Annotated in this window: 41 protein-coding genes and 2 pseudogenes; 32 read left to right on the top strand and 11 right to left on the bottom strand. The window is 65.5% G+C overall.

What is annotated here, in order from left to right:
* The 9 genes from WBB07_RS09445 to WBB07_RS09485 form a co-directional block, all read left to right on the top strand.
* A partial coding sequence (locus WBB07_RS09445; protein ID WP_526306954.1) for a bifunctional uroporphyrinogen-III C-methyltransferase/uroporphyrinogen-III synthase occupies nucleotides 1-1,459 on the top strand: 1,459 nt, incomplete at its 5' end.
* A gap of 16 nt (nucleotides 1,460-1,475) precedes the next feature.
* The gene (hemB, locus tag WBB07_RS09450) at nucleotides 1,476-2,447 is read left to right on the top strand and encodes a porphobilinogen synthase (protein WP_526306956.1); all 972 of its coding nucleotides are present in this window, start codon (nucleotides 1,476-1,478) and stop codon (nucleotides 2,445-2,447) included.
* A complete protein-coding gene (locus WBB07_RS09455) occupies nucleotides 2,444-2,863 on the top strand; it encodes a hypothetical protein (protein ID WP_526306958.1) in 420 nt (139 codons plus the stop codon). The genes hemB and WBB07_RS09455 overlap by 4 nt, the downstream gene beginning before the upstream one ends.
* A 131-nt stretch (nucleotides 2,864-2,994) precedes the next feature.
* On the top strand, nucleotides 2,995-3,468 hold the full coding sequence (locus WBB07_RS09460) for a hypothetical protein (protein WP_526306960.1): 474 nt from the start codon (nucleotides 2,995-2,997) through the stop codon (nucleotides 3,466-3,468).
* Nucleotides 3,461-4,093, top strand: a complete 633-nt coding sequence (gene mce1N, locus WBB07_RS09465; protein ID WP_526306962.1) for a transport-regulating membrane protein Mce1N — start codon at nucleotides 3,461-3,463, stop codon at nucleotides 4,091-4,093. Before WBB07_RS09460 ends, mce1N begins: the two co-directional genes overlap by 8 nt.
* The gene (locus WBB07_RS09470) at nucleotides 4,090-4,341 is read left to right on the top strand and encodes a hypothetical protein (protein WP_526306964.1); all 252 of its coding nucleotides are present in this window, start codon (nucleotides 4,090-4,092) and stop codon (nucleotides 4,339-4,341) included. The genes mce1N and WBB07_RS09470 overlap by 4 nt, the downstream gene beginning before the upstream one ends.
* 16 nt (nucleotides 4,342-4,357) lie before the next feature.
* The gene (locus WBB07_RS09475) at nucleotides 4,358-6,520 is read left to right on the top strand and encodes a heavy metal translocating P-type ATPase (RefSeq protein WP_526306966.1); all 2,163 of its coding nucleotides are present in this window, start codon (nucleotides 4,358-4,360) and stop codon (nucleotides 6,518-6,520) included.
* Between the two features lie 124 nt (nucleotides 6,521-6,644).
* Nucleotides 6,645-7,523, top strand: coding sequence for an oxygenase MpaB family protein (locus tag WBB07_RS09480; protein ID WP_526306968.1), 879 nt, complete (start codon nucleotides 6,645-6,647; stop codon nucleotides 7,521-7,523).
* Complete coding sequence (locus WBB07_RS09485) at nucleotides 7,520-8,119, top strand: TetR/AcrR family transcriptional regulator (RefSeq protein ID WP_526307030.1); 600 nt, start codon at nucleotides 7,520-7,522, stop codon at nucleotides 8,117-8,119. Before WBB07_RS09480 ends, WBB07_RS09485 begins: the two co-directional genes overlap by 4 nt.
* 8 nt (nucleotides 8,120-8,127) lie before the next feature.
* Here the strand turns inward: WBB07_RS09485 and WBB07_RS09490 are convergent, their stop codons facing one another.
* The gene (locus tag WBB07_RS09490) at nucleotides 8,128-8,754 is read right to left on the bottom strand and encodes a winged helix-turn-helix transcriptional regulator (RefSeq protein ID WP_526307032.1); all 627 of its coding nucleotides are present in this window, start codon (nucleotides 8,752-8,754) and stop codon (nucleotides 8,128-8,130) included.
* A 79-nt stretch (nucleotides 8,755-8,833) separates the two neighbouring features.
* Between WBB07_RS09490 and WBB07_RS09495 the strand changes: the two genes are divergently transcribed.
* Together WBB07_RS09495 and WBB07_RS09500 are read left to right on the top strand one after the other, a co-directional pair.
* A complete protein-coding gene (locus WBB07_RS09495; protein WP_526306970.1) occupies nucleotides 8,834-9,754 on the top strand; it encodes an alpha/beta fold hydrolase in 921 nt (306 codons plus the stop codon).
* A 39-nt stretch (nucleotides 9,755-9,793) separates the two neighbouring features.
* The gene (locus tag WBB07_RS09500) at nucleotides 9,794-10,276 is read left to right on the top strand and encodes a pyridoxamine 5'-phosphate oxidase family protein (RefSeq protein WP_526306972.1); all 483 of its coding nucleotides are present in this window, start codon (nucleotides 9,794-9,796) and stop codon (nucleotides 10,274-10,276) included.
* 13 nt (nucleotides 10,277-10,289) lie between these two features.
* On the opposite strand, the gene WBB07_RS09505 is transcribed toward WBB07_RS09500, so the two are convergent.
* Nucleotides 10,290-11,717, bottom strand: coding sequence for a PucR family transcriptional regulator (locus tag WBB07_RS09505; protein WP_526306974.1), 1,428 nt, complete (start codon nucleotides 11,715-11,717; stop codon nucleotides 10,290-10,292).
* A 70-nt stretch (nucleotides 11,718-11,787) separates the two neighbouring features.
* On the opposite strand from WBB07_RS09505, the gene WBB07_RS09510 reads away from it, so the two are divergent.
* From WBB07_RS09510 to WBB07_RS09545, 8 genes are all read left to right on the top strand, one after another.
* Complete coding sequence (locus WBB07_RS09510; protein ID WP_526306976.1) at nucleotides 11,788-12,780, top strand: isopenicillin N synthase family dioxygenase; 993 nt, start codon at nucleotides 11,788-11,790, stop codon at nucleotides 12,778-12,780.
* A gap of 190 nt (nucleotides 12,781-12,970) precedes the next feature.
* On the top strand, nucleotides 12,971-13,981 hold the full coding sequence (locus tag WBB07_RS09515) for an isopenicillin N synthase family dioxygenase (RefSeq protein WP_526306978.1): 1,011 nt from the start codon (nucleotides 12,971-12,973) through the stop codon (nucleotides 13,979-13,981).
* Nucleotides 13,968-14,258, top strand: coding sequence for a 2Fe-2S iron-sulfur cluster-binding protein (locus WBB07_RS09520; RefSeq protein ID WP_526306980.1), 291 nt, complete (start codon nucleotides 13,968-13,970; stop codon nucleotides 14,256-14,258). Before WBB07_RS09515 ends, WBB07_RS09520 begins: the two co-directional genes overlap by 14 nt.
* A 36-nt stretch (nucleotides 14,259-14,294) precedes the next feature.
* Nucleotides 14,295-14,702, top strand: a complete 408-nt coding sequence (locus WBB07_RS09525; RefSeq protein WP_526306982.1) for a VOC family protein — start codon at nucleotides 14,295-14,297, stop codon at nucleotides 14,700-14,702.
* A gap of 73 nt (nucleotides 14,703-14,775) precedes the next feature.
* Complete coding sequence (locus tag WBB07_RS09530; RefSeq protein WP_526306984.1) at nucleotides 14,776-16,086, top strand: uracil-xanthine permease family protein; 1,311 nt, start codon at nucleotides 14,776-14,778, stop codon at nucleotides 16,084-16,086.
* A gap of 72 nt (nucleotides 16,087-16,158) precedes the next feature.
* Nucleotides 16,159-17,580 carry a dihydropyrimidinase gene (gene hydA / locus WBB07_RS09535; RefSeq protein ID WP_526306986.1) on the top strand — a complete coding sequence of 474 codons (1,422 nt, stop codon included), beginning with the start codon at nucleotides 16,159-16,161 and terminating at the stop codon, nucleotides 17,578-17,580.
* Nucleotides 17,581-17,590: 10 nt separating this feature from the next.
* Nucleotides 17,591-18,610 (top strand): TIGR03842 family LLM class F420-dependent oxidoreductase, encoded by a 1,020-nt coding sequence (locus WBB07_RS09540; RefSeq protein ID WP_526306988.1) that lies wholly within the window; start codon nucleotides 17,591-17,593, stop codon nucleotides 18,608-18,610.
* 54 nt (nucleotides 18,611-18,664) lie between these two features.
* Nucleotides 18,665-19,981, top strand: a complete 1,317-nt coding sequence (locus WBB07_RS09545) for a M20 family metallo-hydrolase (RefSeq protein ID WP_526306990.1) — start codon at nucleotides 18,665-18,667, stop codon at nucleotides 19,979-19,981.
* 2 nt (nucleotides 19,982-19,983) lie between these two features.
* On the opposite strand, the gene WBB07_RS09550 is transcribed toward WBB07_RS09545, so the two are convergent.
* Together WBB07_RS09550 and WBB07_RS09555 are read right to left on the bottom strand one after the other, a co-directional pair.
* On the bottom strand, nucleotides 19,984-20,565 hold the full coding sequence (locus WBB07_RS09550) for a TetR/AcrR family transcriptional regulator (protein WP_526306992.1): 582 nt from the start codon (nucleotides 20,563-20,565) through the stop codon (nucleotides 19,984-19,986).
* Between the two features lie 122 nt (nucleotides 20,566-20,687).
* Nucleotides 20,688-21,809, bottom strand: coding sequence for an NDMA-dependent alcohol dehydrogenase (locus tag WBB07_RS09555; protein ID WP_526307034.1), 1,122 nt, complete (start codon nucleotides 21,807-21,809; stop codon nucleotides 20,688-20,690).
* A gap of 566 nt (nucleotides 21,810-22,375) precedes the next feature.
* Here WBB07_RS09555 and WBB07_RS09560 point away from each other — a divergent pair.
* Complete coding sequence (locus WBB07_RS09560; RefSeq protein ID WP_526306994.1) at nucleotides 22,376-23,716, top strand: MFS transporter; 1,341 nt, start codon at nucleotides 22,376-22,378, stop codon at nucleotides 23,714-23,716.
* Nucleotides 23,717-23,782: 66 nt separating this feature from the next.
* On the opposite strand, the gene WBB07_RS09565 is transcribed toward WBB07_RS09560, so the two are convergent.
* Nucleotides 23,783-24,961: a thiolase family protein gene (locus WBB07_RS09565; protein WP_526306996.1), complete on the bottom strand. Its 1,179-nt coding sequence runs from the start codon at nucleotides 24,959-24,961 to the stop codon at nucleotides 23,783-23,785.
* A gap of 9 nt (nucleotides 24,962-24,970) precedes the next feature.
* Complete coding sequence (locus tag WBB07_RS09570) at nucleotides 24,971-26,626, bottom strand: AMP-binding protein (RefSeq protein WP_526306998.1); 1,656 nt, start codon at nucleotides 26,624-26,626, stop codon at nucleotides 24,971-24,973.
* A gap of 269 nt (nucleotides 26,627-26,895) precedes the next feature.
* On the opposite strand from WBB07_RS09570, the gene WBB07_RS09575 reads away from it, so the two are divergent.
* The 5 genes from WBB07_RS09575 (at nucleotide 26,896) to WBB07_RS09595 (ending at nucleotide 32,413) form a co-directional block, all read left to right on the top strand.
* Nucleotides 26,896-27,648: an SDR family NAD(P)-dependent oxidoreductase gene (locus WBB07_RS09575; RefSeq protein ID WP_526307000.1), complete on the top strand. Its 753-nt coding sequence runs from the start codon at nucleotides 26,896-26,898 to the stop codon at nucleotides 27,646-27,648.
* 56 nt (nucleotides 27,649-27,704) lie between these two features.
* Entirely contained in the window at nucleotides 27,705-28,880 is a 1,176-nt protein-coding gene (locus WBB07_RS09580; protein ID WP_526307002.1) for an acyl-CoA dehydrogenase family protein, read from the top strand.
* Between the two features lie 21 nt (nucleotides 28,881-28,901).
* Complete coding sequence (locus WBB07_RS09585; protein WP_526307004.1) at nucleotides 28,902-30,458, top strand: aldehyde dehydrogenase family protein; 1,557 nt, start codon at nucleotides 28,902-28,904, stop codon at nucleotides 30,456-30,458.
* Between the two features lie 55 nt (nucleotides 30,459-30,513).
* Nucleotides 30,514-31,599 (top strand): CaiB/BaiF CoA transferase family protein, encoded by a 1,086-nt coding sequence (locus WBB07_RS09590; protein ID WP_526307006.1) that lies wholly within the window; start codon nucleotides 30,514-30,516, stop codon nucleotides 31,597-31,599.
* 61 nt (nucleotides 31,600-31,660) lie between these two features.
* Complete coding sequence (locus tag WBB07_RS09595; protein ID WP_526307008.1) at nucleotides 31,661-32,413, top strand: 3-hydroxyacyl-CoA dehydrogenase; 753 nt, start codon at nucleotides 31,661-31,663, stop codon at nucleotides 32,411-32,413.
* A gap of 32 nt (nucleotides 32,414-32,445) precedes the next feature.
* Here WBB07_RS09595 and WBB07_RS09600 read toward each other — a convergent pair whose 3' ends face one another.
* From WBB07_RS09600 to WBB07_RS09620, 5 genes and pseudogenes are all read right to left on the bottom strand, one after another.
* Nucleotides 32,446-32,787 carry a cation:proton antiporter gene (locus tag WBB07_RS09600; RefSeq protein ID WP_526307010.1) on the bottom strand — a complete coding sequence of 114 codons (342 nt, stop codon included), beginning with the start codon at nucleotides 32,785-32,787 and terminating at the stop codon, nucleotides 32,446-32,448.
* A complete protein-coding gene (locus WBB07_RS09605) occupies nucleotides 32,784-33,041 on the bottom strand; it encodes an MrpF/PhaF family protein (RefSeq protein ID WP_526307012.1) in 258 nt (85 codons plus the stop codon). Before WBB07_RS09605 ends, WBB07_RS09600 begins: the two co-directional genes overlap by 4 nt.
* Nucleotides 33,042-33,159: 118 nt before the next feature.
* A pseudogene (locus WBB07_RS09610) lies at nucleotides 33,160-33,378 on the bottom strand (Na+/H+ antiporter subunit E); the annotation flags it as partial.
* Nucleotides 33,379-33,469: 91 nt separating this feature from the next.
* A complete protein-coding gene (locus tag WBB07_RS09615; protein ID WP_526307014.1) occupies nucleotides 33,470-33,913 on the bottom strand; it encodes a hydrogenase subunit MbhD domain-containing protein in 444 nt (147 codons plus the stop codon).
* Nucleotides 33,914-33,952: 39 nt separating this feature from the next.
* Nucleotides 33,953-34,099: a hypothetical protein gene (locus tag WBB07_RS09620; RefSeq protein ID WP_526307016.1), complete on the bottom strand. Its 147-nt coding sequence runs from the start codon at nucleotides 34,097-34,099 to the stop codon at nucleotides 33,953-33,955.
* A gap of 549 nt (nucleotides 34,100-34,648) precedes the next feature.
* On the opposite strand from WBB07_RS09620, the gene hemL reads away from it, so the two are divergent.
* The 7 genes and pseudogenes from hemL to WBB07_RS09655 form a co-directional block, all read left to right on the top strand.
* Nucleotides 34,649-35,956 carry a glutamate-1-semialdehyde 2,1-aminomutase gene (gene hemL, locus WBB07_RS09625; RefSeq protein WP_526307018.1) on the top strand — a complete coding sequence of 436 codons (1,308 nt, stop codon included), beginning with the start codon at nucleotides 34,649-34,651 and terminating at the stop codon, nucleotides 35,954-35,956.
* Entirely contained in the window at nucleotides 35,953-36,564 is a 612-nt protein-coding gene (locus WBB07_RS09630; RefSeq protein ID WP_526307020.1) for a histidine phosphatase family protein, read from the top strand. The genes hemL and WBB07_RS09630 overlap by 4 nt, the downstream gene beginning before the upstream one ends.
* Nucleotides 36,564-37,145 carry a TlpA disulfide reductase family protein gene (locus tag WBB07_RS09635; protein ID WP_526307022.1) on the top strand — a complete coding sequence of 194 codons (582 nt, stop codon included), beginning with the start codon at nucleotides 36,564-36,566 and terminating at the stop codon, nucleotides 37,143-37,145. The genes WBB07_RS09630 and WBB07_RS09635 overlap by 1 nt, the downstream gene beginning before the upstream one ends.
* Nucleotides 37,142-37,918: a cytochrome c biogenesis CcdA family protein gene (locus WBB07_RS09640; protein WP_526307024.1), complete on the top strand. Its 777-nt coding sequence runs from the start codon at nucleotides 37,142-37,144 to the stop codon at nucleotides 37,916-37,918. The genes WBB07_RS09635 and WBB07_RS09640 overlap by 4 nt, the downstream gene beginning before the upstream one ends.
* 119 nt (nucleotides 37,919-38,037) lie before the next feature.
* Entirely contained in the window at nucleotides 38,038-39,567 is a 1,530-nt protein-coding gene (gene resB / locus WBB07_RS09645; protein ID WP_526307026.1) for a cytochrome c biogenesis protein ResB, read from the top strand.
* Complete coding sequence (gene ccsB, locus WBB07_RS09650) at nucleotides 39,564-40,541, top strand: c-type cytochrome biogenesis protein CcsB (RefSeq protein ID WP_526307028.1); 978 nt, start codon at nucleotides 39,564-39,566, stop codon at nucleotides 40,539-40,541. The genes resB and ccsB overlap by 4 nt, the downstream gene beginning before the upstream one ends.
* Nucleotides 40,542-40,815, top strand: a pseudogene (locus tag WBB07_RS09655) (hypothetical protein); the annotation flags it as partial.

The following is a 40,815-nucleotide window of genomic DNA, read 5'->3' on the forward strand; positions in this document are numbered from 1 at the left end:
CGACGGGGCACCGCAGGCCGGTGCCGACGGGGTGGTCGCCGACGAGATCGCGCCGCCGGTGGTGAGCTCCGGTCCCGATATCCGTCCCGCGCTGGGTGATCCCGCCGAGGTGGCCAAGACGCTGGCCCAGGAGGCCCGTTCCGGCGTCGACGTGGTACGTCTCGTCTCTGGTGACCCGTTGTCGGTGGACGCGGTGCTGGCTGAGGTCAGTGCTGTCGCCAAGACCAATCTGACCTTCGAGATCGTGCCCGGTCTGCCCGCGTCGACGGCGGTGCCGACGTACGCCGGCCTGCCGCTGGGCTCGGCGCACACCGTGGCCGATGTCCGCGGCGACGTGGACTGGGCGGCGCTGGCCGCCGCGCCTGGTCCGCTGATCCTGCACGCCACTCCGCAGCACCTGGCCGATTCGGCGCGCACCTTGATCGAGCACGGCCTGGTGGAGACCACGCCGTGTGTGGTGACGGCGCAGGGCACCACGTGCGCGCAGCGCAGTGTCGAGGCGACGCTGCATGAGCTGACCGATCGTGCGGCCATCGGTGCAGGAGAGCCGGCGGGTCCGCTGACCGGTCCGCTGGTGGTCACCATCGGCAAGACCGTGGCCCACCGCGCCAAGCTGAACTGGTGGGAGAGCCGGGCTCTTTACAACTGGACGGTGTTGGTGCCGCGCACCAAGGATCAGGCCGGCGAGATGAGCGACCGCCTGGTCAATCATGGCGCGCTGCCCATCGAGGTGCCGACCATCGCCGTCGAGCCGCCGCGCAGCCCGGCCCAGATGGAGCGGGCCGTCAAGGGCCTGGTCGACGGTCGTTACCAGTGGGTGGTGTTCACCTCGACCAACGCGGTGCGTGCGGTGTGGGAGAAGTTCGGCGAGTTCGGGCTCGATGCCCGCGCCTTCTCCGGGGTCAAGATCGCCTGTGTGGGTGAGGCGACGGCCGACCGGGTGCGCGCTTTTGGTATCAGCCCCGAGCTGATTCCGTCGGGGGAGCAGTCCTCACTGGGCTTGCTCGACGAGTTCCCGCCCTTTGACGACGTTTTCGATCCGGTGAACCGGGTGTTGTTGCCGCGCGCCGACATTGCCACCGAGACTTTGGCCGAGGGGCTGCGGGAACGCGGCTGGGAGATCGAGGATGTCACCGCGTACCGGACTGTGCGTGCGGCTCCGCCGCCGGCGCAGACCCGGGAGATGATCAAGACCGGTGGCTTCGACGCGGTGTGTTTCACCTCCAGTTCGACGGTGCGCAACCTGGTCGGTATTGCCGGAAAGCCGCACGCGCGCACCATCGTTGCGTGCATCGGACCCAAGACGGCGGAGACTGCCGCCGAATTCGGGTTGCGGGTGGATGTGCAGCCGGAGACGGCGGCCGTCGGTGCGCTGGTCGAGGCGCTGGCCGAGCATGCCGCCCGGCTGCGGGCCGAGGGTGCGCTGCCGCCGCCGCGGAAGAAGAGCCGTCGTCGGTGAAGTACAGCCACTGATCATGCGGCAGCGTCCACGTAGGCTGCGGTCGACGCCGGCCATGCGACGGCTGGTTGCTGAAACATCCTTGGAACCAAGGAATCTGGTTCTGCCGATGTTCGTGGCCGACGGCATTTCGGAACCCCGGCCCATTTCTTCGATGCCCGGGGTGGTGCAACACTCTCGGGACTCGTTGCGGCGGGCCGCCGCTGACGCGGTGACTGCCGGGGTCGGTGGGCTGATGTTGTTCGGGGTGCCCCGCGACGGCGACAAGGATGCGGTCGGCTCTGCGGGTATCGATCCGGACGGCATCCTCAATGTTGCGTTGCGGGATCTGGCCGCCGATCTCGGCGATGACACCGTGTTGATGGCCGATACCTGTCTCGACGAGTTCACCGATCACGGCCACTGCGGTGTGCTCGACGCCACCGGTCGGGTGGACAACGATGCCACCAATGCGCAGTACGTGAAATTGGCTGTCGCCCAGGCGCGGTCGGGCGCCCATGTGGTCGGCCCCAGCGGCATGATGGATGGCCAGGTGGCTGCCATTCGCGATGGGCTGGATGCCGCGGGGCACGCCGACGTCGCGATCCTGGCGTACGCCGCAAAGTTCGCCTCCGCGTTCTACGGCCCGTTTCGCGAGGCGGTGGGGTCCACGTTGCGCGGTGACCGTCGCACCTATCAGCAGGACAACGGGAACGCGCGGGAAGCGTTGCGGGAGATCGAACTCGACATCGCCGAGGGCGCCGACATGGTGATGGTCAAACCGGCCATGGCGTATCTGGATGTGGTGCGGACCTGCGCGGACATCTCGCCGGTGCCGGTTGCGGCCTATCAGATCTCCGGGGAATACGCGATGATCTGCGCCGCGGCGGCTAACGGCTGGATCGATCTGGAGGCGGCCGCGCTGGAGGCGCTGCTCGGCATCCGCCGGGCGGGAGCTGACATCGTGCTGACCTATTGGGCGGCCGACGTGGCAGGTTGGTTGTCGTGACGCATCATTCGGCACCACCGCAGAAGTCCACCCGCCCCGCCGACGTCGACACCGGGTTCTGGCTGTGGGTGGTGGCGGTGCCGCTTCTTGCCGCCGGCTACATCGTCGATGTGGCAACTCTGGAAAACTTCTCGGCGATCGTGGCGGCGGCGATGATGGGGTTCCTCGTCGTGCTGCTGGCGCTGGTGGTGACGTTCCTGATGTTGATGCGGCAGGGGTATCGGTGGGCGCGCACCGTGCTGACGGCCGGCGGTGCGGCGTCGATGGTTTCGGTGTTCACCGGCGTCTTCAACACCGATCGGCCCGCGGTGGCCGCGGTGATCTTCGCGGTGACCGGCATCGTGGCAGCAGTGCTGGTGGCCGGCGGGATCTACCAATTGCACCGCAAGGAATCCAACGCCTTCTTCACCCGCTGACTCCTCTTCCGCCCAAACTCACGTTTGGGCGGAAATGTTCAAGAAGAACACCCCATTTCGTCGAACTCGGCGTGCCCTGATCGGTCGCCGGGGCGCGGACGTTGGGCCGCCCGGCGTAAACTGACCCGACCATGACCCCCTCTGCGGCGACCCCTTCTCCGGCCGGCCCCCGACCTCGGGCCGTGGACGTGGCCTTCTGGCTCTTGGTCGTCGGCGCGGTTCTGCTGGTACTGAATGGCCTGATGGCTCTGACTGTCACCTACGACATGGCGCGGGCCATGGCATCGGAGGGCGTTACCGACGAGCAGGTCCACAACATCGTCACGTTCCAGCGCGGGGTCGGGGTTTTCTCGATTGTTGCCGGCGCCTTGCTGGGATTCCTGTCGGGCCGGACGCGCAAGGGGGATCCGCGCTTCCGCCGGGCCACCATCGCGTTTGCCGTTGCGATCTCGTTCCTGATCATCGGGGTGGCTGTGCTGGTCCAGGTGGTTTTTGTGGTGGCGCTCATCGCGGTGTTGCCGATCATTTTTGGTGCGATCGCGCTGATGCGGCCACCGATTGCGGCCTGGTTCGAAAGCCAGGCGCCGAGGCGTGCTGATGGCTGACGCCGGGGCGCCACCGGTGTTCTTCGAAAACGGCGCCAGCTGGTACTGGGTGTTGGCGGGTCCGGCCGCCGCGCTGGCCATCATCTCGATCCAGATCACCAGCGGGGCCGGCGTGCAATGGCTGGTTCCGGCGGTGTTCCTGGTCCTGGTGTCCGGTTTCATCGCGGTGCAGATCAAAGCTGCCCGCATCCACACCTCGGTGGAGCTGACGGAGACGTCGTTGCGCCAAGGCACGCAGACGATCGGTGTCGACGAAATCGTCGCGGTCTATCCGGCCCCGAAGAACGGGATGCGCAGCTACTACGACGATCGGCGGCTGTACAAGAACGCCGGCAAGTCGAACGCGCTGGCCGACCGCGCCTTGAAAAAGGCCGGGGTGGACCCCGCCGATCTTGCGCAGGCCAAATCCGAGAGCGCCAACCGAACCGACGAGGCACATGATGCCGAGGTGGTGCGGAAATGGCAGTCGGCACGAGCGTTGGGTGAGCTCACCGGGGTGCCGCGCGGACGTACCGGGATCGGGCTCAAGCTCACCGGTGGGCGGACGGTGCAGGCCTGGGCGCGCCGCCATGTCGAATTGCGTGCGGCGTTGAACGGGTTGATCGAAGGGCGTGCCGATACATGAGGGACAGACAGCGCGCAGTGGTCGAGTTGGTGCTGGCGGTGGCAGCGGTGGTCGGTGCCGCTATCAGTGCCGCCAACGTGCGGGCTGTTGTCGATGTTGCGCCGATCGTCGATGGTGAGCCCGCCACGAGGTCGGTGGCCTACCATGCTCCGCCGCTGGTCCTGACGCTGTTGCTGGTCACGATTGCCGGGGTGCTCATCGTGGTGGGGGTCGCGCGATGGAGGAGATCACAAACCCATACCCCCTAGGGGTACCATCGCTGTCATGGGAACTGCACCGGTGACGACTGTCGCAACCGATCTCGATCTTCAGGGGATGACGTGCGCGTCCTGCGCCGCCCGCGTCGAACGTGGTCTCAACGACCTCGCGGGGGTCCGGGCGAGCGTGAACTTTGCGGTCGAACGCGCCCACGTCGATCATGATCCGTCGGTGACGGCCGAGGATCTGATCAAAGCCGTCGCCGCCACCGGCTATCAGGCCGCAGTTGTTCCGACTCCTGGCTCGGATACCGCACCGGCGGCGCCGGGACGCGAGCCTGATCTACGGGTACGCCTGAGCGGCTCGGCGATCCTGGCCGTGCCGGTCGTGGTGCTGTCGATGGTGATGGCCTGGCAGTTCACCGGGTGGCAGTGGCTGATGCTGGCGCTGACAACGCCCATCGTGGTCTGGGGAGGGTATCCGTTCCATCGGGCCGCTCTGCGCAGCGCCCGGCACGGCAGCTCCACCATGGACACCCTGGTCTCTCTCGGGACGACGGCGGCCTACCTGTGGTCGGCGTTCACCGTTGTGACCAATCCTGGTCCCCATTTTCATGAGCACGTCTACTTCGAAGTGGCCGCGGCCGTCACGGTGTTCCTGCTCGCCGGCCGCAACGCCGAGGCACGCGCCAAGCGCTCGGCGGGCTCGGCGTTGCGGGCGCTGTTGTCGCTGGGCGCGAAAGATGCCGTGGTGGTGCGTGACGGCGCGGAGGTGCAGGTGCCCGTCGCTGAACTCCGTGTCGGTGATGTTTTTGTGGTTCGCCCGGGTGAGCGGGTGGCCACCGATGGTGAGGTGGTCGACGGCGATTCGGCTCTGGACACCTCGGCGATGACGGGCGAGTCGGTGCCGATGGACGTGAGTGCGGGCTCGGCGGTGCTGGGTGGGGCGGTCAACACCTTCGGCCGAATCCGGGTGCGGGCCACGAAGGTCGGCGCTGATACTCAGCTGGCCAGGATGGGGCGGCTGGTCACGGACGCCCAGAACGGCAAGGCCTCGATCCAGCGGCTCGCCGACCGGGTGTCGGCGGTGTTCGTGCCCGTCGTCCTGGTTGTCGCGGCCCTGACCGTCATCGGCTGGCTTGCCGTCGGCGCGGCCTGGACCACCGCCTTCACCGCGGCGGTCGCCGTTCTGATCATTGCCTGCCCGTGCGCGCTGGGTCTGGCCACGCCGACGGCGATTCTGGTCGGTACCGGCCGTGGCGCTCAGCTCGGGGTACTGATCAAGGATCCGCAGGTGTTGGAGACGGTCACCGGTGTGGACACCGTGGTGCTGGACAAAACCGGCACCGTCACCACCGGGCAGATGACGGTCGGGGCTGTTGATGTCCGCCCCGGTGAGGATGCCGCTGAGGTGCTACGGCGCGCCGCCGCTGTCGAAGCGGCCTCCGAACATCCGGTGGCCGCGGCGATCGTGGCCGCGGCCCGCGACCGTGGTGTCGAGGTTCCCGAGGTGACCGAGTTTGCCAACCAGCCGGGTGTCGGCGTCTCCGGCGTTGTCGACGATGTTCAGGTCAGTGTCTCCCGGGAGGGGTCGATCGCCGGGATCGATCTGTTGAACCCGGCCCCGGTGGCGCCGGGCACCGGGGTGGAGGTGATGTGGGATGGCCGGGTGCGTGGGGTCATCCGCCTCACCGATGCGGTGAAACCGAGCAGTGCCGAGGCCATCGCCGAGCTGAAGTCCATGGGCATCACCCCGGTGTTGCTCACCGGTGACAATGCTGCGGTGGCGCGGCAGGTGGCCGACGAGGTTGGTATCGCCGCCGAGGACGTGATTGCCGGTGTGCTGCCCACCGAGAAGGCTGCGGCGATCAAACGGCTGCAGGCCGACGGTCGGCGGGTGGCCATGGTCGGCGACGGTGTCAATGATTCGGTGGCGCTGGCGACGGCGGATATCGGGATGGCCATGGGCACCGGCACCGATGCCGCGATCGAGGCCGGGGACATCACCTTGGTGCGTGGTGATCTGCGGACGGTGCCGACGGCGTTGCGGCTGGCGACGCGCACGCTGCGCACCATCCGGGTGAACCTGTTCTGGGCGTTTGCCTACAACACCGCGGCGATTCCGCTCGCGGCGTTCGGACTGCTCAACCCGATGATCGCCGGGGCGGCGATGGCGGCTTCGTCGGTGTTGGTGGTCGGCAACAGTCTGCGGCTCCGCCGCTTCCGCTGAGGCCGCTTCCGCTGAGGCCGAGCGCGCGCATTTGTACGGCGACACGCCACTGTTCCCGTACAGACACGCGCGCTCGCCGAGACCGACGGTTGGAACAAAGTGCAGAATCTGTAACACTGTTGCAGTGACTGAACTGGCGCAGGATCGCGACGACAGCCAGCCCGACGCATTGCCGCTGGGTGCCGACTCGCTGATCTGGCGATACTTCGGCGACAACCGGATGTTCCTGATCGGACCGCGGCCCGGGGTGCTGCAACTGACCCTGGCCGAGCTCGGTCAGGGTGTGCAAGACCATTCGGTGTTTTTTGCCGACACCAGCGCCCGGATCAAGCGCTCGCTGCCGCCGATCTTTCGCACCGTCTACGGCGCCGAGGACAACAACGCCGGCGCGCAGGTGCGCGACTTCCACCACGACATCAAAGGGGAGATGCCCGGGGAGCAGGGAAAGCGCTACCACGCGTTGGATCCCGACACCTACTTCTGGGCGCACGCCACCTTCCTGGATCAGGTCTTCTATTTCGCAGACACGTTCGTCAAACGGTTGACCGACGCCGAGAAGCAGCAGATGTACCTGGAGTCCAAGACTTGGTACCGCCGCTACGGCGTCAGTGACCGCGCCATGCCCGCGTCCTACGCCGACTTCGAGAAGTATTGGCAGCGCATGCTCGACGAGGTGGTGACCGCTCATCCGTCGGCCACCTACAGCGTCGGATACGTCACCAAGGGGTTTCCGCGGCCCAAAGGTGTTTCACCGGCGGTCTGGTCCGTTGCCCAAAAGGTGTTCAATCCGGTGGCGGCCTTTCTGACCACCGGGGGCCTGCCGCCGCAGGCTCGCGTTTTGCTGAATCTTCCATGGAATGCTCAGCAGGAGAAGCGGTATCAGCGATTCGCCGCGTTCTGGCGGTCGAAGCCCGTCAACGCGGTCTGGAACCGGTTGCCGATGTCGGTGCGTTACAACGGGATTGCGCGTTCCGGCTACGCCAGAGAAGGGGTGTCGCCCTGACCGGCGCCGATCCGGCCACCTCGAAGATCCTCGATGCGGCCGTTGTCGAGTTCGAACGCCACGGTTTCCGACGGGTGGCGCTCGACGACGTGGCCCGGCGGGCGAAGGTCAGCCGGACCACCATTTATCGGCGCTTCGCCAACCGTGACGAACTGGTGGCAGCGGTGATCGACCGCGAAAACGCGACGTTGTGCGCCGATATCGCCGCCGACGTGAAAGTTCAAGGGCCGCAGTCGAACTACTATGTAGAGGCGTTCACCTCGGCGATCCTGAAGTTCCGGGGGCACCGGGTGCTCAATCAGCTGATCGTCGACGATCCGGCGCTGGCGTTGGAGCTCGCTCGCGAACATCACGACGCGGCGGTGCTGCGGATTGCCGACGCGCTCGAGGTGATCTTCCCGGCCGGATTTGTCCAGCGTGTCGGTCCGGCGGTGGTCACCGATCTGGCCGACGGGATCCTGCGGTATGCGCTGATGGCGCTGCTGCTGCCGGGGTCACGTTCACTCGACTCCGCCGACGACGTGCGTGCGTTCGCCACCACCCACTTCCTGCCCAGCCTGCCGGAAGCTCTGCGGGCGACGACCATCACGGTGTGACCGGAGCCTCAGGCGGCGAAGACGGTCCGGACCACCGACTCGTCGCCGTCGATCTCGACGAGTCCGAGGGCGTGGGCGTCGCCGAGGGTCAGCGCACCGGCGGCCAGGCCGAGTACGCAAAAGGGTTCGGCGCGAACAATCGCATCGAGGGCGCGGCCGTCGTGCGGGCCGACCTCGAAGCCGGTGCGCGTCGCGCGGAGCTGTAGGGGTGGGTCGCCGATCTCCAGGCCGATCGTTGTCGAGGAGCGGACCTTGACCCGAGCCTCGAGCAGGGCGGGCAGGGCCAGGGTGAGCCACTCGGGGCGGAAGGAATCACCTTCGGGCCCGCGAATCATCAGTGGAGTGGACCAGCGGATGAGGCTCTCGATCGGTTGGCGTAGTTCGGCACCCCACGGGGTGAGGACGTACTCGACCACGCTGCCCGTGCCGGCGAGTCGCCGCTCGATCACTCCCGAGGACTCGAGGTCGCGCAAGCGGTCGGCGAGCAGGTTGGTTGCGATGCCGGGCAGGCCGTCGGCCAGGTCACGGTAGCGGGCGGGAGCGATGAGGAGCTGGCGGACGATGAGCAGATTCCACCGGTCGCCGACGACCTCGAGAGAGCGGGCGAGCCCGCAGTACTGGCCGTAGCTGCGCATCACTTCTCCCTGTTGCTTGAGTTTCTCAAGTGTATATGACATGTTCAAGCAACTGCTGGGATCGAGACAGGGGCGCGCAATGAACGACATCTCAAGGAGTGCGCGGCCCGACTGGGTCGACGACGGACTGTTCCCGTTCCAGAGCCGTTTCATCGACATCGACGGGCACAGCGTGCACTACGTCGACGAGGGATCTGGTCCCACACTTCTTCTGCTGCATGGCAATCCGACGTGGTCGTTTCTCTGGCGCGACGTGATCTCCGCGCTTCGCGACGACTTCCGGTGTATCGCCGTGGACTATCCGGGTTTCGGGCTGTCCACGGCGAGGCCCGGTTACCGCTACCTGCCCGAGGAGCACGCGGAGGTGGTGACCGGATTTGTCGATGCCCTCGGCCTGAGCGAGGTCACGTTGGTCGGGCAGGACTGGGGAGGCGTGATCGGTCTCGCCGCCGCGCAACGGCGACCGGGTGTCTTCGATCGGCTGGTGCTTGCCAACACCTGGGCATGGCCGGTCAACGGTGTGCTGCACTTCGAGGCGTTTTCGCGCATTGCCGGCGGACCGGCGATGCGATTCCTGGTTCGACGGCTGAACCTGCTTGTCAATGCGTTCATCCCCACCGGTCACCGCAGACGCACCCCGACTGCAGCCGAGATGGACCACTACCGACTGGCGCTCGACACTCCGCAGCGACGGCAGGCGTGTGCCGTGCTCCCCGGCAGAGTGCTGGCCAGCAAGGCATTCTTCGCCGAGGTCGAGGCCGGTCTGGCTGGCCTCGCTGACCTGCCGACACTGATCGTGTGGGGTGATGCGGACATCGCCTTCCGCGCCCGGGAACGCGAGCGGCTGGAAGCGACCTTCCCCGACCACAGGACCGTGATCGTCGAAGGTGCCGGCACCTATGTGGAGTCCGATGCGCCGGAGGAGTTTGTCGCCGCGATCCGTGATTGGGTGGCCGTGCCGGGTGCAGACGGCACTGTGAGACGCGCGCCGGATCGGTAGATCACCACGCACTGTGGCCGACGCTGTTTGACTGCTCCCATGACATCTCTCGATCAGATAGCCCCCGCGTTCGTCGGCATGGCCCACACGATCGTCTGGGCATCGGTGGCCACCGTCGACGAGAACTCGCATCCGCGCAGCCGGGTCCTGCACCCCATCTGGGAGTGGGACGGAACCGAACTCACCGGTTGGATCGCCGTCGGCCCCACCCCGATCAAACAGGCGCACATCTCCGCGTTCCCGCACATCTCGATCAACTACTGGGCACCGACCCATGACACCTGCAGCGCCGAGGCCGATGTTGCGTGGGTACTCGACGATGCCGAGCGGACTGAACTGTGGGAGCGGTTCAGGACGGGCCCGGATCCGGTGGGTTATGACCCGGCGATCATCGAGCCGTGGCGGGATGGTCCCACCTCACCGGCGTTCGCGGGCTGGAAGCTGACGCCGACCAGGCTGCGGGTGATGCCCGGATCGATGATGACGCAAGGGTCGGGCGAAGTGCTCACCTGGCGGCGGTGAGCAGCACCCGGCGTCAATTGTCGGTCTGGCTGTCGAGGGAGAACACCGCCAGCGCGATGAACACCGTCAGCCGACGCTCCGGGTCGCTGAGCAGGGGGCCGGTCACCGCCTCGATGCGAGATATCTTGGTCCGCAGCGTGTTCGGATGCACGAAGAGTCGGCGTGCGGATTCGGCGATGTTGCAGTCGGTGGCACGCAGTATCCGCAGAACCCGCCGTTGCTCCAAGCTCTCGCTCCCGGTGCCGGCGATGGATCCCAAGGTCTCGGCGACGAAACTGCGGCGGGTGTGTTCGGGTAGTTGGTACAGCAGCGCCAGGACTCCGAGGTCGCGGTATCGGGTCAGCCGATTGATCGCACCGATCGAACGTCCCACCGCGACCGCCCGCGCCGCCTGCCGGAACGAACCGGGGTAACCACGGGCTTCGTTGACCTCGACCCCGGCACCGACCGCGACCGGGGCTTTCACTGCACGACTCAGTGCACGCTGAAAGGACTCCTGATCCACGCTCGCGTCGATCAGGATCACCGCCAGCCCGCCTTTGGCCAGGGTGACCGAGTGCGGGTCGAATCTAGTTGCCACCGGGGCGATGTCGTCACGAAGCTGCGCGAGACCACCCATGTCCATCGGGACGTTGAACGGCTCCACTGCCAGGAAGACGACGGGCTTGTCGGAGAACAGCGACAGACGCCGACTGCGCCGGACCGCCTGTTCGCGTTCAGCCAGGTCGTCGCCGAGGATGAGCTTCAACGACCGGGCCTTTTCGACCGCCCGATCGTCGGCGTCGGGCTCCGACATCCTGGTGTGCATCAACAGAACGGGGAGAGCGCTGTGGACCAGGCGGCGTTCCTGCTCGCGCAAGGGTGTCGGCCGGTCGACCTCCAGCACCGCCCGTACACCCACCGCAACGGTGTGCACCGGTGCGGCCGTGCTTCCGGCGCTTTGGCCCATCCGCAGGGTGACCCGGGCGCCGAGCGTGGTGCCGAGAACATCGAGCACGCCACGCAGGTCGTCGGCGACCGCCAGAACCTGTGCCGGGAACGTGCTGAGCTCCGTCCCACCGGATGGCTGAGGGGCGAGTAGACGCGGCACTCCGGTGGTGACGTCCGCTGCCGCATCGCGGTCCCACAGGATGGCCACATTCGCCCGCTCGGCCAGTTCGATCGCCGCGGGCGGCGGGTTGACGGGGCGACTCGGGGTGATGAGCACCGCTGCCGGCCGGGTCTGGAGCACGTCGGACAGCAGGAGGGTGAGGTCGGGAAACGGCCCGTCGGCGCGCACCGACTCCCAGCGCAGGTGCACCAGTTCGGTTGCCGTCCATGGTCCGGCATCCGCATCGGTGCTGCCGGTCACCACGACATCAGTGCTGGCGGAGCCGGTGACCACGGATACGGCCAGTGCCGCCGCGACGTCGGCGACGGTGAGGGCGTCAGAACGCTGCATCGGCGATGCCACAGGAGTTCGAGGAACTCCTCGACGTCACGAACGGCAGCACATGATGCACAGTAGTCGGGTGATCTCAGTGCCGCCGATCGACTTCGCGCAAGCTTGCGGCCCGGACCGGGCAGGCCGGCACCGTCAGTTCGAACTGCTGGACACGGCGTTGTCCACGGTGGGCTATGTTCGCCTCGACGCCCACGGAATCACCCCGTCGGCCATCGCCGCACTGCTCGACGTGACGCACCGCTTCTTCGATCAGCCCGACGCCATGAAGTCCGCCGTCGCTCAGCCCAGTCCCGAACAGGTCCGCGGCTGGTCGGGTGTCGGGTCGGAGGGCATCGCGTACTCCCTGGACGAGGAGTCCCACGGTGATCTGAAGGAGAAGATGGACATCGGGCCGATCGACGGACCGGTGCTCGGCGAGGCCGGCGCTGCCGAGATGGCCTTTCCCAACCTGTGGCCGCAACACCCCGCCGGTTTCCGGGAGCTGTGGGAGGACCACTACCGGCAGATGCAACGGGTTTGCGCCGGCCTGCTGGCGTTGACGGCCGAAGGTTTCGGCTTGGCCCGCGACCACTTCGTGGGGATGTTCGATCGCGAGATGAGCATGTTGCGGGCGCTGCACTACCCGCCTCAGCTCGAGACACCCTTCCCGTATCAGTACCGGGCGGGCACGCACACCGACTACGGGGCATTCACCATCGTGTGCGCCGAATCGACCACCGGCGGGTTGCAGGTCTTCGACCGTGACGGCGAGTGGCTCGATGTGAGTACCGCGCCGACGAGCCTGGTGGTCCTGGTCGGTGATCTCCTGGCCGAGTGGACCGGCAACCGCTGGTCGGCCACCGTCCATCGCACCGCCAATCCGCCCCTCTCGGTGGGGTTCGGGGGTACCCGGTTGGCCTTCGCCTACTACCAGCACCCCAACTTCGACACCGCTGTGCAGGAGCTGCCGCCGTTGCGTGGACCGGTCACCGGCCCACGTCAGGAATTGATCGCCGGCCGGCACCTGATGGAGAAGTACGTCCGTCAGACCACGTTCGGGCGGTCCGCCGCGCGCGACTGAAGCCGCTGCTTCAGTTACAGCCACAGCACCTCTCGTTTCCTCGGCGTTAGGGGATGTTTCGGCAGTATTTCCGCTGTGACGGGCACACAGCATTGGGTTCCGCAACGGGTGGCGTCGGCCACTTCACCTCGAATTCATTCCGGGACAGACTCATTCGAGATCAATCCCCGAACGAGCGTGAGGACCTGTCATGTCAGTAGTTCCGATCATCGACATCTCCGCCTTGACCGACGGCGACGACGCCGCCAAGAAGAGCGTCGGCGAAGCCCTCGACCATGCCGGTCGGGAGATCGGCTTCTTCCAGGTGGTCAACCATGGCATCACCGATCAGCTCATCACCGAGATGTACCGGGTGTCCGATGAGTTCTTCGCCCTCGACGCCGAGGAGAAGCGTGAGGTCCGGCAACCGAGCCCGGACGCGGTGCGCGGCTATTCGTCGATCGGCGAGCAGGCGTTCTCCTACAGCGAGGATGTCGAACAACCGCGGGACCTGCACGAGAAGTTCGACGCCGGCCCCGTGGACGTCGACGCTGATGACCCTTACTTCGCTCCGGAGAACGCCGGCCCGCACTTTCTGCCCAACCGATGGCCGGCCCGGCCCGCGGGGATGGAACAGATCTGGACCGAGTACTTCCGCGAGATGAACGCCCTGGCCCGGCGGCTGATGAGCGGATTCGCGCGGGGGCTCGATCTCGACCCCGACTTCTTCGACGAGACGATCGACAAAGACATCAGCATGCTGCGGGCGATCAACTACCCGCACCTGGACGCACCTCCGCTGCCCGGTCAGATGCGCGCCGGAGCGCACACCGACTACGGCAGCCTGACCATCGTGCGCCAGGAAGAAGCGCCCGGAGGGCTCGAGGTCTTCACCCAGGACGGTGACTGGGTGCCGGTGCCCGTGGTGCCCGACGCCCTGGTGGTCAATATCGGGGACCTGATGGCCCAGTGGACCAACGACCTGTGGATCTCGACACGGCACCGGGTGCGCCCACCGCGCCCGGACGCCTCCGGTAACACCCGGCGGATGAGCCTGGTCTTCTTCCATCAGCCGAACTACGACGCGATGATCGAATGCCTGCCGAGTTGTGTGGCGCCGGGGGAGAAGCCGAAGTATGCGCCGATCAGCTCAGGAGACCACCTCACTGCCAAGTTCCAGAAGACCATCTCTCTCTCGCGAACACCTGATGCCCGCACCTGAGGCCGATGCCGAGTCTTTCGAGATCGAATTGCGTTCCACCGGCGAGGTTCTGATCGTTCCGGCGGATCGGACAGCCCTGCAGGTGCTCCAGGAGCGGTTGCCGGGGATCGACTCGAACTGCCTGCAGGGTGAGTGCGGCGCGTGTGTCCAGACCCTGCTTGCCGGTCAGCCGCTGCATCTCGACACCGTGCTCTCGGCACGGGCCAAGGCCGCAGGCAAGCGTTTCATCGCGTGTGTCAGCAGATCCGCCGGCGATCGCCTCGTCCTGGACCTGTGAACCAACCCGTCAACCAATTCGCAACGAGGACCGATCATGCCCGCCACCTATCTGTCTTTTGCCAGCGTCATCACCGAGGACATCGAAGAGCTCAGCGGCTTCTACCGTGCCGTGTTCGACCTCGCCGAGGTCGACGAGTTGCGCTCCGATCATTTCCGGGGTCTGCGCATGGGTGAGACCATCCTCGGGTTCAGTTCGACGCATGCCTACGAACTGTTGAATCTGGATCCGCCGCAGGATGTCTCGGGAACCACGCAGTTCCTCACCTTCGAGGTGGACAGCGACAAACTGGTGGACATCATGACCGAGGCGGCCGTCGCCGAGGGGGCGCGCTGCGTGAAGGAGCCGGCGCGGACCTATTACGGCGCCTGGCAGTCGGTTCTGGCCGATCCCGCAGGCAACGTGTTCCGGATCAATCATCTGGACCTCACACCCAGCTCGTGACAACACGTCCCTGAAACCAGATTTCGACAACGCCGTCGACACATCCACTGACCGTCCGGCAAGGAGAATCAGCATGTCGATGTTTCGTTGGCAACCAACCGACGGCAGAGGTGTCGTTGCACCGCACCAGAGGCTGTCTTGGCCGGGTACCGTCGGCATCGGCCTGCAGCACGTGGTGGCGATGTTCGGCGCCACGTTCCTGGTGCCGGTGCTCACCGGATTCGCCCCGGCGACGACGCTGCTGTTCTCCGGGATCGGAACCATCCTGTTCTTGATCATCACCCGCAATCAGCTGCCGAGCTACCTCGGGTCGAGTTTTGCGGTCATCGCTCCGGTGACCGCGGCGGCGGCCTCGGACGGACCGGCCGGGGCGCTCGGCGGCATCATCATGGTCGGGTTGCTGGTGATGGTCGTCGGTGCCGTTGTGCACATCTGGGGCATCGGGTGGATCGAACGACTGATGCCACCGGTGAGCATCGGCGCCATCGTGGCTCTGGTCGGGTTCAATCTCGCACCGACCGCGAAGACCAACTTCGAGCAGGCGCCGGTCACCGCGTTCATCGTGCTGGCGCTGATGGTGTTGTCGTTGGTGCTGTTTCGTGGTCTGCTCGGGCGACTTGCCGTGTTCACGGCGGTGGTGGTCGGCTACATCGTCGCGTTGCTGCGCGGCGAGGTGGACACCTCGGCCATCGGCGAGGCCAGCTGGATCGGACTGCCGGAGTTCACCGCGCCGAGCTTCAGCCTGTCGGTCCTGCCGATGTTCATTCCGGTTGTCCTGGTGCTCGTTGTCGAGAACATCGGTCACGTCAAGTCGATCAGTGCGATGACCGGTATCGACAACAACAGGCTGATGGGGCGGGCCCTGTTCGCCGACGGGCTGGCCACCACGGTGGCAGGCAGCGGCGGCGGCTCGGCGACCACCACCTACGCCGAGAACATCGGCGTGATGGCCGCCACCAAGGTGTACTCCACCGCTGCCTACTGGGTCGCCGGTGCGGCCGCCGTGCTGCTCGGTCTGTGCCCCAAGGTGGGTGCGGCCATCGCGTCCATTCCGCCGGGCGTACTGGGCGGTGCGACCGTGGTGCTGTACGGGTTGGTCGGCATCCTCGGCGTCCACATCTGGGTGCTCAACCGCGTGGACTTCTCCCAACCCATCAACCAGATCACCGCGGCGGTACCGCTGGTCATCGGCATCGCCGACTTCACCTTGAACGTCGGCGGCCTGAGCTTCGGTGGTATCGCGCTGGGTGCCATCGCCGCAGTGGTGGTGTACCACCTCATGCGCGCCATCGGAACCTGGCGCAACACAGTGGAACCCGCGACCGAGCCGGAATCGGCCACCGCTCGGGAGGCCACCGTCCCGACCCCCGGCGCTCCGGGCTGACCGACCCACCCTGACAACGAAGCACGAACCACAACGAAGCACGAACCGCAACGCAGCACGAATGGAGAGCACATGGCGACCACGCTGATTCACGGTGGCACGGTCATCTCGTCCACCGGCCGTCAGCAGCTGGATGTCTTGATCGACGGAGAGACGATCGCGGCGCTGATCCAGCCGGGGGCCACCCCGTTCGGGCCCGGACTCGCCGATCATGTCGACCAGACCGTCGATGCGGCGGGCAGATACGTCATCCCCGGGGGTGTGGACGCACACACTCATATGCAGATGCCCTTCGGCGGGACCACCGCGTCGGACACCTTCGAAACCGGGACGTACGCCGCGGCGATGGGCGGCACCACCACCATCGTGGACTTCGCCATCCAGACCCCGGGCACCGCGGTCCAGGACACCCTGGGGCAGTGGCACGAGAAGGCGGCGGGCAACTGCGCCATCGACTACGGCTTCCATCAGATCATCGGTGACGTCAACGCCGACTCGTTGGAGGCAATAGGGGAACTGATCGACGAAGGCGTGAGTAGCGTCAAGTTGTTCATGGCCTATCCCGGCGTCTACTACTCCACCGATGGTCAGATCCTTCGCGCGATGCAACGGTGTGCCGAGGTGGGCGCACTGATGATGATGCACGCCGAAAACGGGATTGCCATCGATGAACTGGTGACTCAACACCTCGCGCGCGGTGAGAACACCCCCTATCACCATGGCCTCTCGCGGCCGTGGCAGCTCGAGGAGGAAGCCACGCACCGGGCCATCATGCTGGCCGATGTCACCGGTGTGCCGCTCTATGTGGTGCACGTGTCGGCCAAACAGGCGCTGGAGCAGATCGCCGTCGCCCGCGGTGCGGGCGCCAATGTATTCGCCGAGACGTGTCCTCAGTACCTATATCTCTCGCTGGAAGAGCAGTTGGGCGCAGCGGGTTTCGACGGTGCCAAGTGGGTCTGTTCGACTCCGCTGCGGTCCCGGGCCGAGGGGCATCAGGATGAGCTGTGGCGTTGTATCCGCACCGGTGATGTCACCGGGGTGGCCACCGATCACTGTCCGTTCTGCATGAAGGGCCAGAAGGAGATGGGGATCGGTGATTTCTCGAAGATCCCCAACGGTATCGGCGGTGTCGAACACCGGATGGATCTGATGTTCCAGGGCGTGGTGGACGGCAGGATCAGTCTCGAACGATGGGTCCAGGTGTGCAGCACCGAGCCGGCGCGGATGTTCGGCATGTACCCGCGCAAAGGGGTGATCAGCCCGGGAGCCGACGCCGATGTGGTGATCTACGACCCCCGTGCGCGTACCGAGATAGGCATGAAGGCAAAACATCACATGAACATGGACCACTCGGCCTGGGAAGGGTTCACCATCGACGGCGGTGTTGCCACCGTGTTCTCCCGGGGCAAGCGGATCGTCGATGCCGGGACCTACCTGGGCAACCGCACCGACGGCAGATTCGTCCGCCGTGGTCTGAGTCAGAATCTGATCTAGAGGAGTCATCATGGATTTCGGCGTTGTCCTGCAGTGTAATCCGCCCGCATCGAGAGTCGTCGAGTTGGCGGTCGCAGCCGAGAATCGGGGGTTCTCCCATGTCTGGACCTTCGACTCACATGTGCTGTGGCAGGAACCGTATGTGATCTACAGCCAGATCCTGGCGGCCACCAGGAACGTCACCGTCGGGCCGATGGTCACCAATCCACTGACCCGCGACAACACCGTGACCGCCTCCACCTACGCGACCCTGAACTCGATGTTCGGCAATCGCACGGTATGCGGCATCGGCCGCGGTGACTCTGCGGTGCGGGTCACCTCGGGCAAGCCCTGTTCGGTCGCCGAGCTCGGCGCGGCCGTCGACGTGATCCGTGAACTCGGCAACGGACGCAGCGTCGAGATCAACGGCGCCGGAGTGCAATTCCCGTGGGCGCGTAGGTCCCGCCTGGAGGTGTACGGGGCCGGTTACGGTCCACGCGTGTTGGATCTGATCGGGCGCCGCACCGACGGGGTGATCCTGCAGCTCGCAGATCCCACCATCGTGGAATGGATGGTCGCCCGGGTCAAGGGCGCCGCGGTAGCGGCCGGCCGGGACCCCGCGACGGTCAAGGTGATTGTTGCCGCCCCCGCCTATGTGGGCACCGATCTTGCCCACCAACGCGATCAGTGCCGGTGGTTCGGCGGGATGGTCGGCAACCATGTCGCTGATCTGGTGGCGCGCTATGGCGGTGAGGGGGCAGGAGTGCCCCGGGCGCTCACCGACTACATCGAGCGCCGGTCCGGGTACGACTACAACCAGCACGGCCGGGCCGGTAACACCCACACCGAATTCGTCCCGGACGAGATCGTCGACCGCTTCTGCCTCCTCGGAACGCCTGATCGGCATCTGGAACGGCTGCGCGAACTCCGCGACCTGGGCGTCGATCAGTTCGCCGCCTACCTGCAGCACGACGGGATCGACACCACCTTGGCCGCGTACGGCGACCAGGTGATCCCGGCCTTGCAGCCGCAGCTCGCCGCTCGGGTGTGACAACTTCCTCTGCTGCACCCTGCAACCTGAGCCCTCGACCCGGATCGGAGTTTCATGCCCGACGTCAGTGACACAAACGCATCGGTGGTGCGAATCCCGTCCAATCCTGCCGCAGACACGCGATTCCTCGAGGACTTCGTCGTCATGTCGGAGTTCGGTGCCACCCCGGCCGGGGGTGTGGAGCGCCAGGCGGCGACCGCCGCCGACGGACTGACTCGGGCGTGGCTGGCGCAGTGGATGTCCGACAGAGGCTTACGCGTCGCCTACGACCGGATCGGCAACATGTTCGGACTCTGCGAACTCGTGCCGGGGGCACCGTACGTGTTGGTGGGTTCCCATCTGGACAGCCAGCCGCGCGGCGGCCGTTTCGACGGCGCCTACGGTGTCCTGGCCGCCGCGCACGCCGTCGACCGCTTGTCGGGTCACTACCGGTCGCTTCCAGAGTCGGCACGGGTGAATCTTGCGGTGGTGAACTGGTTCAACGAGGAAGGCTCACGGTTCAAACCCTCGATGCAGGGCAGCGGCGTGTTCACTGCAAAGATCGATCTCGAGGCCGCGTTGGACACCACCGACACCGACGGGGTCACCGTACGGGACGCTTTGGATGCTCTCCAGATGCGCGGCGACACCGATGTTTTTGCGGTGGGCGGTGACCAGGACAGCGGTGCTCCCGGGGTGTGCGGTTATGCCGAGATCCACATCGAGCAGGGCCGTGAACTCGACAAGGCCGGAATCCAGCTGGGGGTGGTGCCGGCGACGTGGGCGGCCAACAAGTACGAGCTCGCCGTCGTCGGCGCTCAATCTCACACCGGTGCAACGGCCATGACCGACCGCCAGGATGCCCTACTGGGTGCGGCGAAGATCGTCGTGGCGTTGCGCGAGATCGCCGACCGGTACGGCGACCAGTTGCACACGTCGTGCGGTCAGCTGGTGGTGTATCCCAATTCGCCGGTGGTGGTGGCGCGGGAGGTGCACATGCATCTCGATCTGCGCTCACCCGATGACGCCCTGCTGGCCGCCGCGGACGAGGAGCTCAGACGCACCTGCGCCGAGATCGAGGTGTCCGCCGACGTCGAGATTCAACGTCGCTTCGCCCACACCTGGAAGGGGCACACCTACCAACCCGAGGGAGTCGCGCTTGCCGAGTCGGCGATCGACGATCTCGGCCTCGGCCACATGCAGGTACTCACCAGGGCGGGTCACGACTCGACCAACATGAAAGACCTGGTGCCCACCGTCATGCTGTTCGTGCCCAGCGTCGACGGGGTGTCGCATGCGGAGGCCGAGTACACCCGTGACGTCGACCTCACCGCCGGTGTGGATGTCCTCACCGAGGTTCTCGCCCGGATGGTGGAGACCCCGATGGGCTAGCGTCATCCAGTACGCAGGCCCGAGATCACGACGTCGACGAACTCGCTGGCAATTTGTTCGGGGGTTTCGTTGCCCGAAGGTGTCAGCCAGAGATAGCTGTAATTGAACATTCCCAGGATGCCCTTGACCACGACCGGACTCACCCTGCGGAAGCGTCCCGCACGGATTCCTTCGTTGATCGTGTCCCGCCAGTGCGCTTCGTAGCGTTCCCGGCCGGCGAGTACTTCTTCGCGCCATGACCCGGTGAGGGCGTGGAACTCACGGAAGAAGACCGTCCACTCGGAACGGTGCTCGGCGATATTGCGCAGCAACGCTTCGGCCAAACAGCCGAGACGCTTTTCAGGGTCTGGTTCGGTCACCGCCAGTTCATCAGCGACCTCGTTCATCCGGTTCAACTGCCTGCTGGAGATCTCATAGAGCAGCGTTTCCTTGCTGCCGATGTACCGGTAGAGCGCACCGCGGCCGAGACCCACCGCATCACCGATCTCGGCGATACCCGTTCCGTGATAGCTTTTCGCAGCGAACAATTCAGCCACGACATGCAGAATTTGGTCCCGCTTGGCGTCGTATTTCGTCTGCGACATAGTGCGGTCTGGCCTTTCCGTCCCACCCGGAGTCGTCCCACCTTCCAGCTATTCGTCGGTGGGGATCGCCTCGGTGTGTCACATCGTCCCACACCGAGGCGATCTCCGGACGTGACGTCCGGTCAGGCTTCGTATTTGATCATGCCTCGGATGTTCTTGCCGCTGCGCATGTCCTGGTATCCCTGGTTGATCTCGTCGAGTGTGTATGTGGACGTCACCAGTTCATCGAGCTTCAAGTCTCCGTCCATATACCAATCCAGCAACCGCGGGATGTCGATACGAGGGTTGGCCGAACCGAAAAGACCGCCGCGGATCTGCTTCTCGTAACAGGTGAGTGTGAAGAGATCGAGATCGACCTTGAGTTGGTCACCTGGCGCGACGGAAGTGATGACGAGGACGCCCCGCTTTCCGATGAGTTGAAGCGCAGGCTCCACGAGATGGCCCTCGGCGACGCTGGTGGTCAGCACGGCCCGCTCGGCCATCCGCCCCCAGCTGAGGTCGCGCACCATCTCGAGGGCGCTGTCCATGCTGTCGGCGACATGCGTGGCGCCGAACTGTTTGGCCCAGTCGAGCTTTTGGGGAACCAGGTCGACGGCAACGATGTGCTTGGCTCCGGCAAGCCTGGCTCCCTGGACGGCATTCATGCCGATGCCGCCGACGCCGACGACGACCACCGTGTCTCCTGGCTGGGTGCCGGCCGTGTTGAACGACGAACCCCATCCGGTGGTCACACCGCACCCGACCAGAGCGGCCTTGTCGAGTGGGACGTCCTCACGGATCTTGATGATGTTGTCCTGGTGAACGACGACGTAGGGCGAGAAGGTGCCGAGGAGGCACATCGTTCCCACACCCTTGCCACGTGCGTGAACTCGGTGTGTGCCGTCGGAGAGTGCAACACCACCGAACAGGTGTGCGCCGAGGTCGCACAGCGCCGAACGTCCGCTCGCGCAGGAGAAACAGCGGCCGCACGACGGGATGAACGCAAGAACGACGTGGTCCCCAGGTTTGATGTCCTTGACCTCCGAACCGACTTCCTCGACGATGCCGGCACCTTCGTGCCCACCGACCATCGGGTCCAGTCCGACGTAGACACCGGCGTCGATGTGGTCGTCGGAGTGGCACAATCCTGACGCTGCGAGTCGCACCCGCACCTCATCGGGCCGTGGATCGCCGATCTCGATCTCCTCGACCGACCATCCCTTGCCCGCTCCCGGTTCCCAGCAGATGGCACCTCGTGTGGTGATCGGCATCTGTCTTCCTTTCTCCTGACGGCTTGTTCCGGTTGGTGCTGCTCGTCACCGATATCGCGGAATAACTCTGTCCGCCTTGATGAATCGGTGTATTCGACATCTGTGAGTCGATCCGATGAGTTGAGTAGATCACATCGTGAACCAAGTCGGCAAGCATTCTTGTACCGATCGATATCCGATGGTGATTCCGTTAAGGCGATATTCAACTGGCTATATATGGGAGTCGCTGAAGAAAATGGATCGATCGGTACGACGTGACCCCCCCGCAGGTGGCGGGCCACGCATCGGGCAATGCGGGATTGGTGTTCTTGCCGTGACGCAGCATCTGCTGTGGTACCGATCGTTACAACCGCTGACTCATCTGGGCTTAGAATGTTGCGTCAAATGCTGAACGATAACAAGTATGGCCGATCACCACTCGTGCCACACGAATCGTACTGATCGGTCCAATATTGTTGACGAAGGCCGGCGTGTGTGCTGCACTGGGTGACCTGGGCCACAACTGCTCGCATCAGGTGCGACGCGATACGACTGGGCATCTCACGAAAGGAGGGCAACAGGTGACAGCAACTACCGGTAGGCGCAGCACCGCCAAGGTCAGCCCGCGGAAGGTCGCGGTAGCCAGCTTCGTCGGCACCGCCATCGAGTGGTACGACTTCTTCATCTTCGGCACTGCCGCGGCCCTGGTTTTCGGGACCCAGTTCTTCCCGACGTTGAATCCGCTGGCCGCCACGCTCGCAGCTTTCGCGACGTTCGGGGTGGCGTTCTTCGCCCGCCCGCTCGGTGCGGTGGTGTTCGGTCATTACGGCGACCGCATCGGCCGCAAGAAGATGCTGGTGTTGTCGCTGCTGTTGATGGGCGGATCGACGGTGCTGGTCGGGCTGGTGCCGAACTACGAGCAGATCGGTATCGCAGCGCCGCTGCTGCTGGTGCTGCTGCGCTTGCTCCAGGGCTTTGCGGTCGGCGGTGAATGGGGTGGCGCGGTCCTGATGGCCGTTGAACATGCACCGCAACACAAGCGCGCTTTCTACGGCAGCTTCCCGCAGGCCGGTGTTCCTGCTGGTCTGGTGCTCGCCACCACAGCCTTCCTGCTGGTCGGGTTGCTTCCCGAGGAGGCCGCCATGTCGTGGGGATGGCGCATTCCGTTCATCGCGAGCGCGGCATTGGTTGCCATCGGGCTCTACGTGCGATTCAGCCTCACGGAGTCCCCGGAGTTCGAGGAAACGCAAAGCAGCAAGAAGCTGACGCGGATGCCCATTGCCGAGGTGCTGCGATCCCACCGGGCGCCCCTGGCCGTGGGCATCTTCACCCAGGCAACCTCACTGGTGCCGTTCTATCTGGTGACCGTCTTCGTCCTGTCCTACGGACCAGAGACGTTGAACGTACCTCGCCAGATGATCCTGCTGGCACTGCTCATCGCCTGCATCCTCGACATCTTCTCGGTCCCCTATGCGTCTGCCGTCGCCGACCGGATCGGACCGCGAAAGATGCTGATCTGGGGTGCGGCGTACATGGCGGTGGTCGCCTACCCGTTCTTCTTCTTACTGTCTCTGGGCACGTTCGCCTCCGTCTGTGCGGCGATGATCCTGATCGTGACCGTCGGACATGCTGTCACCTACTCGGCGGTGGCCGCCTATGCCAGTGGCCTCTTTCCTGCCGAGGTGCGCTACACCGGTGCATCTGTGGCGTATCAGATGGGCGGTGTGCTGTTCAGTGCTCCGGCCCCGTTCATCGCGGTGGCGATCACGGCGTCCATCGGCAGCCAGGCGGTCGGACAGTTGGCGCTGGCCGGGTACATAGCTGCCGCCTGTGTGATTTCGATTCTGGCACTGACTATTCCGGCAGCAGCAAAACTTCGGCACTGGCGCCGCATCGCCACAGAAGATCTCGGTCGTGCGTGAAGAATCGCTCGACCGAGATCTTCTGGTTACGTCTGCTGTGAGGCGGCCGGTTGATCACCACACGGTTCAGAGCCGTTCGATCACGGTGGCGTTGGCCATGCCGCCCCATTCGCACATCGTCTGCAAGCCGTATCGGCCGTTCGTGTTCTCCAGCATGCCCACCAGCGTGGTCATGATCCGTGCGCCACTGGCACCGAGAGGATGTCCGAGAGCGACGGCGCCACCGGCGACATTGACGCGGTCGTGATCGACGTTCGTCTCCTGCATCCACGCCAGCGCTACCGCGGCGAATGCCTCGTTGACCTCGAACAGATCGATATCGTCGAGCGACAGCCCTGCCCGTCGAAGCACCTTGTGGGTCGCGGGCACTACTCCCATGAGCATGAGGATCGGATCATCACCGATGACCGCGGTTTCGTGAACCCGCGCTCTCGGCGTCAGGTGCAACTCCTTGGCGCGGGCCGCACTCATGAGAAGCACGCCTGCAGCGCCATCACTGAGCGGTGATGAGTTTCCTGGTGTGACGTGGCAACGGATTTCGGGGAACCGCTCACTGCCCGGCGCTCCGATGAACGCCGGTGACAATCTGGCCAGAGCGTCGGTGGTGCTCGTCTCACGCACCGTTTCGTCATCGCGCAGATCCGGTGCCTCCGTCGGCGAGATCAGATCACCTGCAAGTGACTCGCGTGCCGCGATCGCCCTGCGATGTGACTCTGCGGCGTACGCATCCAGCCGGGCACGGTCGAGATCCCATCGTGCGCAGATGAGTTCGGCGGAGATGCCCTGCCCGATGAGGCCGGTGGGGAAGCGCTGACGTAGGCGCGAACCGAGATGGTCGGCCTGCAGAGCGTCCGAGTGCATCGGTACTCGCGACATCGACTCGACGCCGCATGCGATGACGATGTCGGCGGCACCGGATTTGATCGCCTGTGCAGCAAAGGAAACCGCCTGTTGGCTCGATCCGCATTGCCGATCCACCGTGGTGGCGGGTACTGAGAACGGAAATCCTGCGGCCAGCACGGCGGATCGGGTGACGTTGATCGCTTGCTCACCGGACTTGGTGACGCATCCGCCGATCACGTCATCGATGAGAGCGGGATCGATGCCGCTGCGGTTGACGAGTGCTGCGAGCACATCGGCCAACAACGAGACCGGATGGATGTGGCTCAGTGCACCGCCGGTTTTCCCCTTGCCGGTCGGTGTGCGGACCACGTCGATGATCACCGGGTCACGAAGATCTCTCATGAAGTCTCCTCAGCTCGAGCGCAGTGCCGAGCGTCGCAACTTCCCCACCTCGGTGCGGGGGAGTTCCCTGGCATAGGACACGACCCGGGGGCATGCGTACTTTCCGACGTGTTGGGCGACAAGATTTTTGAGTTCCATTTCGAAGAGGTCGGTTTCGACGCTCACTTCCGTGTTTTTGACGACCACCGCGCGCACGACGTCACCGAGTGCGGGGTCGGTGTGCGTGACGGCTGCGACGTCGGCGACCGCGGGATGACGGAGTAGGGCGTTCTCGACCTCCACGGGCGAGACGTTGTGTCCGGACGTGATGATCATGTCGTCGGACCGTCCTTGGATCATCCACCGGCCGGCTGCGTCGATCACTGCCACGTCCTCGGTGACGTAGGCATCGTCGAGCCATCGGGAGGCCCACAGGTCGGGCCTACCCTCGTAGCCTGCCGACATCTGGTACCGGGGGCGTCGGACGGCGACCTGACCCAGCTCACCCCGGGCCACCGGCCGGCCGTCGACGACGAGCAACGGCTCGAATCCCGGGATCGGCTGAGCGAGCATTCCGGGCGTGATCTCCGCGCCCGGGCTGTCGACATCGCCGAGCAGCATGCCTACCTCGGACAGACCGTATCCGTTGCGTAGCAGCGGTGCACCGGTGGCGATCCAGTCATTGGCGACAGCGGCGGTCAGAGGTTCGCCTGCCGCTGCCACGGTGCGGAGCCGCTGTGGAGCGCCCAGATCGGCGAACGTGGCAGCCATCCGACGGATGGCCGACGGCGCTGTGGCCAGAATGGTGGCGTTGCTGTCGGTGAGCACGCGGTGCCAGATCTCGGGTTTGAAACGGCCTGAGTACATCACTCGTGCGGCACCCAGCGCCATCGGCGCCGCGCCCGCCGTGTAGAGCCCGAAAGCCCAAGCCGGATCGGCGGTGGTGAACACCGAACTGTCTTCTCGCACCCCTAGCACCGATTCGGCGAAAGGTATGACGGAAACGAAAGCGGCGTGGGTCATCACGCAGGCTTTTGGTGTCCCCGAGGTCCCGCTGGTGAACAGCAGTGTCGCGGTGTCGTCGATGGAGGTGGGCCGGATCGGGCCGTCCGCGTCCGCTGCATCGACCGCGGACCAGAAGTCGATGTCGTCGTCGATCACTTGTGCGCCGGTGTTCGGCACGGCGTTCCTGCGGTTCACCACAACGGTGATGAGGTCCAGTGAGCTCTCGCTCTGCGCGATGGCCAGCTCGGCACGAAAGGAGGCGTCGACGACGACGGCCCTGGCGCTCGCCGCGCGCATCCGAAACGTGATGGCGTCGGCGGCAAAGCCACCAAAGAGAGGGACATAAACGAGCCCCGATCGCCAGGCCGCCAGGGCGGTGATCCAGGTCTCGACCTGACGGGTCAACAAGGCCGCTACGCGATCACCACGACGAAGGCCGAGGTCGGCAAATACCCTGGCCGTTTTGGCGGCCGCGCGATCCAGCTCCTGGTAGGTCCAGCGTTCTGTGTGACCGTTCTCGTGATACACCGTCAACGCGAGACGGCAGGGGTCGTTGCGGTATCTGCTGCACACCTCATGGGCGGTGTTGAAATCGTCGCCACGTGGATCGGTGGCCAGATTCGCCTCCACGCGATCCCACACCGCATCGACTGCCCGTCCCGCGGAGGTTGTCCGGTTCATGTTTTCTACACCTGCCGTTTCCGTTGCACCGCCGACGTGTGATCCACGCGCCGACCCACGCGTGGCCTCCGGATACGGTCGCCGCCTCCCGCACGTCCACGACGCTCGACGATGCCGCCTGGCAGGCGTGCGCAAGATCCGCTGGAGTACCAAACGGTACATCACTGTGCGGAAGCGGACTGTTCGTTCCGGTGCTCCATGAATAGCACAAATGCTGTTGACGGTGGCGTTCTTTGCCAAAAGTTGTACTGATCGGTACGGTTATTTCTATGCGAGTGGAGCCATCGGCGGGAGACGCCAAACGTGTTGTTCTTGTGACGGGTGGATCTCGAGGTATCGGTGCGGCCATCGCGACCCAGTTGGCTCGCCGGAACTGTAGGGTCGCTTGTACGTACCGGACCGGGGTCGATGAGGTGCAGGAGCTGGCCAGGCAAGCCCCGCCCGGCCTCATCGCGGCGGTGCCCTACGACCTTGGTGACCCCGCGTCGGCGGGCAGTGCCGTGGACGCCACGGTCGCCGAATTCGGGGCGATCGACTCGATCATTCTCAACGCCGGTGTGTGGTCCGGGGGGCTGCTGGCTGATATGGACCCCGATGCATGGTGGGGGGTGATCGAGCGAAACCTACGCGGGACCGCCGCGATCACCCGAGCGGCCCTGCCCTACCTGCGCAAGAGCGATTCACCCAGTGTCGTGGTGGTCTCTTCGGTGGTGGGTATCATCGGAACCGCAGGTGACACCGCGTACGGCAGTGCCAAGGCGGCGACCATCGGATTCGCCCGCTCGCTGGCCAAAGAAGTTGCACGCGAAGGAATTCGAGTCAATGTTCTGGCTCCTGGGTTCGTCGAGACCGATATGACAAGCCAGGTGTCCGACGGCGCGCGGGCTCGTATCGAGCAGGCGACGATCTTGGGTCGATTCGGAACTGCCGACGAAATAGCTTCTGCTGCCGTATTCCTCAGCGAGGACGCCACCTTCTGTACTGGTTCGATTCTGGTCGCTGACGGCGGCTGGTCGATATAGCTCGGCGGTCTGTTCGCCGCACCACCAACCAGCCCTCCATCAATGAAAGGCCAGCAATGACCACCACCATCGAATCTCCTGTCGGCCTGAGCGACGCTGACTACCAACAACTTCGTGAGCGCATCTGCACGGCCATCTGGACCGAACTCGACCCGCTCGAGGAACAGATCGAGAACGATGAACAGATTCCCAACGATATCGTCTTGCCGATACTGAAGCGGATCGGCGCGTTCGGCCTGCTGGTACCCCGGGAGTATGGCGGCAGCGGGCTGTCCATCGCCCAATACCTGCCGATCATTGCCGAGTTCGCCAAGATCCAGGGCGGTCTGCGGGTAATCGTCCATGTGCACAACTCATTTGCCCATGCGTTGTCCGAGATAGGCAACGCCGACCAGAAGGCGGCAGTGCTCCCCGGTGCCGCACGTGGTGATCTGTCGGTCGCCTTCGGTCTCACCGAGCCCGGTCACGGTACGGGCGCTGATCTCGGCAGCATCGCCCGCCGCGACGGCGAGGAGTACGTGCTCACGGGCGAGAAGTGGCTGATCACGAATTCGGACATTGCCAGCCACTTCATCCTGTTCGCCAAAACCGGTGATACCGCGGTCTCTGCGTTCCTGACCCCACGGCACACTCCCGGACTGACGATCACCCCGTTGCCCGAGACCATGGGGTGCAAGGGCGGCGAACACGGTCGTATCACGCTGGATTCGGTTCGCGTACCGGCGACCGCGCTGATCGGCCGCGAAGGCGAGGGTAACGAGCACCTGGAGCGAGCGTTGGAGGTCAGCAGGGTCTTCATCGCCGCGAGTTCCCTGGGTACCTCTGAACGTGCGCTGGAGCTGTCACTGGCCCATGCGACGTCGCGGGTCACCTTCGGTAAGCCCATCGGATCACGTCAGGCAATTCAGCGCTATCTCGCCGAAATGGCTACCGACATCTACGCGCTGCGTGGCATGCTGGCCGATTGTGCATCTAAATGGGATCGCGGACAACGTATTCCGGCAGAGGCGAGCATGTGCAAGCTGTTCGGCCTCGAGGCGGTCGGTCGCGTGACCGACCGGGCGCTGCTCATTCACGGCGGAATCGGATACACCCGGGCTCACCCCGTCGAACGTCTGTACCGCGACGCGCGACTGAACTGGCTGGAGGAAGGCACACCGACCATTCAGTACCTCGTTGCTGCCGGCCAGCTTCTCGGCGGTTACGAGTACGACGATGCTTTCACCATCTGACGCCTGAGATCTGGAGAGATGATGACAACCGCACTGAATCAGACCGGCCCGGCGATCGAACGTGATGGGGTGCCGCATTTCCGCCTGTACATCGGCGGGCAGTGGGTCGACACCGAAGACCACTACGAAGTCGTCAACCCCGCCACCGAAGAGGTGACGCTGACCGTCGCCAAGGCCACCACCGAGCACGTGGATGCGGCTGTCGCGGCAGCCAAACGAACCTTCGAGAACGGGGTCTGGCGCAACACCCCGCCCAGCGAGCGTGCGGCAGTCTTCGATCGAGTGTCGGAGATGCTGTCCGCGCGGATGGACGAACTCGCCGTCGCCAACACCCGGGAGACCGGTATCCCGATCCGGGCCTCCACCGGAATCGCGGTCGGCTTTCCACTTGCCCACCTCCAGCACTACGCCGGCCTCACGCGTTCCTACGAGTGGCAGCGGCCCGGCCCCATCAACGGTCAGGTTCTGCATACCGGTCACATCCGCAAGGAACCGATCGGCGTCTGTGCGGGGATCGTGCCGTGGAACTTTCCCGGTCTGATCGCCGTGTGGAAATCGATTCCGGCGCTGGCCGCAGGCAACAGCGTTGTCATCAAGACCGACGAGAAGACTCCGTCGTTCGCGCTCGAACTCGGTGAGATGCTGCGCCAAGCCGGTCTGCCCGACGGCGCCTACAACGTGGTGGTGGGTGACGGACCCACGGTCGGTGACCACCTCGTCGCGCACCCGGATGTTCGGTTGGTCTCGTTCACCGGCTCCACCGCCACTGGGCGCAAGGTGATGGCAACCGCGGCGGGAACCGTCAAGCGGGTACTCCTGGAGCTCGGGGGCAAAGGGCCCAACATCATTCTCGACGACGCGGACCTCGACGCCGCGATCGATGGATCGATCTATGCGTTCCTGCTCCACGCCGGTCAGGCGTGCGAGTCGGGAACCCGGCTACTCGTGCCGTCGGCGATGAAAGACGAGATCGTGCAGCGGCTCGTCGATCGGATCAGCACCCTCAGGCAAGGTGATCCGCTCGACCCGGCGACCGACGTCGGGCCGGTGATGAATCAAACCCAGCAGAATCGCATACTGGGCTACATCGAGAGCGGAAAACAGGACGGCGCAACCATTGTCGTCGGCGGTGAAACGCCGTCCGGCAAGGGTTTCGAGAAGGGCTTCTGGGTGGCGCCGACGGTGTTCACCGGAGTGCAGAACACCATGTGCATCGCTCGCGAGGAGATCTTCGGCCCCGTGCTCTCGGTCCTCACCTACGACTCGGTCGATGAGGCCGTGAGCATGGCCAATGACACCGAGTACGGATTGTCGGCCGGGGTGTGGAGCCGCGACATTCAGCGCGCCCTCGACATCGCAAACCGGCTCGAAGCCGGCTCGGTGTGGATCAACGACTGGCACAACATATCTCAGTTCCTTCCGTTCGGCGGCTTCAAGCAGAGCGGCACGGGGCGCGAGCTCGGCCCCGACGCCCTGGACGAGTTCACCCAGGACAAAGCGGTGACTGTCGACCTCTCCGGCGGTGTCGAGAACCGGGCGTACGGACTGGTTCTGGGCGCACCGCCCGAATCCAACTAGATCCTCGTCAACCCGGCCGTCGAACCGGGGCCACATCAAGGGAGGTTGATCCGACATGAATGGTCCACTCGCGGGGCTGCGTGTCATCGAGTTGGCCGGAATCGGGCCGGGACCACATGCCGCGATGATTCTCGGTGACCTCGGCGCTGATGTCGTCCGCATCGAGCGGCCGGCAACAGGACCGGCCCCGGCTCGCGATGCGATGCTGCGTAACCGCCGCATTGTCGTGGCAGACCTGAAATCCACCGAAGGCCGCGACGTCGTACTCAAGCTCGTGGTCAAGGCCGATGTGCTGATCGAGGGTTTCCGGCCAGGTGTCACCGAACGGCTGGGGTTGGGTCCGCAGGACTGCGCTGAGATCAACCACCAGCTGATCTACGGCCGGATGACGGGCTGGGGCCAGGACGGCCCGCGTGCGCTACAGGCCGGTCACGACATCAACTACATCTCGCTCAACGGCCTGTTGCATGCGGTGGGGCGCAACGGTCAGCGGCCGGTGCCGCCGCTGAATCTGGTCGGCGACTTCGGCGGCGGATCGATGTTCTTGCTGCTGGGCATCCTGTCGGCGTTGTGGGAGCGGCAGACCTCGGGTCTGGGGCAGGTGATCGACGCGGCGATGATCGACGGCTCGAGTGTGCTGGCGCAGATGATGTGGGCGTTCCGGGCCGCTGGTCAGTGGTCGGATGAGCGTGGTGTGAATTTGCTCGATACCGGGGCGCCGTATTACGACACCTATGAGACTGCGGACGGTCGTTATGTCGCAGTCGGTGCGATCGAACCGCAGTTCTACGCGCAACTGCTCCATGGCCTCGAGCTCGATGCTGGGGCGTTGCCGGACCGCGAGGATCCCGCTCGGTGGCCGGAGCTCGAGGCGATTCTCACCGATGCGTTCCTGGCTCACGACCGCGACCACTGGGCTGAGGTCTTCTCGGGTACGGATGCGTGTGTGACACCTGTGCTGAGCTTCGCCGAAGTCGGCGCCGAACCGCACGTCCTGCACCGGGGAACCTTCTACGACGCAGGTGCCGATGGTGTGCAACCTGTTCCGGCACCACGGTTCTCACGCACTCCGGCAGCGGTGCCGACCGCACCACCGAGCGTGGCGACCCGCTGGGAGACGGTCCTCGCCGACTGGCAGTGACGGCATCACTCGGCGCGCAGACACATATCCCGCGAAGAAAGACACGACAGAAAGGAAACCCGTGGAAATCAAGGATGCGGTAGCAGTGGTGACCGGCGGTGCTTCGGGTTTGGGCTTGGCGACCACCAAGCGCCTGTTGGATCGGGGTGCCTCGGTGGTGGTCATCGACCTCAAGGGCGAGGAAGCCGTCAAGGAGCTCGGTGACCGGGCACGGTTCGTCGAAGCCAATGTCACCGACCCCGAGTCGGTCAGTGCTGCGCTGGACATTACCGAGGAGCTCGGCCCGGTGCGTATCAATGTCAACTGCGCGGGTATCGGCAATGCCATCAAGACCTTGGGCAAGGACGGGCCGTTCCCGCTCGACGAATTCCGCAAGGTCATCGAGGTCAACCTGATCGGCACGTTCAACGTGCTGCGGCTGGCTGCTGAGCGCATCGCCAAGACCGACCCTGTCGGTGAAGAGCGTGGCGTCATCATCAATACTGCGTCGGTGGCCGCGTTCGACGGTCAGATCGGGCAGGCCGCGTACTCGGCGTCCAAGGGTGGCGTCGTGGGTATGACCCTGCCGATTGCTCGCGACCTGTCGCGCAACCTGATCCGGGTGGTGACCATCGCCCCGGGGTTGTTCAAGACCCCGTTGTTGGGGTCGTTGCCCGAGGAGGCCCAGGCCTCGTTGGGTAAGCAGGTGCCGCATCCGGCGCGTCTCGGCGATCCGGATGAGTACGGTGCCCTGGCCACTCACATCGTGGAGAACCCGATGCTCAACGGCGAAGTGATCCGCCTTGACGGCGCCATCCGAATGGCCCCCCGATGAGTCATCAGCGCGGAAGTCGAGTGGGCGCCTGTTCAGATCTTGTTGTCGGGCGGACTGGTCAGTTCGTCGAACCGTAGGTTCAGCACCGGTGTGCGAAACAGGTAGGCCGAGCGGGCAATGGCCATGCTGCCGACCGCCGACCTGCTCAATTGGACAGCGACGATCAACAGGACTTTGACCAGATCGGCGAAGTTGGGTTGCTGGAGCAAGGCGCCCCCGACCACCAGGACAATCCCGACACCTCCAGCGGTGCCGACTGCCGAGATGCGGGTGTAGGCATCGGGAAACCGGACGACTCCGACCGCGGCGGTGGCGAAGACCAGCGCACCCAGCACGGTGGTGATGTTGCCGATCGTGGCGGCGATGGTGGTCATCGTTTACCCCTGGTGAGGGCGCGGGCCAAGGAGAGCGCTCCGAGAAATCCGACCAGAGCCGCAACCATGAGGATGTCGAAGGTGTACGGGCTGGCCATCCGCACGCCGAACAGCGCGATCAGTCCGACGATGCCGAAGAGCAGCAGGTCACCGGCGACCACCCGGTCGGCTTCGGTCGGTCCGGCAAGCATTCGATAGGTCGAGGCCAGGCAGGCGCAACCGACGATGATGATGCCGAGATCAATTGCGGTCATCATGCCCTCCTTGTCGCCGCAGGGCTTTGAGCATGTGAGTCTCCATGTCGCGCAATTCGATCCGCACCGCGTCGGCACTGTCGCTGTACATGCTGTGCACGAAGAGTACGTGCGTGCGTTAGTTGCCGACGCGGACCTCTTCGGTGCCCAGTGTCAGGGTTCCCGGGGTCAGGGTGATGATCGCGGCGAGCACCGTGATCTCGGTGTCGGTCCGGCAACGGGTCGGGAACCGCGTGATTCCGGGCGTGGAACTCTGCCCCGGGGTGATGTTGTCGCGAAGCACGGAGATGTTGGAGACGACAACTTCTTTGGCGAACCACGCGAGGAAGGCGAGGAACCGCCACGGCCAGGTGAGTCAGGAGATCACGAGTTCCGCACCGCCTCGATATAGCTGGTCGGATCCAGCATGCCGAGAGCGGCTGTCTGCGTCAGTGACAACAACAGTTCGGCTCCCAACCCGAGTCCGAGGCGGCGGGCAGTCGCCGCCCCATCCGTTCGCGGGAGAACTGAAGCGGCAAGCGCCGCAGCAGCAGCACCATCACACAGACCGTGAGGATCTCCACCAGCAGCTGGGTCAGCGCCACGTCTGCGGCACCCAGAACAGAGAACCACAGCGTCATCGCGAAACCGACCACTCCGGTCACCACGATTGCCGCAATCCGGGACTGTGCGCGGACGGCGGCGATCACCCCGGCTGCGACCAGTACGAGCAGCAGCCAGTCGAGTTGTCTTGACGGATCACCGACGACCGCGGGCAATCCACCGCCCATCGTCACGGCCGCGACGGCGGCGATGGCGATCAGGCACACGGTCGGAACTGCCAGATGCCGGCGTGGGCTGGTCCCGGGGGGTCCACGATCCGACGAACTCACCCAATGTGATGAGACCCGCCCGCAGGGCGTCGACCACGCTCAAGCCGGACACGGGCACGCTGGCGGGCCGAGGAACCGGTGAACATGATGCCGGGCCAGGATCAGCGCGATTCCCGATCCGATCACCACCGCCGAAATCGCCAGCGGAATGTTGAAACCGTGCCACAGCGTCAGATGCGCGGGCACCACGGTCCCTGCCGATGCGGACGCCGACGCCGACGTCAGCGCGTCCAGAAGGAATGGCGCGACGCCGAAAACCAGACCGAAGGCGCCAAGGCAGCAGCGCCGACCAGTGGCAGCGCCAGTATTCAGCCGGCGTTACGGCCGCAGAGGCGGCTCACGGGTGACGCTGCCACGCACGTCACAACAACCGCCGATATCAGGACAACCAGCAACGACCCACTTCAACCTGGAATGACCCGGCGCAACGTCCTCGATCGCGCACAGGTCATCCTCGCCAAGCGTTAGATGATCGCAGATCGACGCTCACATAGGCCTGGGTGAAGGCGGCGTATCGGCAAGGTTGGCACCCCACGTGGAGGTGCATCCATTCGTGCCGGGTGAGGCAGCAGCCGAGAGGGCTGAAACGCCGCGCACCAACGCCGGCTCGTGGAGAACACCGCCTGAGCATACAAACGCTCTCTGAACCCGCCGAACTCACGAAGATGGGCCCGTGACCTTCGTCCACTACACCCTGTAGTGGACGATTTGGACGGAACTGGGACACTGGTGGTCATGAGCAGTACCGAGCGGTCCGCCCAGCTCTTCTCTGATGCCTGCGCGGTGATCCCGGGCGGAGTGAACTCGCCGGTTCGCGCCTTCAGCTCCGTAGGCGGCACACCGCGCTTCCTGGTCAAAGGTCAGGGCTACGAACTCACCGACGCCGACGGCAACACCTACGTCGACCTGGTGTGCTCCTGGGGGCCGATGATCCTCGGCCATGCCCACCCGGCCGTTGTGGCGGCCGTCACCGAAGCCGCCCAGCACGGACTGAGCTTCGGTGCGCCGACCCCGTGCGAGTCGGAGCTGGCGCACGAGATCATCAACCGGGTGGCACCGGTCGAGCGGGTGCGGCTGGTCAACTCGGGGACCGAGGCCACCATGAGTGCGGTCCGACTGGCCCGCGGCTTCACCGGCCGGCCCAAGATCATCAAATTCTCCGGTTGCTATCACGGCCATGTCGACGCGCTGCTGGCCGACGCGGGCTCCGGGGTCGCCACGCTGGGACTGCCGTCGTCGCCCGGGGTCACCGGCGCTACCGCCGCCGACACCATCGTGCTGCCCTACAACGACGTCGCCGCCGTCGAGCAGGCCTTCGCCGAGGTGGGGGACCAGATCGCCGCGGTCATCACCGAGGCCAGCCCCGGCAACATGGGCACCGTCCCGCCGGCGCCCGGCTACAACGCGGCGCTGCGCCGCATCACCGCCGAGCACGGTGCGCTGCTGATCCTCGACGAGGTGATGACGGGCTTCCGCGTCAGCCGCAGCGGTTGGTACGGGCTCGATCCTGTCGACGCCGACCTCTTCACCTTCGGCAAGGTGATGAGCGGCGGCCTGCCCGCCGCGGCGTTCGGCGGCCGCGCCGAGGTGATGGAGCGCCTGGCCCCGCTGGGCCCGGTGTATCAGGCGGGCACGTTGTCCGGGAACCCGGTGGCCATGGCGGCGGGGTTGGCGACGCTGCGCAATGCCGACGACGCCGCCTACGCGCGGTTGAACGCCAACGCCGACCGGCTCGATGGGCTGCTGACGGAAGCGCTGGCCAGAGAATCCGTGCCACACACCATCCAGCGCGCCGGCAACATGCTCGGTGTCTTCTTCACCGACACGCCGGTCGCCGATTTTGCGTCGGCCCGGGCCACCCAGACCTGGCGGTTCCCGCCGTTCTTCCACGCGCTGCTGGACGCCGGCGTCTACCCGCCGTGCAGCGCCTACGAAACCTGGTTCGTCTCAGCGGCGCTCGACGACGCCGCCTTCGAGCGGATCGCCGCCGCCCTGCCGAAGGCCGCTCGGGCGGCCGCGACAGCCGAAGGCCCCGACGCGTGAAGACCACGGTGCATGTCCTCCGGCACGGTGAGGTGCACAACCCCGAGAAGGTCCTCTACGGGCGGTTGCCGGACTATCACCTCTCGGACCGGGGGCGGGCGCAGGCCGCCGCCGTCGCCGACTGGCTGGCCGACCACGACATCACTCATGTGGTGGCCTCTCCGCTGGAGCGGGCCCAGGAGACGGCGGCCGCCACCGCGACCCGTCACGGGCTCGACATCAACACCGACGCCGATCTCATCGAGTCGTGGAACGTCTTCGAAGGGCAGCGGGTGGCGCCGGGGGATGGCGCCCTGCGTGACCCGCGCAACTGGCCGCTGCTGCGCAATCCACTCAAACCGTCGTGGGGGGAGCCGTACAAGGAGGTGGCGCCGCGGATGATCGCCGCGGTGCACCGGGCTCGCGCCGTCGCGGCCGGCCACGAGGCCGTCTGCGTCAGTCACCAGCTCCCGGTGGAGACGTTGCGCCGGGCGATGACGGGCAAGCGGTTGGCCCACCTGCCCACCAAGGGCGCCCGGATGTGCAACCTGGCCTCGGTGACGTCGTTCACCTTCGACGACGACCGCCTGGTCGGCTGGGGTTACGCGGAGCCGGCCGGACACCTGTGATGCGTCGGTTGCTGGTCCTCGGGTGCGTGCTGCTGCTCGCACTCACTGGATGCTCGACCGGGGACGACGCGGTGGCGCAGGGGGGCACCTTCGAGTTCGTCGCCCCGGGCGGGCAGACCGACATCTTCTACGACCCACCGCACGAGCGGGGCAAGCCGGGCCCGCTGAGCGGTCCCGATCTGATGGACCCCGACAAGACGCTGTCGCTGGATGACTTTGCCGGCGATGTGGTCGTCATCAACGTCTGGGGCCAGTGGTGTGCGCCCTGCCGCTCGGAGATGCCGCATCTGCAACAGGTCTATGACGCCACCCGAGACAGTGGGGTCGCATTCCTGGGCATCGACGTCCGCGACAACAACCGGGATGCCGCGATCGATTTCATCAAAGACCGCGGCATCACGTTCCCCTCGATCTACGACCCGTCGATGCGCACCATGATCGCGTTCGGCGGCCGGTACCCGACGACGGTCATCCCGTCGACCATCGTGTTGGACCGTCAGCATCGGGTGGCCGCGGTGTTCCTGCGTGAGCTGTTGACCGAAGACCTTCAACCCGTCGTTGAACGGCTGACCAAGGAGTGACCGGCTTCACCGAACTCGCCGCCACCGGGCCGCTGCTGCTGGCTCTGGGGGCGTGTGTGCTCGCCGGTCTGGTGTCCTTCGCGTCGCCGTGTGTGGTGCCGCTGGTACCCGGTTATCTGTCGTATCTGGCGGCGGTGGTCGGGGTGGACGAAACCGGCCCCGGGACAGCCGGGGTGAAGACGAAGTCGAAGCTGCGGGTCGCCGGTTCGGCGCTGCTGTTCGTGGCCGGGTTCACCGCGGTGTTCATCCTGGGCACCGTCGCGGTGCTCGGCATGACCACCAGCCTGATCACCAATCAGGTGCTGCTGCAGCGGGTCGGCGGTGTGGTGATCATCATCATGGGCCTGGCGTTCATCGGGTTCATCCCGGCGTTGCAGCGGCAGGCCAGGTTCACTCCCAAGCAGTTGTCCTCGGTGGCGGGCGCGCCGCTGCTCGGTGCGGTGTTCGGGCTGGGCTGGACGCCGTGCCTGGGGCCGACGCTGGCCGGGGTCATCACCGTGGCCTCTGCCACCGATGGTGCCAGCGTGGCCCGCGGGGTCACCCTGGTGATCGCCTACTGCCTCGGTTTGGGGATTCCATTTGTCGTGTTGGCGTTCGGGTCGACCTGGGCGATCGGCGGCCTGGGCTGGCTGCGGCGCAACACCCGCACCATCCAGATCATCGGTGGCGTGCTGATGATCTTGGTCGGGGTGGCGTTGGTCACCGGCTGGTGGGCGGACTTCGTGGCCTATGTGCGGGACGCTTTTGTCAGTGACGTGAGGTTGCCGATTTGACCACTCCTACCCCCACTGCTACTCCGCGAGCAGACACAAACGCGGGTAAAACACGCGGCAGGAACCCCTTTTTGCGTCTGCTCGCCCTGGTTCGGAACACGTGGCGCGCGCTGACGTCGATGGGGACCGCGCTGGTGCTGTTGTTCCTGCTGGCGCTGGGAGCTGTTCCCGGCGCCATGGTTCCGCAGCGCAGCCTCAATGCCAGCAAGGTCGACGAGTACCTGGCGCAGCATCCGACCCTCGGCCCGTGGCTGGACCGGTTCCAGTTCTTCGACGTGTTCTCCAGCTTCTGGTTCACCGCGATCTACGTGCTGCTGTTCGTCTCGCTGGTCGGCTGCCTCACCCCGCGGATGATCGAACACGCCCGCAGCCTGCGCGCCACCCCGGTGCCGGCTCCCCGCAACCTGGGGCGGTTGCCCAAACACCATTCCGCGACGGTGCAAGCCGAGCCGGACAAGCTCGCCGAAACCCTGACGGGGCAGCTGCGGGGCTGGCGCAAAACTGTGCGCACCGACGGCGATTCGACGGAAATCTCCGCGGAGAAGGGTTATCTGCGCGAGTTCGGCAACCTGGTGTTCCACTTCTCACTGATCGGCCTGTTGCTGGCCGTGGCGGTGGGCAAGCTGTTCGGCTACGAGGGTCAAGTCATCGTGATCGCCAACGGCGGGCCGGGGTTCTGCTCGGCATCGCCGGCCGCGTTCGACTCCTTCCGGGCCGGCAACACCATCGACGGGACCTCGCTGTACCCGATCTGCATCCGGGTCAACGATTTCGAAGCGGAGTTCCTGCCCAACGGCTCCGCCAACGATTTCACCGCCGACATCGACTACCAGGCCGGCGAGGACCTCGACTCCAACACCTGGCGCCCCTACGAGCTGCGGGTCAACCACCCGCTGCGGGTGGCCACCGACCGGGTCTACCTCCAGGGCCACGGCTACGCGCCCACCTTCACGGTCACATTCCCGGATGGGCAGACGCGGACGCAGACCATCCAGTGGGTGCCCAACGACTTGCAGACGATGCTGTCCTCGGGCGTGATGCGTATCGACCCGCCGGCCGGGATGTATCCGGACGCCGACGAGCGGCGCAACCACCAGATCGCCATCCAGGGCCTGTTCGCGCCGACCGCTCTACTCCACGGCTCCCTGCTGTCGTCGAGCTTTCCCGCGCTCAACGATCCGGCCGTGGCGGTGGACATCTACCGGGGTGACACCGGCCTGGACACCGGTCGACCGCAATCACTGTTCGACCTCGATCCCCGTCTGATCGACCAGGGGCGGTTGACCCGTGAGGAACGGGTGAACCTGACGGTCGGTGAGGACGTCCGCCTCTCCGACGGAACGACGGTCCGGTTCGACGGTGCAACGCCGTTCGTGAACCTGCAGGTGTCGCACGACCCGGGCCAGATCTGGGTCCTGGTGTTCGCCATGACGATGATGGCGGGGCTGCTGGTGTCGCTGGTGATCCGGCGCCGCCGGATTTGGGTGCGGATTACTCCGGCCAGCACAAACGGTACCGTGAACCTCGAGCTGGGCGGCTTGGCGCGGTCCGACAACTCCGGCTGGGGCGATGAGTTCGAGAAGTTGACGGAGCGGCTGCTGGCCGCCGGCGGGGCTACCCCGGCTTCGTCCAGAGAGAAGGTGCGATGAACCCCGACCACGTCGATATCGAATTGGCCCAATACTCCGACTGGGCATTCACATCATCGGTGTTGGTGCTGGTCGTCGCGCTGATGCTGTTGGCCGTCGAACTGGCCTACACCCGCAGCCGCAAGGTCACCGAGCGTGAGCTCGTGATGGCCGCAGGGGTGACCGCGGACAGCGATCAGCCCGGCGTCGTGGCCGATGCCCCCAGACGTTCGGCGGATGACCGCATCGGCCGCGCCGGGGTTGCGCTGGTGTACGTCGGGATCGCCGCGCTGCTGGCCTGCATCGTGTTGCGCGGTCTGTCCACGTCCCGGGTGCCGTGGGGCAACATGTACGAGTTCATCAACCTCACCGCCTGGTGCGGCCTGGTGGCCGCCGCGGTGGTGTTGCGCCGACCGCAGTACCGCTCGCTGTGGGTCTTTGTTCTCATTCCCACACTCATCCTGCTGACCGTGTCCGGCAAGTGGCTCTACACCCACGCCGCCCCGGTGATGCCGGCGCTGCAGTCCTACTGGCTGCCGATCCACGTCTCGGTGGTCAGCCTCGGCTCCGGGGTGTTCCTGGTTGCCGGTGTGGCCAGCATCCTGTTCCTGATGAAGATGTCGCGGTTCGGGCAGCCGGGTGCGGACGGTCCGGTGGCGCGGGTGATCGCCCGGCTTCCCGACGCCCAGACTCTGGACCGGATCGCCTACCGCACGACCATCTTCGCGTTCCCGATCTTCGGGTTCGGCGTCATCTTCGGCGCCATCTGGGCCGAGGAGGCCTGGGGTCGGTACTGGGGCTGGGATCCGAAGGAGACGGTGTCGTTCATCGCCTGGGTGGTATACGCCGCATATCTGCATGCTCGCTCGACGGCCGGCTGGCGTGACCGCAAGGCCGCCTGGATCAACATCGTCGGGTTCATCGCGATGGTCTTCAACCTGTTCTTCATCAACCTGGTGACCGTGGGCCTGCATTCGTACGCGGGGGTGAGCTGAGTGTCCGACCAACCCGAAGGCCGACACGGCCGCAGCGAGACCGGGGACGACACTGCCGAGCAGCAGCACGAGCCGGTTCACGAGACGCCGGAACGCGAGGCAGAGCATTCTGAGTACGCCGAGTTCCACACCCCTGGGTACGGCATGCCCGCGCTCAGCGACAGCCCACCGCGGCCGCTGAGCGGGTTCCGGTCCGAACAACGGTTCAGCCAGCCGTCCGCGCTGCCGCCGACCCCGCCGGCAACACCGCCGCCGCCGCGCTGGACACCACCGC

The sequence above is a fragment of the Mycobacterium sp. genome, from assembly GCF_049647605.1.
Taxonomy (GTDB): Bacteria; Actinomycetota; Actinomycetes; order Mycobacteriales; family Mycobacteriaceae; genus Mycobacterium.

What these genes read in the sequence shown, in the direction of transcription:
- WBB07_RS09570 (WP_526306998.1), bottom strand. Translation starts at nt 26,626, where the DNA reads ATGAACCGGACAACCTCCGCGGGACGGGCAGTCGATGCGGTGTGGGAT.
- WBB07_RS09580 (WP_526307002.1), top strand. Translation starts at nt 27,705, where the DNA reads ATGACCACCACCATCGAATCTCCTGTCGGCCTGAGCGACGCTGACTAC.
- WBB07_RS09520 (WP_526306980.1), top strand. Translation starts at nt 13,968, where the DNA reads ATGCCCGCACCTGAGGCCGATGCCGAGTCTTTCGAGATCGAATTGCGT.
- WBB07_RS09605 (WP_526307012.1), bottom strand. Translation starts at nt 33,041, where the DNA reads ATGACCGCAATTGATCTCGGCATCATCATCGTCGGTTGCGCCTGCCTG.
- WBB07_RS09515 (WP_526306978.1), top strand. Translation starts at nt 12,971, where the DNA reads ATGTCAGTAGTTCCGATCATCGACATCTCCGCCTTGACCGACGGCGAC.
- WBB07_RS09530 (WP_526306984.1), top strand. Translation starts at nt 14,776, where the DNA reads ATGTCGATGTTTCGTTGGCAACCAACCGACGGCAGAGGTGTCGTTGCA.
- WBB07_RS09575 (WP_526307000.1), top strand. Translation starts at nt 26,896, where the DNA reads ATGCGAGTGGAGCCATCGGCGGGAGACGCCAAACGTGTTGTTCTTGTG.
- WBB07_RS09490 (WP_526307032.1), bottom strand. Translation starts at nt 8,754, where the DNA reads ATGCGCAGCTACGGCCAGTACTGCGGGCTCGCCCGCTCTCTCGAGGTC.
- resB (WP_526307026.1), top strand. Translation starts at nt 38,038, where the DNA reads ATGGGGACCGCGCTGGTGCTGTTGTTCCTGCTGGCGCTGGGAGCTGTT.
- WBB07_RS09460 (WP_526306960.1), top strand. Translation starts at nt 2,995, where the DNA reads ATGACCCCCTCTGCGGCGACCCCTTCTCCGGCCGGCCCCCGACCTCGG.
- WBB07_RS09475 (WP_526306966.1), top strand. Translation starts at nt 4,358, where the DNA reads ATGGGAACTGCACCGGTGACGACTGTCGCAACCGATCTCGATCTTCAG.
- WBB07_RS09635 (WP_526307022.1), top strand. Translation starts at nt 36,564, where the DNA reads ATGCGTCGGTTGCTGGTCCTCGGGTGCGTGCTGCTGCTCGCACTCACT.
- WBB07_RS09550 (WP_526306992.1), bottom strand. Translation starts at nt 20,565, where the DNA reads ATGTCGCAGACGAAATACGACGCCAAGCGGGACCAAATTCTGCATGTC.
- WBB07_RS09540 (WP_526306988.1), top strand. Translation starts at nt 17,591, where the DNA reads ATGGATTTCGGCGTTGTCCTGCAGTGTAATCCGCCCGCATCGAGAGTC.
- mce1N (WP_526306962.1), top strand. Translation starts at nt 3,461, where the DNA reads ATGGCTGACGCCGGGGCGCCACCGGTGTTCTTCGAAAACGGCGCCAGC.
- WBB07_RS09495 (WP_526306970.1), top strand. Translation starts at nt 8,834, where the DNA reads ATGAACGACATCTCAAGGAGTGCGCGGCCCGACTGGGTCGACGACGGA.
- hemL (WP_526307018.1), top strand. Translation starts at nt 34,649, where the DNA reads ATGAGCAGTACCGAGCGGTCCGCCCAGCTCTTCTCTGATGCCTGCGCG.
- WBB07_RS09600 (WP_526307010.1), bottom strand. Translation starts at nt 32,787, where the DNA reads ATGACCACCATCGCCGCCACGATCGGCAACATCACCACCGTGCTGGGT.
- WBB07_RS09545 (WP_526306990.1), top strand. Translation starts at nt 18,665, where the DNA reads ATGCCCGACGTCAGTGACACAAACGCATCGGTGGTGCGAATCCCGTCC.
- hemB (WP_526306956.1), top strand. Translation starts at nt 1,476, where the DNA reads ATGCGGCAGCGTCCACGTAGGCTGCGGTCGACGCCGGCCATGCGACGG.
- WBB07_RS09470 (WP_526306964.1), top strand. Translation starts at nt 4,090, where the DNA reads ATGAGGGACAGACAGCGCGCAGTGGTCGAGTTGGTGCTGGCGGTGGCA.
- WBB07_RS09525 (WP_526306982.1), top strand. Translation starts at nt 14,295, where the DNA reads ATGCCCGCCACCTATCTGTCTTTTGCCAGCGTCATCACCGAGGACATC.
- hydA (WP_526306986.1), top strand. Translation starts at nt 16,159, where the DNA reads ATGGCGACCACGCTGATTCACGGTGGCACGGTCATCTCGTCCACCGGC.
- WBB07_RS09590 (WP_526307006.1), top strand. Translation starts at nt 30,514, where the DNA reads ATGAATGGTCCACTCGCGGGGCTGCGTGTCATCGAGTTGGCCGGAATC.
- ccsB (WP_526307028.1), top strand. Translation starts at nt 39,564, where the DNA reads ATGAACCCCGACCACGTCGATATCGAATTGGCCCAATACTCCGACTGG.
- WBB07_RS09505 (WP_526306974.1), bottom strand. Translation starts at nt 11,717, where the DNA reads ATGCAGCGTTCTGACGCCCTCACCGTCGCCGACGTCGCGGCGGCACTG.
- WBB07_RS09500 (WP_526306972.1), top strand. Translation starts at nt 9,794, where the DNA reads ATGACATCTCTCGATCAGATAGCCCCCGCGTTCGTCGGCATGGCCCAC.
- WBB07_RS09585 (WP_526307004.1), top strand. Translation starts at nt 28,902, where the DNA reads ATGACAACCGCACTGAATCAGACCGGCCCGGCGATCGAACGTGATGGG.
- WBB07_RS09565 (WP_526306996.1), bottom strand. Translation starts at nt 24,961, where the DNA reads ATGAGAGATCTTCGTGACCCGGTGATCATCGACGTGGTCCGCACACCG.